This is a genomic window from Candidatus Bathyarchaeota archaeon (assembly GCA_018396705.1).
Classification (GTDB): domain Archaea; phylum Thermoproteota; class Bathyarchaeia; order Bathyarchaeales; family Bathycorpusculaceae; genus DRVP01.
In genome coordinates this window covers 1-57,671 of record JAGTQZ010000003.1, presented here as the reverse complement: position 1 = coordinate 57,671, position 57,671 = coordinate 1, and the positions used below count along the sequence as shown (strand labels likewise).

The 57,671-nt window shown below is 43.9% G+C and carries 54 protein-coding genes, 3 tRNA genes and 1 pseudogene (1 of these 58 running past the window's edge); 29 read left to right on the top strand and 29 right to left on the bottom strand.

Annotation, left to right across the window (positions count from 1 at the left end):
* On the bottom strand, positions 1–27 hold the start of the coding sequence (locus KEJ24_02830) for a hypothetical protein (protein MBS7646757.1). 465 nt of this gene lie to the left of the window's left edge; the window shows 27 of its 492 coding nt (coding positions 1–27); its start codon is at positions 25–27; its stop codon lies beyond the left edge, outside the window.
* 110 nt (positions 28–137) lie between these two features.
* Between KEJ24_02830 and KEJ24_02825 the strand changes: the two genes are divergently transcribed.
* Positions 138–785 carry a hypothetical protein gene (locus KEJ24_02825; GenBank protein ID MBS7646756.1) on the top strand — a complete coding sequence of 216 codons (648 nt, stop codon included), beginning with the start codon at positions 138–140 and terminating at the stop codon, positions 783–785.
* A gap of 10 nt (positions 786–795) precedes the next feature.
* On the opposite strand, the gene gatE is transcribed toward KEJ24_02825, so the two are convergent.
* The 4 genes from gatE to KEJ24_02805 form a co-directional block, all read right to left on the bottom strand.
* Entirely contained in the window at positions 796–2,697 is a 1,902-nt protein-coding gene (gene gatE / locus KEJ24_02820) for a Glu-tRNA(Gln) amidotransferase subunit GatE (protein ID MBS7646755.1), read from the bottom strand.
* Positions 2,694–4,037 carry a Glu-tRNA(Gln) amidotransferase subunit GatD gene (gatD, locus tag KEJ24_02815; GenBank protein MBS7646754.1) on the bottom strand — a complete coding sequence of 448 codons (1,344 nt, stop codon included), beginning with the start codon at positions 4,035–4,037 and terminating at the stop codon, positions 2,694–2,696. The genes gatE and gatD overlap by 4 nt, the downstream gene beginning before the upstream one ends.
* Positions 4,038–4,174: 137 nt before the next feature.
* On the bottom strand, positions 4,175–5,764 hold the full coding sequence (locus tag KEJ24_02810) for a tRNA uridine(34) 5-carboxymethylaminomethyl modification radical SAM/GNAT enzyme Elp3 (GenBank protein MBS7646753.1): 1,590 nt from the start codon (positions 5,762–5,764) through the stop codon (positions 4,175–4,177).
* A gap of 102 nt (positions 5,765–5,866) precedes the next feature.
* Positions 5,867–6,028 (bottom strand): 30S ribosomal protein S30e, encoded by a 162-nt coding sequence (locus KEJ24_02805; GenBank protein ID MBS7646752.1) that lies wholly within the window; start codon positions 6,026–6,028, stop codon positions 5,867–5,869.
* A gap of 77 nt (positions 6,029–6,105) precedes the next feature.
* Here KEJ24_02805 and KEJ24_02800 point away from each other — a divergent pair.
* The 6 genes from KEJ24_02800 to KEJ24_02775 all read left to right on the top strand — a co-directional run bounded on the left by KEJ24_02800 (position 6,106) and on the right by KEJ24_02775 (position 13,410).
* Positions 6,106–6,190, top strand: a tRNA-Leu gene (locus KEJ24_02800).
* Positions 6,191–6,326: 136 nt separating this feature from the next.
* Positions 6,327–8,924: a hypothetical protein gene (locus tag KEJ24_02795; GenBank protein ID MBS7646751.1), complete on the top strand. Its 2,598-nt coding sequence runs from the start codon at positions 6,327–6,329 to the stop codon at positions 8,922–8,924.
* A gap of 87 nt (positions 8,925–9,011) precedes the next feature.
* Complete coding sequence (locus KEJ24_02790; protein MBS7646750.1) at positions 9,012–10,061, top strand: ABC transporter permease; 1,050 nt, start codon at positions 9,012–9,014, stop codon at positions 10,059–10,061.
* Between the two features lie 110 nt (positions 10,062–10,171).
* Positions 10,172–11,488, top strand: a complete 1,317-nt coding sequence (locus KEJ24_02785; GenBank protein ID MBS7646749.1) for an ABC transporter permease — start codon at positions 10,172–10,174, stop codon at positions 11,486–11,488.
* Complete coding sequence (locus tag KEJ24_02780) at positions 11,488–12,438, top strand: ABC transporter ATP-binding protein (protein ID MBS7646748.1); 951 nt, start codon at positions 11,488–11,490, stop codon at positions 12,436–12,438. The genes KEJ24_02785 and KEJ24_02780 overlap by 1 nt, the downstream gene beginning before the upstream one ends.
* 6 nt (positions 12,439–12,444) lie before the next feature.
* Complete coding sequence (locus tag KEJ24_02775) at positions 12,445–13,410, top strand: ABC transporter ATP-binding protein (protein ID MBS7646747.1); 966 nt, start codon at positions 12,445–12,447, stop codon at positions 13,408–13,410.
* Positions 13,411–13,479: 69 nt separating this feature from the next.
* Here KEJ24_02775 and KEJ24_02770 read toward each other — a convergent pair.
* Positions 13,480–16,197 (bottom strand): annotated as a pseudogene (locus KEJ24_02770) (GNAT family N-acetyltransferase).
* 226 nt (positions 16,198–16,423) lie between these two features.
* Here KEJ24_02770 and acs point away from each other — a divergent pair.
* Positions 16,424–18,463 carry an acetate--CoA ligase gene (gene acs, locus KEJ24_02765; GenBank protein MBS7646746.1) on the top strand — a complete coding sequence of 680 codons (2,040 nt, stop codon included), beginning with the start codon at positions 16,424–16,426 and terminating at the stop codon, positions 18,461–18,463.
* Positions 18,464–18,527: 64 nt separating this feature from the next.
* Positions 18,528–19,835, top strand: a complete 1,308-nt coding sequence (locus KEJ24_02760; protein MBS7646745.1) for an OFA family MFS transporter — start codon at positions 18,528–18,530, stop codon at positions 19,833–19,835.
* A gap of 51 nt (positions 19,836–19,886) precedes the next feature.
* Here KEJ24_02760 and tsaA read toward each other — a convergent pair whose 3' ends face one another.
* Positions 19,887–20,309, bottom strand: coding sequence for a tRNA (N6-threonylcarbamoyladenosine(37)-N6)-methyltransferase TrmO (gene tsaA, locus KEJ24_02755; GenBank protein MBS7646744.1), 423 nt, complete (start codon positions 20,307–20,309; stop codon positions 19,887–19,889).
* 130 nt (positions 20,310–20,439) lie between these two features.
* Between tsaA and KEJ24_02750 the strand changes: the two genes are divergently transcribed.
* On the top strand, positions 20,440–20,658 hold the full coding sequence (locus KEJ24_02750) for a hypothetical protein (protein MBS7646743.1): 219 nt from the start codon (positions 20,440–20,442) through the stop codon (positions 20,656–20,658).
* Positions 20,659–20,730: 72 nt separating this feature from the next.
* Here the strand turns inward: KEJ24_02750 and KEJ24_02745 are convergent, their stop codons facing one another.
* Positions 20,731–21,219 carry an adenosine-specific kinase gene (locus tag KEJ24_02745; protein MBS7646742.1) on the bottom strand — a complete coding sequence of 163 codons (489 nt, stop codon included), beginning with the start codon at positions 21,217–21,219 and terminating at the stop codon, positions 20,731–20,733.
* A gap of 23 nt (positions 21,220–21,242) precedes the next feature.
* Entirely contained in the window at positions 21,243–21,656 is a 414-nt protein-coding gene (locus KEJ24_02740) for a hypothetical protein (GenBank protein MBS7646741.1), read from the bottom strand.
* Positions 21,657–21,769: 113 nt separating this feature from the next.
* On the opposite strand from KEJ24_02740, the gene KEJ24_02735 reads away from it, so the two are divergent.
* A tRNA-Ala gene (locus tag KEJ24_02735) sits at positions 21,770–21,843 on the top strand.
* A 74-nt stretch (positions 21,844–21,917) separates the two neighbouring features.
* Here the strand turns inward: KEJ24_02735 and KEJ24_02730 are convergent.
* Positions 21,918–24,005 carry a molybdopterin-dependent oxidoreductase gene (locus KEJ24_02730; GenBank protein MBS7646740.1) on the bottom strand — a complete coding sequence of 696 codons (2,088 nt, stop codon included), beginning with the start codon at positions 24,003–24,005 and terminating at the stop codon, positions 21,918–21,920.
* Between the two features lie 89 nt (positions 24,006–24,094).
* Between KEJ24_02730 and KEJ24_02725 the strand changes: the two genes are divergently transcribed.
* The 3 genes from KEJ24_02725 to KEJ24_02715 all read left to right on the top strand — a co-directional run bounded on the left by KEJ24_02725 (position 24,095) and on the right by KEJ24_02715 (position 26,814).
* The gene (locus tag KEJ24_02725) at positions 24,095–25,360 is read left to right on the top strand and encodes an MFS transporter (protein ID MBS7646739.1); all 1,266 of its coding nucleotides are present in this window, start codon (positions 24,095–24,097) and stop codon (positions 25,358–25,360) included.
* Between the two features lie 94 nt (positions 25,361–25,454).
* Complete coding sequence (locus KEJ24_02720) at positions 25,455–26,018, top strand: ECF transporter S component (protein ID MBS7646738.1); 564 nt, start codon at positions 25,455–25,457, stop codon at positions 26,016–26,018.
* On the top strand, positions 26,011–26,814 hold the full coding sequence (locus tag KEJ24_02715; GenBank protein ID MBS7646737.1) for a hypothetical protein: 804 nt from the start codon (positions 26,011–26,013) through the stop codon (positions 26,812–26,814). Before KEJ24_02720 ends, KEJ24_02715 begins: the two co-directional genes overlap by 8 nt.
* Before the next feature lie 37 nt (positions 26,815–26,851).
* Here the strand turns inward: KEJ24_02715 and prf1 are convergent, their stop codons facing one another.
* On the bottom strand, positions 26,852–28,117 hold the full coding sequence (prf1, locus tag KEJ24_02710) for a peptide chain release factor aRF-1 (GenBank protein MBS7646736.1): 1,266 nt from the start codon (positions 28,115–28,117) through the stop codon (positions 26,852–26,854).
* Positions 28,118–28,196: 79 nt separating this feature from the next.
* Complete coding sequence (gene fhcD, locus KEJ24_02705) at positions 28,197–29,180, bottom strand: formylmethanofuran--tetrahydromethanopterin N-formyltransferase (protein ID MBS7646735.1); 984 nt, start codon at positions 29,178–29,180, stop codon at positions 28,197–28,199.
* Between the two features lie 148 nt (positions 29,181–29,328).
* Here fhcD and KEJ24_02700 point away from each other — a divergent pair, with 148 nt between their 5' ends.
* Entirely contained in the window at positions 29,329–30,363 is a 1,035-nt protein-coding gene (locus KEJ24_02700) for a Coenzyme F420 hydrogenase/dehydrogenase, beta subunit C-terminal domain (GenBank protein MBS7646734.1), read from the top strand.
* Between the two features lie 96 nt (positions 30,364–30,459).
* On the opposite strand, the gene KEJ24_02695 is transcribed toward KEJ24_02700, so the two are convergent.
* Positions 30,460–31,386, bottom strand: coding sequence for a 2-phospho-L-lactate transferase (locus KEJ24_02695; protein MBS7646733.1), 927 nt, complete (start codon positions 31,384–31,386; stop codon positions 30,460–30,462).
* A gap of 58 nt (positions 31,387–31,444) precedes the next feature.
* Positions 31,445–31,945, bottom strand: coding sequence for a hypothetical protein (locus KEJ24_02690; GenBank protein ID MBS7646732.1), 501 nt, complete (start codon positions 31,943–31,945; stop codon positions 31,445–31,447).
* 108 nt (positions 31,946–32,053) lie between these two features.
* Here KEJ24_02690 and KEJ24_02685 point away from each other — a divergent pair, with 108 nt between their 5' ends.
* The 3 genes from KEJ24_02685 to KEJ24_02675 all read left to right on the top strand — a co-directional run bounded on the left by KEJ24_02685 (position 32,054) and on the right by KEJ24_02675 (position 35,521).
* The gene (locus tag KEJ24_02685; protein MBS7646731.1) at positions 32,054–32,677 is read left to right on the top strand and encodes a nitroreductase family protein; all 624 of its coding nucleotides are present in this window, start codon (positions 32,054–32,056) and stop codon (positions 32,675–32,677) included.
* Positions 32,678–32,866: 189 nt separating this feature from the next.
* Complete coding sequence (locus KEJ24_02680; protein ID MBS7646730.1) at positions 32,867–33,718, top strand: F420-dependent methylenetetrahydromethanopterin dehydrogenase; 852 nt, start codon at positions 32,867–32,869, stop codon at positions 33,716–33,718.
* 90 nt (positions 33,719–33,808) lie between these two features.
* Positions 33,809–35,521: a hypothetical protein gene (locus KEJ24_02675; GenBank protein MBS7646729.1), complete on the top strand. Its 1,713-nt coding sequence runs from the start codon at positions 33,809–33,811 to the stop codon at positions 35,519–35,521.
* A 10-nt stretch (positions 35,522–35,531) separates the two neighbouring features.
* Here KEJ24_02675 and KEJ24_02670 read toward each other — a convergent pair whose 3' ends face one another.
* Positions 35,532–36,548: a phosphate uptake regulator PhoU gene (locus KEJ24_02670; GenBank protein MBS7646728.1), complete on the bottom strand. Its 1,017-nt coding sequence runs from the start codon at positions 36,546–36,548 to the stop codon at positions 35,532–35,534.
* Between the two features lie 162 nt (positions 36,549–36,710).
* On the opposite strand from KEJ24_02670, the gene KEJ24_02665 reads away from it, so the two are divergent.
* A complete protein-coding gene (locus KEJ24_02665; GenBank protein ID MBS7646727.1) occupies positions 36,711–36,902 on the top strand; it encodes a hypothetical protein in 192 nt (63 codons plus the stop codon).
* A gap of 36 nt (positions 36,903–36,938) precedes the next feature.
* Here KEJ24_02665 and KEJ24_02660 read toward each other — a convergent pair whose 3' ends face one another.
* Together KEJ24_02660 and KEJ24_02655 are read right to left on the bottom strand one after the other, a co-directional pair.
* Positions 36,939–37,628 carry a hypothetical protein gene (locus tag KEJ24_02660; GenBank protein ID MBS7646726.1) on the bottom strand — a complete coding sequence of 230 codons (690 nt, stop codon included), beginning with the start codon at positions 37,626–37,628 and terminating at the stop codon, positions 36,939–36,941.
* 75 nt (positions 37,629–37,703) lie between these two features.
* Positions 37,704–38,306, bottom strand: coding sequence for a hypothetical protein (locus tag KEJ24_02655; GenBank protein ID MBS7646725.1), 603 nt, complete (start codon positions 38,304–38,306; stop codon positions 37,704–37,706).
* A gap of 122 nt (positions 38,307–38,428) precedes the next feature.
* Between KEJ24_02655 and KEJ24_02650 the strand changes: the two genes are divergently transcribed.
* Entirely contained in the window at positions 38,429–39,472 is a 1,044-nt protein-coding gene (locus KEJ24_02650) for a M42 family metallopeptidase (GenBank protein MBS7646724.1), read from the top strand.
* 172 nt (positions 39,473–39,644) lie between these two features.
* Positions 39,645–40,082 carry an archease gene (locus tag KEJ24_02645; GenBank protein ID MBS7646723.1) on the top strand — a complete coding sequence of 146 codons (438 nt, stop codon included), beginning with the start codon at positions 39,645–39,647 and terminating at the stop codon, positions 40,080–40,082.
* Here KEJ24_02645 and KEJ24_02640 read toward each other — a convergent pair.
* Together KEJ24_02640 and KEJ24_02635 are read right to left on the bottom strand one after the other, a co-directional pair.
* Entirely contained in the window at positions 40,079–40,735 is a 657-nt protein-coding gene (locus KEJ24_02640; GenBank protein MBS7646722.1) for a nucleoside monophosphate kinase, read from the bottom strand. The two genes, KEJ24_02645 and KEJ24_02640, sit on opposite strands and share 4 nt — an antisense overlap.
* Positions 40,736–40,958: 223 nt before the next feature.
* A complete protein-coding gene (locus tag KEJ24_02635; protein ID MBS7646721.1) occupies positions 40,959–41,360 on the bottom strand; it encodes a hypothetical protein in 402 nt (133 codons plus the stop codon).
* 184 nt (positions 41,361–41,544) lie between these two features.
* Here KEJ24_02635 and KEJ24_02630 point away from each other — a divergent pair, with 184 nt between their 5' ends.
* Together KEJ24_02630 and KEJ24_02625 are read left to right on the top strand one after the other, a co-directional pair.
* Positions 41,545–42,462, top strand: coding sequence for an MBL fold metallo-hydrolase (locus KEJ24_02630; GenBank protein ID MBS7646720.1), 918 nt, complete (start codon positions 41,545–41,547; stop codon positions 42,460–42,462).
* A gap of 65 nt (positions 42,463–42,527) precedes the next feature.
* Positions 42,528–44,009 carry an RtcB family protein gene (locus tag KEJ24_02625; protein MBS7646719.1) on the top strand — a complete coding sequence of 494 codons (1,482 nt, stop codon included), beginning with the start codon at positions 42,528–42,530 and terminating at the stop codon, positions 44,007–44,009.
* Between the two features lie 41 nt (positions 44,010–44,050).
* On the opposite strand, the gene KEJ24_02620 is transcribed toward KEJ24_02625, so the two are convergent.
* From KEJ24_02620 to KEJ24_02610, 3 genes are read right to left on the bottom strand one after another with little or no spacing between them, the layout of a single operon-like run.
* A complete protein-coding gene (locus KEJ24_02620; protein ID MBS7646718.1) occupies positions 44,051–44,287 on the bottom strand; it encodes a hypothetical protein in 237 nt (78 codons plus the stop codon).
* 16 nt (positions 44,288–44,303) lie between these two features.
* Positions 44,304–45,170 carry a hypothetical protein gene (locus KEJ24_02615; protein ID MBS7646717.1) on the bottom strand — a complete coding sequence of 289 codons (867 nt, stop codon included), beginning with the start codon at positions 45,168–45,170 and terminating at the stop codon, positions 44,304–44,306.
* Entirely contained in the window at positions 45,142–45,408 is a 267-nt protein-coding gene (locus KEJ24_02610) for a hypothetical protein (protein ID MBS7646716.1), read from the bottom strand. The genes KEJ24_02615 and KEJ24_02610 overlap by 29 nt, the downstream gene beginning before the upstream one ends.
* Positions 45,409–45,760: 352 nt before the next feature.
* On the opposite strand from KEJ24_02610, the gene KEJ24_02605 reads away from it, so the two are divergent.
* From KEJ24_02605 to KEJ24_02595, 3 genes are all read left to right on the top strand, one after another.
* On the top strand, positions 45,761–46,429 hold the full coding sequence (locus KEJ24_02605) for a hypothetical protein (GenBank protein ID MBS7646715.1): 669 nt from the start codon (positions 45,761–45,763) through the stop codon (positions 46,427–46,429).
* Between the two features lie 54 nt (positions 46,430–46,483).
* A tRNA-Gly gene (locus KEJ24_02600) sits at positions 46,484–46,581 on the top strand.
* A 26-nt stretch (positions 46,582–46,607) separates the two neighbouring features.
* Positions 46,608–47,840 carry a tyrosine-type recombinase/integrase gene (locus tag KEJ24_02595; protein MBS7646714.1) on the top strand — a complete coding sequence of 411 codons (1,233 nt, stop codon included), beginning with the start codon at positions 46,608–46,610 and terminating at the stop codon, positions 47,838–47,840.
* A gap of 183 nt (positions 47,841–48,023) precedes the next feature.
* On the opposite strand, the gene KEJ24_02590 is transcribed toward KEJ24_02595, so the two are convergent.
* Positions 48,024–48,737 carry a hypothetical protein gene (locus KEJ24_02590; protein MBS7646713.1) on the bottom strand — a complete coding sequence of 238 codons (714 nt, stop codon included), beginning with the start codon at positions 48,735–48,737 and terminating at the stop codon, positions 48,024–48,026.
* Between the two features lie 326 nt (positions 48,738–49,063).
* Here KEJ24_02590 and KEJ24_02585 point away from each other — a divergent pair, with 326 nt between their 5' ends.
* On the top strand, positions 49,064–50,290 hold the full coding sequence (locus tag KEJ24_02585) for a recombinase family protein (GenBank protein ID MBS7646712.1): 1,227 nt from the start codon (positions 49,064–49,066) through the stop codon (positions 50,288–50,290).
* A gap of 3 nt (positions 50,291–50,293) precedes the next feature.
* Here the strand turns inward: KEJ24_02585 and KEJ24_02580 are convergent, their stop codons facing one another.
* The 4 genes from KEJ24_02580 to KEJ24_02565 all read right to left on the bottom strand — a co-directional run bounded on the left by KEJ24_02580 (position 50,294) and on the right by KEJ24_02565 (position 53,498).
* The gene (locus KEJ24_02580) at positions 50,294–51,121 is read right to left on the bottom strand and encodes a transcription initiation factor IIB family protein (GenBank protein ID MBS7646711.1); all 828 of its coding nucleotides are present in this window, start codon (positions 51,119–51,121) and stop codon (positions 50,294–50,296) included.
* Positions 51,122–51,124: 3 nt separating this feature from the next.
* Positions 51,125–52,051 carry a recombinase family protein gene (locus KEJ24_02575; protein ID MBS7646710.1) on the bottom strand — a complete coding sequence of 309 codons (927 nt, stop codon included), beginning with the start codon at positions 52,049–52,051 and terminating at the stop codon, positions 51,125–51,127.
* Positions 52,052–52,139: 88 nt separating this feature from the next.
* Positions 52,140–52,931, bottom strand: coding sequence for a hypothetical protein (locus tag KEJ24_02570; protein ID MBS7646709.1), 792 nt, complete (start codon positions 52,929–52,931; stop codon positions 52,140–52,142).
* A gap of 12 nt (positions 52,932–52,943) precedes the next feature.
* Entirely contained in the window at positions 52,944–53,498 is a 555-nt protein-coding gene (locus tag KEJ24_02565) for a hypothetical protein (GenBank protein ID MBS7646708.1), read from the bottom strand.
* A gap of 124 nt (positions 53,499–53,622) precedes the next feature.
* On the opposite strand from KEJ24_02565, the gene KEJ24_02560 reads away from it, so the two are divergent.
* Positions 53,623–53,793, top strand: coding sequence for a hypothetical protein (locus KEJ24_02560; GenBank protein ID MBS7646707.1), 171 nt, complete (start codon positions 53,623–53,625; stop codon positions 53,791–53,793).
* Between the two features lie 281 nt (positions 53,794–54,074).
* Positions 54,075–55,430: an NTP transferase domain-containing protein gene (locus tag KEJ24_02555; GenBank protein ID MBS7646706.1), complete on the top strand. Its 1,356-nt coding sequence runs from the start codon at positions 54,075–54,077 to the stop codon at positions 55,428–55,430.
* 189 nt (positions 55,431–55,619) lie between these two features.
* On the opposite strand, the gene KEJ24_02550 is transcribed toward KEJ24_02555, so the two are convergent.
* Together KEJ24_02550 and KEJ24_02545 are read right to left on the bottom strand one after the other, a co-directional pair.
* A complete protein-coding gene (locus KEJ24_02550; GenBank protein MBS7646705.1) occupies positions 55,620–56,306 on the bottom strand; it encodes a hypothetical protein in 687 nt (228 codons plus the stop codon).
* Positions 56,307–56,366: 60 nt separating this feature from the next.
* Positions 56,367–57,671 (bottom strand): hypothetical protein (locus tag KEJ24_02545; protein ID MBS7646704.1); only part of this gene is annotated, 1,305 nt, incomplete at its 5' end.

Below are 57,671 nucleotides of genomic sequence, written 5' to 3'. Positions count from 1 at the left end.
AAACTCTTCGCTTGGCTGCTTCGCCACCTTCTCACCCTAACGGACTACACTATATGAGTGGTGGTTCTCCTTTTAGAATTTACGCGTGTTGACATATTGTGGCCCTGGGAATATCGTATTAAATATTACGATGCAATATGAACGCTGGGAGAAAACTTGACCAAAAAGGTTTCGGCGTATGGCTCTTCAGCATCATAACAGCAATAGCAGTCGCCCACTTAGCCGACGCAGCCAACACCATAATATTCAACAAACCGCCAACCCTTCTAAGTCTATACCCAGTTGACGAGGCAAAAATTCAAGCAATAACACCTAACGTGTACCTTCTCGTCACCGCCCTCTCCACCATAATCTTTTGGGGAATAACATGCGCCATAGCCTTTGAAAACCCTGTAGAAGCCTTCCTAAACAAAATTCTATCCGACGCCAAAAAACAAAGCGCCGTGGAAACCCAACTGCTAGAAGAGAAAAGCGAAATCCTAGACGTCATGAACGAAACCGTCGAAATGAACAACGAAATACTTTCAGAAGTCAAAGACCTAATCTACAACATAAGAGCTGAGATAAAAGAAATACAGCCCCTCAAAGAGGGCGTAGAAAAAATAAAAGCCGAACTCACCCATTTGAAAAAAGAGCTAAAAAGCTTTGAAGAGAAGCTGAGACACCCAAAAATCTGTGTAACATGCGGGAAACCTGTGCTTCCCGAGTTTAACGTTTGCCCCTACTGTGGAGAAATTCTGAAGCCAATAAATGAGCAGATAGCTTCTTTAGAGAAGTACTATTAGCTTTAAGCCTTTACAATTTTGCTAATTTCTGTTTAATTATCTCGCTGACAACCTCAGCATTCGCTTTTCCTCTAACTTCCTTCATAACCATGCCCATTATGAGACTGAAGGCTTTTGCACCACTTTTCTCGACCAAGCTCTGGTTTTGGCTTATTATTTTATCTATAAGCTTTTCCAATTCCTCTTTTGACATGACTTTAAGGCCTAGGTTTTCAAGGGCTTCCTTCACGGTTTTGTTTTCGTTTCTCGCCAGCCAAGCAGCAATCTCTGGAAGGGCCTCCTTGGTTATTTCTCCGTTTCCAAGCGCCTTAAAAACTTCTTTTATACGCTCCTCTGAGAGCTTATCTACTGGTGTACCCTCCCGTTTTAGCGCTTTCAGCGTTTCTGTGAGGAAGGCGGCAATGGTCGTTGGTGAGACTTTATCTTCCTTTGCTATTTCTTCGAAGACTTCCACATATTCTGAATCCATCAACTGCTGGGCTAGCTTCTGATTGAGGCTGTATTCCCGCATAAGCCTCTGAAGTCTTTGTTCCGGAAGCTCTGGCAAGCGTTGGCGAATCTTGTTTAAATATTCTTCTGTCACCTGCACGGGCGGTATGTCCGTTTCTGGGTACATGCGGGCTGCTCCGGGTCTGGGTCTCATGTAGCGGGTTGTGCCGTCGGGGTTTGCTGCTCGAGTTTCCTCTGGAACACCTTTTAAGGCTTCGCTGGCTCTTTCAAGCACAGCCTTTAGGGCGTCTGCAGCGTTTTCCGGCGTGTCTGCAACGAAGACCACCGCGTCTGTGGGTTGGGCATTCACCGCCCTCTTCAAGGCTTCAATTTCTTCGGGAGTTATACCGTATGCTGGAAGCTCGTCTGTATGGAATATTCCGCCAACCCGTCCCCAGAAGCGGGCGCGGTCAGCCATTTCTGTTCCAAGGCGAACGCCGGGCATGAGTTCACGTTTTAGGAAACCTGCGAACCCGGGGAGTTTCACAGCTAGGACTCGCTGACCTTTTTCTATGGCTTTCCGGATTACCTTGCAGTTTGTTTTTTGGAAAACTTCTGTTATATCGAAGAATTCCATCTTGAGGTTTTCTGGGCGGACTCCGGCTTCGGCCAGTTCTTGGCTTATTTTTATTAGGTTGAGTTGCCTCTGCACCTCGTATTCGACGACGAGCGGTATGAGTTCCAGTTCCTGGACGCCTTTTATCTCTGTTAGGGCTCCGCTCTTTATGGAGATGTTTAAGTCCTGGCGTATTGTGCCCAGTCCCCGCTTGACTTTTCCAGTGGCACGTAGGATTTTGCCTATGGCTAGGGCTACTTCGCCAGCTTCTTTTGGCGTGTTTATAACAGGGGCTGTTGCCACTTCAATTAGGGGTATGCCCAGCCTGTCTATGCGGTAACGTATTGTTGTACCCTCCTCGTCTGTTTTGCGGGCAGCGTCCTCCTCTAGGCTTACGTGTTGGATTGGCACTGTTTTCTCGCCCACTTTTATTGTGCCGTTTAGGGCTATGACGCATGTGCGCTGAAAACCCGTCGTGTTGGAGCCGTCTATGACTGTCTTGCGCATGACGTGAATTTCGTCCACTGGTGTGGCGTTCATCATTAAAGCTGCTGTTATGGCTATTTCAACGGCTTCCATGCTTAGTGGGTGTGGGGGCTCCTCATCCATCTCTACTAGACATGAGGTTCGGCTGTTCGCCTCGTACAGAATTTTTACGCCTTTTTGGAATTCGAAGTAGGCGGCTGGGTCTATTTGACCGAGCTCGCTTTGGGTTGGCCTCAAACGCCTTAGGAAGGTGATTTCAGGCTCTTCTTTGAAGAGTTCTGGTTTGCAGCTGCAGAAAAGCTTAGTGGAGGTGTCTAGCTGCTGGTGCACCTCCAAGCCCACCTTCAGGCCCAGCTGGGCGTAGTTCAATTTTTCGCTCATGGCTTGCTTTCCTCCATCTTATAGAAGGTGCGGGTGGAAAATTCTCCGGCAATGTTTGTTTTCAAAAGCTGTTTGGCTTCGTTGGGGTTATCTGTTTGCCCGTAGATCCACATGAGTTTAACAGTGGCGGTTTCCGCTGGCATATCCTCAAGCGGTATGACGCCCAACGCCAGCAAGTCCCGTCCAGTATCATAAACATTCATGTTTACTCGTCCCCAGATGCACTGGGAAGTCATGGCCACTAAAACGTTCTTGTCCACAGCCCTTTTAATTGGCTGGAAGAGGCTTTTAGCCACATGTCCCAATCCAGTACCCTCAAGCACAATCGCCTTGTAGCCATTATCCACATACCAATCTATTATGGCTGGATCCATGCCTGGATAAAACTTGACGAGTGCGACTTTGTTGCTGAAGTTTGGCTTAACCACAAGCCGCCGTGAGGGATCCCGCCTTTGATAGTCCTCAGTCAGCATCGTTATGCGGTTTTCCTCTATTCTTGCTAGGGGCTGAGCGTTTACGGATTTGAAGGCGTCTCGGCGGCTTGTGTGGCACTTGCGGACGCGGGTGCCCCGATGAAGCACTATGCTTGTGTCAGATACTGTTTCATGCATGGCTACTGCAACCTCGGCGAAAGACGCCCGAGCGGCGGCCAAAACAGCACCGGCCAAGTTTGTGGCGGCATCCGAGCTTGGGCGGTCGGCTGAACGCTGGGAACCAACAAAAACAACTGGGACTGGCAAGTTTTGGAGGGCGAAGCTTAGGGCTGCAGCCGAATAACCCATAGTGTCAGTACCGTGAGCAATTACTACGCCATCCACGCTTTCAGCAATTTTTTCCGCCACTGTTTTTGCCATCTCCGTCCAGTGGACTGGCGTAATGTTCTCGCTGTAAAGACTGAACAAAATTTGGGCGTCAATACGGGCGATATCGGCTAATTCTGGCACGACGCTGTACAAGTCACTGGCAGATAAAGCTGGGCGAACAGCGCCAGTCCGATAATCAACACGACTTGCAATAGTGCCACCAGTACTAATAATGGCGACATTTGGCAGGGCTGGATTCTGCTCAGGCAAGGGCGGAGCAACAAAAGCCGGCTTCTCACCTCGCCCAACCTTCTCAACCTTGGCGTTCGGAGTTAGGCGAACACCAATATTGTAGCCGCTCCTCAACTTAATCACAATATGCCGGTCATCGCCATACTCAGAGCGTGGAATAAGAATGCCCTCATACACTTGACCAGCCTTAGTGATACGGATTAAATCGCCAACCTCTGCTCCAATGCTTTGGAGAATTTCAAGAGCTAACCCCTTATATCCCGAAAGCTCTTCTCCTCCGCTCATTTCAAATTCTCCGCGTTTAAACTGGTAAAAGGCGTTTATTGTCTTTAACTTTATTGCAAGAAATCCGCAAAGCGTGGGCCAGCACACTTGATGGTTCCCAAAACCATCTAACCATGGACTCGTTGTAAACGTTTATTTCAGTCTAGCATTTTTGACATGTACGGTCCATCGTATGTATATCCGAATCGTTTGTAGTATTGTTTTGTGCCTAGGGCGCTTATGACGAGGATTTTTTTGAAGCCGTATTCTTGGCGGGTTATGCGTTCCGCCTCAGCCAGTAATATGCTTCCATAGCCTTTGTGTTGCCATGCTTTGGCTAGGCGTTTGCCCACCGGCACTAGTGGTCCATAGACGTGGAGTTCTCGGATTATGCTGCATGGCTCCGCCCTTATTTCTGGTCTGTGCGCCTTTTCGGATGGTATCCTCAAACGCAAGTAGCCTATTAGAACGTCGTTTTCAGCATCTTCAGCGGAAATGAAGATTTCCTCGCCTTTAGAAGCCTCATAACGCGTCGTCAGAATCTCCACCTTCTCCGAATTTGGTTTTACGCCGTTCGCCAATAGCCGGTGCCCAACTTCGCGGCATCTAATGCACTGGCACTGCAGCCCCTGCTCCTTCAGCTTATGCTGGACTAACTGGCGGAGATTGCTCATTTTGACGCCTGCCACTATGAGCGGTGCCGGTATGTCCCGTTGAACCCGCATAATGCGAATCCAATGCGGAACCATCTTTTTGACTTCAACAATAAGCCTCGCCACCTCCTCGGTTGTGTAGGGCTGGTACTCGTCTCTCACATACCATTCGTAGGCTTTAGTGCCCTTCAAAACAAGGCACGGGTAAATCTTAATCATGTCAGGCTTATAGACGGGATTGGTGAAAATCTCGCGGAAAACTGCCAAATCCTTCTCCATGCTTGAGCCAGGCAAACCAGGCATCAAATGATAGACAATTTTAAGCCCGGCATCCTTCAATATGCGGGTAGCTTCAATTACATCTTGAACTGTGTGTTTTCTCCCAACCAGCCGGTAGATCGCGTCATCCGGATTTTGAACGCCTAACTCGACGCGTGTAACCCCCATATCCAACATTTTGTCCACATGTTTCTCCTTAGCCCAGTCTGGACGTGTCTCCACGGTTATGCCAACATTGCGGATGGGGCTTGCCTCTGCCAGCTGCTTGGCTTCTTGGAGGCTCTGCGAATCTACACTATTTAGGGCGTCTAAACAGCGCTTCACAAACCATGTTTGATAGTCGTCTGGCATTGCTGGAAAAGTTCCACCCATAATTATAAGCTCAACCTTGTCCACCCTGTGACCTATAGCCGTAAGCTGCTCAATTCGGCTTTTCACCTGCAAGTAGGGGTCGAAGGCGTTCTGCAAACCCCTCATAGCAGCGGGCTCAAAACCAGTATAGCTTTGAGGCACCCCATACGGTGGGCCGCCCGGACAATAGGCGCATGGCTCAGGCTGGGGGCACGGATGAGGCTTTGTCATAATCGCCACCACCGTAACGCCCGAAATGGTTCTTGTTGCTTTCCTCCGCAAAACATCCAAAAGCTTAGCCTTCTCTTCAAGCGTCCTTAAAGCCGCAATAATCTCAGAGTTTGATGGAATACTCTCAAGCCTGTGTTTGGCGGCAACCTGCATCTTAACACGGCTGACATCGCTTGGGCTGGGTGAAGGAATAAGCATCAAAGTCTCTATGATTTCCCTAAGAGCTTCCTCCAACATTGGGCGATTTCAACCAAAATACTTCTGGAAAGGCTTATAGATAAACATAAAACCAAAACACAGAAACATCAAGACAAGCTAAACAGCCAAAATAGAAGATTAAACCCAGTTCTGCCCCGGCTTCCTCTGCAACAAAACCCGCTTCTCATAATTACGCCTGGTCCTAAATCGAGGCGTTGGGCTTTTTTTGGGCAAGGGTTGAATTTTTGGCGTCTGAGACCGGACCTTCCCAGCCTTCGAAAGCGAACCATGCGTAGGCAAACACCATACACCTCAAAAAGCATAAGTTTACAGAGCAACTCTTAAACCTTTCCAAACAAAATACAAATTCGACAACTGCAGGGGTAGCCAAGCCTGGCTAAAGGCGCAGGCTTCAGGAGCCTGTCCCGTAGGGGTTCGTGGGTTCAAATCCCACCCCCTGCACTTTGTCAGAACCTACTTGTAGAGTTGGGTTTGTAATGCTTAAGAAAACGCTGTAAAGCGGAATTGGTGATCCTATGGATTCAGAAAGCATTATAAGTGTTGAAATGCAACATTAGGGGTGACGTGGTGGTAGATAATGGGAGAAAAGAGTAAGGCAATAGCGGTGCTTATTCTGTTGTTTGCGGCTGTTGCATTTTCAGCTTCAACGGCTCCTGTATACGCGACTGGACCTGCAACTGACACTTTAATATTCAAAAGTGTGCCCGTAGATTTGGCTGGTGAAGCATTAAAAGCTGGTGACATTGATTACTATATTTTTGGGTTGAGGCCTGCACAAGCCGAAGCATTAAAAGGTCTGCCAGAAATATCCCTCTACTATGCTCCAGCCGGACTTGTGGACGTTATATTAAATCCGGCTCCTGCGCCTTCTGGTGAGCTTAATCCTTTCTCAATTAGGGAAGTGCGGTTTGCTTTAAACTATCTTATGGATAGAGACTATATAGTGAACCAGATATACAAGGGGTTTGCTTCTCCAATGGTCACATTTCTGTCAACATACGATCCTGACTTTGCAACTATTTATGATATTGTGGCGAAATATGACTTTAAATATGACCCTACAACTGCTGCCGCCATAATAAATTCTGCATTAACAAGGGCTGGAGCCACTAAACAGGAAGGAAAGTGGTATTATGGAGGCAAGCCCATAACTCTAAACTTTGTTATCCGTATTGAAGATGAGAGAAGAGATATAGGTGATACCCTCGCATCAGCCTTAGAAAGCATGGGCTTCACTGTGAATAGACAATACATGCCTTTTGGACAAGCAATACGACTAATCTATGGCACAGACCCAAAAGACCTAAAATGGCACTTATACACTGAAGGATGGGGTAAATCAGCTTTGGACAAATATGACTCGGCAACTATAAACCAGTTTGGATGCCCGTGGTACACATGGATGCCAGGCTGGCGAGAAAGTGGCTATTGGCAGTATGAAAACAGCACGCTGGATGATTTAGGAAAGCGAATACTCATGGGGAACTTCACCAGCAAGGCTGAAAGGGACTCTTTGTACAGACGGGCAACAGAAATGATCATTCAGGAATCTGTGCGTATATGGGCTGCTACCAGACTGGAAATCCATCCGGCAAGGACGGAAGTTAAAGGAATCACCAATGACCTAGGTACGGGTTTGAGGTCCCCGATGACTGTAAGAGAAGTATATATACCAGGGAAGACGGAGGTCAAAGTTGGCCACCGATGGATTTGGACAGAGGCAAGCGTCTGGAACCCCATTGCAGGCCACGATGACGTGTACAGCAGCGATATGTGGGCTGCGGTTCACGACCCATTCGTCTGGCGTCACCCATTCAGCGGTGAGCCTATTCCCTTCAGATGGGACTACACGGTTACAACGGCTGGACCTAACGGAAAATTGGATGTTCCGTCTGACGCATTTCTATGGAACGCCACAAAAGACGAATGGGTGGCTGTTGGTTCAGGTGTCAAAGCAACCAGTAAAGTTATGTTTGACTTATCAAAGTATATAGGCACTAAATGGCACCACAACCAAGCCATAACATGGGCTGACATCCTCTTTAGTATTTATCAACACTATGAATTAGCATTTGACCCTGAAAAGTCTGAACTAGAATCTTCAACTTCCGCTTTGCTAGCAGAGACGCTGCCATTAATCAAGGGTCTTAGAATAGTTGATAACACACTGGAGGTGTACTTGGATTACTGGCACTTTGACGTGAACTATATCGCAGACTACGCAGATCTAATCGGTGGCACTCCACCCATGGGTAATTATCCATGGGAAGTTCTTGCAGGAATGGACCAGGTTGTGTTTGTAGAAGGAACCGCCGCATATTCGGAAAGCGCGGCAGAGGCACGAGGTGTTCCATGGCTTTCAGTAGCTTTGAACAGTCATGCACAAATGGTTAAAGATGCTATCGCGAATTTTGCCTCTACAAACTTCTTTCCTGCAAACGTGTTTAACGTTACGGGAACCATGTATGCCACAGCCGACGACGCACAGGTTAGATATGCTGCTGCCATACAGTGGTTCACTCAAAAGGGACACTTGGTTATTAGTGACGGCCCATTCTACTTAGAAAGCTTTGATCCAGCAGGTCAATCCGCTGTTTTAAAGGCTTTCCGTGATCCTACTTATCCATTCTCTAAGGGCGATTGGTACTATGGCCTACCAACACCGCCAGAAATCATTAGAACAGGTGTTCCAACGGTTGTAACCGGCAGTCCAGCATCATTTGTAGTGGATCTAAGCGGTATCCCACCTCTTTACGTCAAATATTTAATAAAAGATCCAATAACCGGCGAAATTCTGGCAGTAGGCAACGCCGAAAGTGTAACAGCAACAAGATTTGTCATAGAATTATCTGAAGATTTCACTTCTAAATTGCAACCTGGACTCTACGAGTTAACTATAGCGGCATACAGCGAGGAAGTTGCCTTCGTAACCACTACAAAAGTATTCTTTGACGTGCTTTCATTCCCAGAAATACCTGAAGTAAACCTGCAACCGGTTTTAGACGCAATAAACCAGCTTTCAGGACAGTTGACTAGTTCAATAACCAGCCTAAACAACGCTGTATCCAGCTTAACCGCAACGGTGAATACTCTAACAATTGTGGTAGCTATCCTAGCAGTGCTTACAGTGATCACAATGATTCTCGCTTTATGGTTAATTGTAAAGAAAAAATAGCTCCCCGCCATTTTTCTCTTTTTTGGGCAAAACTATTTATTTCAGGTATTCCCTCTAGGAAGGAACAAGTATATATTGGCGGTTAAGTTGGGACTTGCAAGAACTTTAGCTGTAAAAGGCGTCACTTTACTGGTAGTTCTTTTCTGTGTTCTAATCCTAACAGTTGTAACAGTGGGTGCCACGGGTCTCTCCGATAAAATACTAAGCGCCATGATGGACGAAGAGTTGAGGGCAACCCGTCAAAAGCTATCCACTCAGATAAAAGATCCGGAACAACTTGAACAAGCTATGGAAAAAATTAAGGAAACCCTTATAGTTGCATATGGCCTTGACAAACCATGGTACGTGCGAATGCCTAATATGCTTTTGAGAATAATCACTTTAGACCTCGGTAACGCAAAAACTCAGCAAACATTCACCGGCAGCATAAAAGTTGCAGACATAATAATGGAGAGACTTCCCAACACAATCCTCTTAATGATAACCGTTTTGGTGATAAACTTTATTTTAGGCCTAGTCATAGGTGTCAAAGTGGCGACGAAACCAGGCTCCATACTCGACAGAACAGTATCTCTTTACTCGTCAATATCCTACGCCCTGCCTACATGGTGGCTTGGAATGCTTTTAATCCTCATTTTCTCCTTCTACCTCAGACTGTTCCCATCCCAAGGCATGTATAGCACACCACCTCCAGCGGATCCAGTTGGCCGTTTTCTCGACCTTCTCTGGCATGCAGGACTACCAATCATAACTTTGGTTATCGCCTTATCCGGCTCATGGATTTACATAACAAGAAGCATTGTTATCACCACGGCTCAAGAGGATTTCGTTACAGCTGCTAGGGCAAAAGGATTTTCCGAAAGACTTGTCCTCTGGAGGTATATAATACGGGTTGCGGCTCCTCCCATTTTAACAAACCTAATCCTCGCGTTGCCAGCATACCTTGGAGGAGCCATACTTACAGAGACCGTTTTCGGCTGGCCGGGCATGGGGCTACTCTATTATAACTCAATAATGGCAGTGGACGAGGCTTTAATCCTAGCTTTGACTTACATGTATACGCTCATCTACATCGCTGCTAGGTTTGTACTTGAAGTTCTTTACGTTGTTTTGGATCCAAGGGTGAGATACAAGTGAGTAGCTATCTTAAAGAATCGCTGAGCGAGTTTTGGGCAAGCAATATTTCAAAACTTGGCGTTATTTTCTTATTAATCGTGGTTGCAGTTTCCATTTTCACCATAGCAACTATGCCTCTCGATTACGGAATCAGGTATTGGAGTAACCCCCGATACTGGATTGAAAACCCAAAACTTGCAAAACCTGTTTGGGTAAACTATATTTCCCAAGAAAAACTACTTGAACACTCAGTTATTTCCTCTGAAACGCCAACACTTCAGATTTCAAGCCCATACTACTTAAAAAATTATGTCATGAGCTACGAACTTAAACTCAGTCAATTTCCGACATTTATTATTCTGAGACTTGAAAACTTAACCTACTATACAAGCCCTCCAGCAGTGAGACTGTTCATAGAAAGACCTGATAATAAAATGATACCACTGTATACGCTAAGCATTGAAAAACCTCTTCCAGAAGAAGAATCTCCATATGTGAGATACTTAAGTGAACCTAAAAGAATCCTTTTAAGCGGCGAAACGGCTATAGCATATTCCCTATCCTCGTTTCTTTTAACAGAATACAACTTCTCGGCAACTCCAAATGAAGTGATGGATATAGGTTATGAAAAAATAATTTTTGGAAAACCAGTCAACGGATCGTTCCAGCCTTTAAATGGCTTGTACAATGTAAAAGTCGTGTTATACTCTGTGGATGCAAGGGACAACATAGGCAAGGTTGCTTTTGTTATTGGCGGGAGGGTTTACGGCCTAATGGGAACCGACACTCTTGGAAGAGATCTCTTTCAGGGACTGCTCTTCGGTTTTCCCGTCGCTCTACTTATAGGATTTGTAACTTCTGTAATTACAACGGTTGTCGGCGCAGTTCTAGGAATAGTAAGCGGTTATGTTGGAGGCCGTGTGGACGATTCTATTCAAAGAGTAGCCGACATCGTAAACAATTTTCCACAGCTTCCTTTATTGATTCTCCTCACCTTCATATTCGGCGGGAAAATCTGGATCATCGTGCTAGTGCTGGTGGCCTTCGGCTGGCCATCTTTAACAATAATCCTCCGCTCCATGGTTCTATCCATTAAAAACGCTCCTTTCGTTGAGGCTGCAGTGTCCATTGGAGCGTCAAGGCTGAGGATCATGATGCGCCATATATTTCCACAAGTAGCCCCCTACATACTTTCCCAGATGATATTTTACACTCCATCTGCAATACTTGCCGAAGCGGGATTAAGCTTCTTAGGACTAGGTGATCCAAGCATGCCAACATGGGGGCAGATTCTTGAATACGGCTTCAAAAACGGGGCGGTTTATCTTGGCTATTGGTGGTGGATTCTTCCTCCAGGGATTCTTATAGTTTTTTCAGCGGTAACCTTCGTGCTCTTAGCTCTTGGACTTGAACCTGTTGTAAACCCGAAGCTAAGGAGATGGCGATAATGGCTGTCCTAAACGTGAACAATCTTAAACTTTACTATGGAACGCTTAGGGGATCAGTCAAAGCCGTAGACGATGTTGCATTCGATCTGGAAAAAGGCGAAGCATTGGGGCTGGTAGGCGAATCGGGATGCGGCAAATCCAGCACAGCTATCGCCCTGATAAGGCTTCTGCCAAGTAACGTTGTAAAGTTTGAGGGAGACATTATATTTAACGGTAAAAATTTGGTAACTCTAAGTGAGGAAGAGATTAGAAGAGAAATTAGATGGAAAAAAATATCACTGGTTTTTCAGGGAGCTATGAACTCCCTTAACCCTGTACTTAAGGTTGGTTTTCAAGTAGCCGAACCTTTAATAGTGCATAGAAACGTTGACAAGAAGGAGGCTTTGGAAAAGGCAAAGGAGTTATTCAAATTAGTCGGCCTACCAGCCGAATATACTGAGAGGTATCCCCATGAGCTCAGTGGAGGTATGAGACAGAGAGTTGCCATTGCAACAGCGTTAGCTCTCAACCCGGAAATTGTGATTTTGGACGAGCCTACATCGGCTCTTGATGTGAGCATACAAGCTCAGATAATGAATCTGCTGAAGAAGTTGAAAAAACAATTACATCTATCCATGATTTATATAACCCATGATATAGCATTAGCCAGCGACTTATGCGATAAGATTGGAGTCATGTACGTCGGCGAAATAGTGGAGCTCGGCTCCATTGAAAAGGTGCTGCTTAACCCAAAACATCCATATACGCAAAAACTTATTTCATGTGTGCCACTTTTAAGGGGTGATAGAACACCGGAATTTATTCCCGGCGCCCCTCCAGATCTCATTAATCCACCTTCCGGATGTAGATTTAACCCAAGATGCCAATATGTAATGGAAAAGTGTAAGGTGAATCACCCTCCAGCATTTAACGTTGATGGAAGACTTGTTAAATGTTGGCTCTATGAGTGATCTGCCTTGAGCGCAATTATTGAACTTGTAAACATTAAAACATACTTCCATGTCGCTAAGGGTTTCTTTAAAACGTTGACGGTTAAGGCCGTTGACGGGGTTTCCCTAACTATACATAAAGGCGAGACGGTTGCTTTGGTTGGCGAGTCTGGAAGCGGAAAAACCACCTTGGGAAGAACAGCCCTTAAACTTGTTGAACCCGCGTCTGGCAAAATAATTTTTGAGGGTAGAGATATCACACATGCCAAAGATCTTAAAGAGTTTAGGAGGAAGGCGCAGATGGTATTTCAAGACCCATTTATGTCGTTGAACCCTTACATGACAATAAAACAGATAATTGAAGAACCAATGATTATTCACGGTTATCCCGCTGATGAAAGGGAGAAACGCCTTCAGAAGGCTTTAAGCGATGTACGTTTGACGCCCACGGAGGAATTTTTACCTAAATATCCCCATATGCTTTCTGGAGGACAACGGCAGAGAGTTGGAATCGCAAGGGCTATTGTGCTTGAACCAGTATTTTTGGTGGCGGATGAACCTGTTTCCATGATTGATGCTTCCAGCAGAGCTGAAATTCTCTACCTTCTTAGAGATCTGCAGAAAAAGTACGAAATGGGCATAATGTATATAACTCACGATATTGCTACGGCGAATTATTTCTCCGATAACATTGGCGTCATGTACCTCGGTAAAATAGTTGAATACGGCCCGACAAAAGAAGTGATAAAAAATCCTCTACACCCATACACAAAGGCGCTAATGGAGGCTGTTCCAGACCCTGATCCTGAAAACAGGTTTAAAGAAAGGAACGTAATTCCTGGAGAACCTCCTAGCCCAATAAACCCGCCGACTGGATGCCGTTTTAACACTAGATGTCCGTTTGTGTTTGAAAAATGCAAGGAAGAACCCGAGTTAATTAATGTTGGAAACAAACATTTGGTTGCATGCCACCTATATTCTTCTTTGAAATAAAGTGAACTTAGATTCTATATTTCCTGCTTCTGTTACACTTACAAGTCTTTTTCTCAGAAATAATATTTTTTAACTTGTAGCCTGCAAAGAAGCGTACCGTAGGTTAGGCTCTTTCTCTTGGAGGTTGAGGATTGCTTTTAAGTTGCCGTCTTCTTGAACTTTTATTGTGAAGCCCATGTTTTTGAGTAGATTTACAGCTTTAACGTTGTCTGGAAGCATTATTGCGTATATTGTTTCTACGCCCATTTCCTTTGCAATTTCTATTGCATAGTCCACCATTTTTGTTCCTAAACCTAATCCTTGCCATGGATCTGCAATTATGAACGCTATTTCGCCTTTTTTACGGTCAGGCTCAAGGCTTATTCTTACTACTCCGAGAATTCTTCTGCGGCCTCCATCGTTTAGTTCAGCTACTATTGCGATTTCTCTTTCATAGTCTATGTTACAATATCTCACTCTAACCTCGTGAGGTGTGTCCTTTATTATTTGGAAAAACCTGAAACGGATTGATTCTTCGGAAAAGTTCTGGAACATTTCAAGCCATAAGGGTTCATCTTCAGGCTTTATCGGTCTAAGCAACACTGTTTTTCCATCCCGCATCCTCCAGAGAGTTTCATACTTTTTGGGATAAGGGCTTATTACTAAATGCTGATGGGGTTCGACATTTTTAAAAATCAAGTCTTTATCTATGACGATGCGTGCGTCTAGGACGTAAGCTTCTTTATCGCTTATCCACAGTGGGTTAATATCTATCTCCTTTATTTGTGGAAAATCCACGAGTAGCTGGGAGAATTGCATCAATATTTCCTCTAGAAGTTTCATGTTGGCTGGCGGCAACCCTCTATATCCGTTAAGTAGATGGTGAACTTTCGTCTCTTCAATTAACCGTTTGATCAAGGTTTGGTTTAGCGGAGGCAAGCCAATGGCATAGTCCTTGTACAGCTCAGCAGCCGTGCCACCAACTCCAAAGAGGACAACGGGGCCGAAGATTTTGTCTTTTTTGGCACCGATCATCACTTCGTAGCCGCGGCCTTTAACCATCTTCTGGACTGTTACGCCTTGAATTTCCGCAGTTGGATTGTACTCTTTAGCAGCTTTAATCACCCGCTCAAATGCGGTTCTAACCTCATTTTCACTATTTAAGTCGAGAGCGACTCCTCCGGCCTCTGTTTTATGGGTTATGTGATGTGAAAGAACTTTTATGGCTACGGGATAGCCTATTTGTGACGCTGACTGTACGGCTTCATCGGCTGTTTTGGCAACGTATGTTTTTACCACTGGTATTCCATAGAATTCGAGAACCTTTTTTGCTTCAGCCTCGGTTAAGACTTCACGGCCTTCCATCGCTGCATTTCTCATAGCCACAACTATTGGACGCTTCGGTGGTGAGAAATCCACCGATAGCTCTTCTGGAGTTTCGTATAGAAGCTCCAGGTTTCGCTTGTATTGGTACATGTAGAGGTATGTTTTAATTGCTTGCTCCGGAGTGAGGTGAGTTGGGATACCATTCTCATTTAGTATACGGTTTGCTTCTTCAATTGCACCGTAACCCATAAACGAGGTCAAAATTGTCTTGTTATGGTATTTACAGCCTTTATACACTTCAACAATGACCTTTGCCACTTCAACAGGATCCGACATGGCTTGCGTTGTGTAAATTACAAGGATACCATCTACGTTTTCGTCTCTGAGACACGCCTCTAATGCAGCTTTGTAACGGTCAGCTTTAGCTTCCTCTAGAAGGTCAATAGGGTTCGTGATGCTGCAATATTTCGGAAGTGTTCTGCTTAGCATGTCAAGTGTTCTTGGGCTTAAAGCGGCAAGTTTACCTCCCCTAGCTATCAGGGTGTCTGTTGCAATAACGGCGGGGCCTCCAGCATTTGTTATTATGGCAAGGTTTGGGCCCTTGGGCAGCGGTTGAAGTCCGAGCGCTTCTGCACAGTTGAATAAGTCGGATATTTCATCAACTCTAACTATTCCTGCACGTTTAAAGGCTGCGTCGTAAATTTGATCCTCCCCAGTTAGAGAGCCTGTATGAGAAGCAGCAGCTTTCGCACTTTCGCTAAATCTTCCGGCCTTAACAACTATTATAGGTTTTGTTCTTGCAAAGTGTCTTGCGGCACTCATAAATTTGCGGGCATCCGTTATCCCTTCAACATACATTAATATACTCCTTGTTTCTGGATCTGTTCCGAAATAATCTATTAAGTCGCCGAAGTCCACGTCAATCATAGAGCCAACAGAGACGAAGTAGCTGAACCCTATGTTTTCATGGATTGCCCAGTCGAGTGTTGCAGCACCCAAGGCTGCACTTTGAGTTATAAAAGCTATGTTGCCTGACTTTGGCATCCTATTTAGAAGTGTAGCGTTAAGTCTGATTTTCGGCTGCATTACCCCCAACGAATTTGGTCCAATTATCCGCAAGTCGTACTTTCGCTTGGCCTCTAGTATTTTATCCTCAAGTTCCTTGCCTTCTGGTCCAACTTCTCTAAACCCAGCGGAGATTATCACTATGCCCTTAATTCCCGCTCTGCCACATTGTTCCACAATTTCCGGAATCGACCTTGCTGGAGTTGCAATGACGGCAAGATCCACCGTTTCAGGTATTTCTTCTACACTTTGATAGGCTCTGAAACCTAAAACTTCTTTCTTTCGTATATTAACTGGATAAATGTTCCCTTCAAAACCTGATTCAATAAGATTTGTCATTAAAGTGCGCCCTACTGACCCCTCCCTGTCGGTGGCGCCTACGAGAGCAACACTTTTGGGATTAAAGATTTTTTCAAGATAAATAGTAACCAGGGTGAACCCCCATGTTGGATTATGAGCGACTGAAATTAAAAACGTTGTGCATGATCAATCGACAAATTAAATTGGGATTCTTTCCGCTATCAAACCCTGACTGAACAATATTCAATCAAAAACCCATGTTTCTTGTTAAACGTAACGTAATATCAACGTAAACTATTTATTTTACGGTTTTTCCTCAGAAACCCTTCCGAGGTAGATAACTGTGGCTCAAAGTGTAGAGGTGTATAAAGAGTTCTTTGAAGGGGACATAATCCCACCAAGCTGGAAAGACAGAGTTTGGAGTAAAGACGATTTCAAAAAGTTCCACGAAAGCACCACAGCAAGCAAGGAAGCCATCGAGAGATGGTGGGAGAAATGGGCAAATGAAATATTCTGGTTCAAAAAGTGGAGCAAAGTTCTAGATGATAGCAAGCCACCATTCTACAGGTGGTTTGTTGGCGGAGAGACTAACTTGGCTTATTTGGCTACTGACTGGCAGATCCAGAAGGGACGCAAGAACAAGCTGGCGATTATATGGGAAGGGGAGCCTTGGGACAGTGAACTCCAACAACCAAAGGAGGTCAAAAAGTTCACTTATTACGACCTATTCAGGATATCCAACATGATAAGCTATGCATTGAAAGAAAAGTTAGGCGTAAAGAAGGGGGAAATTATAACTTTCTATTTACCAATGATTCCGGAACTTCCATTCTACATGCTTGCTGTTCAACGGTTGGGCGCTGAACACAGTGTTGTTTTCAGCGGTTTCAGTGCTGAAGCACTGGCAAGTCGTGTTGTAGACAGCGGTTCAAGAATAATAGTGACTGCTGACGGCTTCTATAGAAGGGGCAAAGTTATAAACCTAAAATCAATAGTTGACGAAGCCATAAAGATATGCGAGAAAGAAGGCCTCAAAATAGAGAAGGTCATAGTTGTCAAGAGGGCTGGAAACGAGATAACGTTCAACCGGGAAAGGGATGTTTGGCATCACGAGTTGATAGCCGACGTGCCGAAAACAGCCTACGTGCCAGTTGAAAGCCAAAAAGAATCGGACAGCGCCTTCATCTTGTATACATCCGGGACAACGGGCACTCCTAAGGCTGTTCAGCACTCAGTAGGCGGCTACGCAGTTGGATTATATGCCACAATGAAAATGCTGTTCGACGTCAAGGAAGATGACATCTATTGGTGCACCGCTGACGTGGGATGGATCACAGGCCATTCATACGTCGTTTATGGGCCACTCATTTCAGGGCTAACAACCATACTCTACGAGGGCAGTCCGGACTATCCTGAACCGGACAGGTGGTGGAGCATCATCGAGAGACATGGTGTGACAATCTTTTATACCGCACCCACCGCCATTAGAATGTTAATGAAGTATCCTGAAGACTACGTTAAAAAACATGACTTGTCAACGTTAAGGATAATTCACACGGTAGGCGAGCCGATAAATCCTGAAGCCTTCCTATGGTACTTCAAAAACCTAGGTCGAAGCGATGTGGTAGCAACCAGCTCATGGTGGATGACTGAAACCGGACACATTATAACCGGGCATTTCCCCGGTCTCGGAAAAATCTTCCCAATGAAGCCTGGAACCAACGGGTACCCGATACCCGGTGTACGTGTAGAAGTTGTTGATGACGATGGTAACCCATGTCCGCCTGGTGTTAGAGGATACTTTACAATAATCTCTCCATGGCCCGGAATGCTTGAAACCTTATACAAGAATCCTCAAAGATACATCGACGCATACTGGTCAAGATTTAAGGGTAAGCTATACTTTTACACAGGAGACTTCGCAGTTAAAGACAAGGATGGATACATTTGGGTGCTTGGAAGAGCCGACGATGTTATCAAGGTTGCAGGTCACAGAATAGGCACTGCGGAAGTTGAGGCAACTCTTGCAAGGCATCCGGCAGTAGCTGAAGCCGCCTGTGTGGGCAGAAGCGACCCGGTTAAGGGGCAGGTGCCCGTGATCTTCACAGTGCTTAAGAAAGGTTTCTCGCCGAGTCCAGAGCTCGAAAAGGAGTTGAAGAATTACCTCAGAGTTTCTATAGGGCCTATAGTGGCTTCAGATGCCGTTATAGCCTTCGTAGAGGTTCTGCCGAAAACAAGAAGCGGCAAAATAATGAGAAGGTTGCTTAGAGCTGTAGTTGAAAACGCAACTTTAGGCGACGTAACGACATTGGAAGACGGCGTTGCCGTTGAAGAAGCGAAAAAAGCCTATGAAATCATAAAGTCCGCTCTTGAACCTAAATAACCCCTATATTTTTTATTTACATCTTTCTCAAACATGATGCTATCCTTAAGAGTGGTGAAACGTTATGTCAAGCGAACCCCTCAAAGTTTTTGGTTTAAAGGCGGAAGTTGGCAGATGGATCGTCGTCATTGCAGGCCTCATCATAATGTTCTGCCTAGGAGCAATATACGCTTACAGTGTAATCTCTGTTCCTTTGAAAAAGATTTTTGAAGCTACGCCCCCACAAGGTTACGGTCTAAAAGTTTCATCCACCGAAATGCAAATTCCATTCATTGTGTTTTTGCTTCTCTTCGCTCTTACCATGCCCCTCGCGGGAAGGTACATCGAGAAATATGGACCAAGAAAAATAACGCTCATCGGGGCTGTACTTGTAGGCCTAGGATGGTGCCTGGCTTCCTTCGCCAACTCTCCATTGACACTTACCTTTCTTTATGGTGTGGCGGGCGGCCTCGGCGTTGGCTTAGCCTACAACTGTCCAATAGTAACATCTACGAAATGGTTCCCTGATCGAAGAGGTTTAGCTGTTGGTTTAACAGTTCTCGGCTTCGGCTTCTCAGCAGCTATTGTAGGGCCACTAGCAGACTTCCTAGCATCAAAGTTTGGAGTGCAAGCCATGTTTCAAATCTTGGGAGGCACATTTTTTGCTTTAACAGCGGCTTCCGCTTTATTCCTCAAACTTCCACCTGAAAATTGGATGCCAAGCGGCTGGAAACCTGCATGGAAACTGGAAACCTTGCAAGTCAATTTGAAAAGAGGAGAAATGATTCGGACGAAAACGTTCTATGTATTATGGCTATGCTACACTATTGGAACATTGGCTGGGTTAATGGCCATCGGCGTTTCAAAACCCGTCGGTTTAGAAGTAGCCTCCAACATTGGAATAAGCGAGCAAGAAATTTCAGCTCTACTTACAGCCCTAATAGCGCCATTCGCCCTCTGTAACGGTGTGGGACGCCCCATATTCGGCTGGTTAACAGACAGGCTGGACCCCAGAAAGACAGCGGCAATATCCTTCACAATGATTATTGTAGCCTCACTAGCAATGTCTGCACTGCCAAACTTGCTATCAGCCTATATATTTGCCTTCGCAGTTTTATGGCTTAACCTAGGCGGGTGGCTTGCAATAGCTCCAGCAGCTACCGCACAATTCTTCGGGACAAAAGATTACGCACGCAATTACGGTCTTGTCTTTACAGCATATGGTGCAGGAGCCCTTATCGGCAACATAATTGCCGGGCAAGCTAAAGATATCCTCGGAGCATACATAAGGATCTTCCCATACGTTGCGGCTTTGTCGGCCTTAGGCCTAATTATAGCCTTAACGCTGAAAAAACCGAGCCAAAAAGTTAAGAGTGCCGGCAATGAAAACTGATTTCAAAACACCATTTCTAATCATTAACACTGTTCCGTCATTTTCTTTTTGTTAAGCTTGATGACTCCACTCTGGGACACGTGCGTCTGGAATAGAGTCCGTTTTTGGGATGTAGGGTTTAACGTCAATTATTGGCGAGTCTTCCATGGCATCAAGCCCCTTAACAACTAACGTACAATCTTCCTTCCCTACAAGTTCAACAACACAAAGCCCTATTGGATTTGGACGAGAAGGGCTTCTGCAGGCAAAAACACCGGTCAATACATTCACCGCGCGTCTTTTCGGAAAAACAAGCAGCACTCGTCTGTCTTCCTCGGTGTCGCGCAAATGCAGCCAATACAACACTATTAAATGGGAGTACTCCTCCACACCCTTCAGTCCATTGCAAAATTCTGGGAAAATTTTTATCCTAGCCACGTCCGTTCCAGCTTTTTCAACGAAACCGATAAAATAGATGACGCTTTGCCTCTTCAATTTTACATCCAAACCTATGCATTTGTTCAACTGTTTAATGTTTGTGATAATATGGATTCGTAATATAGTTTTTGAATTCATAAGTATTTTAATGTTTTAAAGAATATGTATCTCATGCAAGGTGGAGTCCTTGAACAGTCAGATCCTACAAGCGTGTAAGGAATTGATTGACGACGCGAAAATGAGCTGTGCCGACATTGTTTTTAAGGAAATTTGCCTAGAAATTTTGTCTAGAGCACGGCACGTCCTTACCGAGAAACAGTTTAGGCATCTCGTAGATTACGCTGCTGAAAAAATGAAAGAAAAATCTCCCTTTGAAATGAGACAGACGTTAGTAGCCTCCACGTAAACTCATTAAGCATATAGCCCCTACTAGGCTTCTATTCGCCATTGCGGCTCCACCTTGCCACCGCTATTTTTCTCAACCAAGTTTGTAGCCTATTTTTCGCAAAAACTCTTTTCTAGCCTTGATATCTTCTTCCTTCTCTATACCTTTGCTCCTAGAACCGTCTATTACGCCGACTATTCCCCTGCCCTGTTCCGTTTCTGCTATGACAACTTGCAGCGGGTTTGCCGTGGCAGCGTATATTGTGCATACTTCTGGCACCTTTTTAATTTTGTCTAAAACATTTATTGGATAAGCATTTTTAATAAAGATGACAAAGCTGTGGCCACATGCAAGTTCAAAAGCTTTTTCAGCTGCAAGTCGCCGCAGTTCATCATCGTTTCCCTCGTGTCTGACCAAACATGGGCCGGAACTCTCACAGAAGCCTATGCCGAACCTTATGGTTGGAACAGAGTTAACCAAGGCTTCATACAAGTCTTCGACGGTTTTTATGAAATGGGCCATGCCTAAGATTACATTGCAGTCTTTAGGCACCTCAATACTTACAACTTCAAACTTAACCATGCCTTTGTCCCTCTTCAAATAGTTTAGAAATTTAGCTTATGGCTTTTCCTTTTGATTAGAAGCCAATTTTTCTCTCCTCTAAACTTTATAAGGACATATTCTCCCCGCATTTTTTCACCCTTCAAAGTAAACTCTAGCTTGTTATTACTTTTATGTTTCAACTGGTACACCCCCTTATCCCAAATTTCCACGGTTCCGGCGCCGTACATACCCTCCGGTATTACACCCTGAAAGTCCACGTATTCCAAGGGATGATCTTCAACCTCAACAGCTAACCGTCTAACACCAGACTCCAACGGAGGCCCCTTCGGAACAGCCCAACTCTTAAGAACCCCGTCCATCTCAAGCCTAAAATCGTAATGTAGACGCTTGGCGTGATGCCGCTGAACAACGAATCTTCCAGAAAACTGTTCAGCCAAACCTTCCACCAACACTATTTAACTTAACTAATTCATTTAAAATGTAAACATTTTTAGGAAAGGAATAGTGAAAACAGCCAACCGAAATATCTAAATCCGATTTCACCAGTTCTCCATAGAGAGGTCTAAGTGGGCCGGTAGTTCAGGTGGTATGAACGCCCGACTTGCACTCGGGAGGTCGCGGGTTCAAATCCCGCCCGGTCCATCACCTATTTAAGAAGATTCAGGGAACCGTCAATTTCAGTATGTGGAAATCGTTTTGCGTTCTCCATAAATATGCTAGTTTAGTTTTTTCACTTCGCATATGCATTCTTTAAATGGTGGGAAGCCTGAAATTGGGTCGAATTCTCTTGGAACTAACTCGTTCACGTTTGCCTCACACCATCCATGTAAAACGTCGATAACCCCTTTAGGCATAATTGTGGTTAGGTGGGCTTTAACTTTTATTTTCCCCCATGGGGAGAAAACGAGCACGTCATCACCTTCGCATATGTTCCGTTGAGCTGCATCCTCGGGGTTCATGTTTACAACAGGATTGGGCATAAGTTTCCTTATGCTCTGGATTTCCCTTCCACGACTGTGGGTATAAAAGGGGACTCTGGAACCAGTTATGAGTATTAATGGATATTCCTCTGTGGGCTCCATGGGTTCCTTGAAAACTGGAAGAGGATCATAGCCATATTCCTCTAAAATTGTAGAGTAAATCTCCACTTTCCCTGTTGGTGTCGGAAAGCCGAGTTCACCGCCAGTCCTAAGAAGCCCAGCTTCATATCTCCTAAAGGCTTCAATTTCCGGAGTATGTATTTCAATGCCTTTTTCAATGTTTCTTTCAAGTTCTTCAACGGTTATTCCAAACCTTTTAAGGATGCTGTTAAGGGCTTCTGAGACGCTTCCGTTCCAGAATTCTTCTGCGTAGCCAAGTTTTACGCCTATTTCAAGCGCTATCTGCCAGTCTTCCTTGCATTCTCCAGCGGGTTTAAGAACTTTCCGGCCGTAGATTCTTTTTCCAAAGAATGCGAATGGTGCTTGTCTTTCTAAACACATGGCTGCCGGCAACACTATGTCTACATAGTCATGGGTCCATGGCCTGTAAAAGTGGTCTATGGCAACCGCGAATTCCAAGTTTTTAACAGCCTCCTGGTATTCATGGGTTTGAGGCCACATCATAAGGTTTGCACCCCACATAAGCATGGCCTTGACTTTTCCGGTTTTGACATACTCAGGCAGAAGATTAATTTGGACCTCAAACATGTATCTCGCCCACACTGGAAACATCTGGCGGTCCAACCTCTTAGCTTCAAGCATAGGAAACAAATCGTTTCTTCTACAAAATTCTGGGTCTCCATGGCTCCAGTCGCTGATAAGTTCACGCGTCTGCAGTCTCACTCCACCGGGCACGTCTAGGCAACCAGTCAACGCTATTAGAGAAAGTATGGCCCGGTGGTTTTGAACAGCATTTTTATTATGGGTTGTTGACTGTGCACTTAAAAGGAATGTGACGGGTTTGTTGTCGCCTATCATTTGAGCTGCTTCGGTAATTTTGTCGGCTGGAACCCACGTTAATTTTTCAGCCTTTTCGGGTGTAAAGTTACTTGCATAGTTTTTCAACTCTTCAAAGCCGTAAACCCACTTTTCAACGAACTCTTTATCGTAGATGCCCCTTTCTATCATGGTGTTTATTATTGCGAGGGCGAGGGCTCCGTCGGATGCTGGTCTTACTTGTAAATGCAAGTCTGCAAGTTTCTCTACAGTTGGTGTTCTTCTAGGATCGACAATTATGAATTTCACTCCCAGTTTTTTTGCCTCCAATAAGTGGAGCATAACGTACTGTCGAGACCATGCCGGGTTGCTTCCCCAAATCACGCATAACCTTGTTTGAGGCGATGGGAGACTGACACTCAGTGGAACGCCGAAAGTTAAAAGCTCAGCAAGCTCTGCCGCCCTTTTACATATAGAGCTTTCCGTTGCATAATTGGGCGAACCAAACGTATAGCAGAGCCTCTGAACGGCTGCACGAGGCTCCTTAGGATCGCCAACATAGAAGACCACGGCCTCAGGGCCATACTTATCCCTGATCTCTTTAAGCTTAGCGATTACTGTGGTGTAAGCCTCATCCCATGAAATCCTAATCCAGCCGGGGTCACTGGAACCTTTTTGGTTTGTCCGCTTCATAGGATAAAGCAGTCTCAGAGGATGATGCCTCACTTGGGGCAGAGTATAAGCCTTTACACATAGGGAAGAGCGTGGATGGTTAGGCCAAGGCCCAATTTCCGTAACAATGTTGTCTTCAACATGAAAACGCACACCACACATAGGTACTTGATTGCAGCCATCACAGAAAGTGTAATAAGCGTCTTTCTGAGACAACCTTTCGCCTCTTCTGGCAATATTTAGGAGTTTCCTGAATTTAACTGTGATGCAAAAATTATGAAACAATAAAGTCTATAGATGATTCTTTGAACGAGGAGAGAACCAAAAGTTTTAAGCGTCAAATCATAAATTTGATTATCATGTCGTTAGAAAAACCTACAAATGCGATTGTTGGCAAAAGTATCGCCATCTTGCTTGTGGGCTTCCTTATAATACTAGTCCATTATTCTGTTAGATATGGTTATGGAATTTTGCTTCCTGAAATGATGCCTTCGCTAGGTATCTCCAAGCTTGAGGCGGGAATCATTTACACATCCTATTTCGTTGGCTACACTGTTTTCTCTCTTTTTCTGGGTATAATGGTGGATAACATTGATGCTAGAAAAATAGTTACGCTGTTTTTGTTGGCGCTTGGTGCCGGCACATTTTATATGAGTTTGTCTAACACGCTGATGGAGGCAAGTTTATCATTCATGTTGGCAGGTATCGGCTGCGCGGCGTGCTGGGTTCCAGTTGTCGTAGTTGTTCAGAGATGGTTTAAGAAAAGGGCATTTGCGGTTGCAATAGTCAACGTGGGTGCACCAATAGGATTCGCAGCAACTGGCATATTTTTGCCTATTTTAGTAAAAATTGGAAGTTGGACGCTTGGATGGCGCATGTTCAGTGTAGCCAGCTTTGTGCTTGCTCCTTTAGCGTGGCTTTTTTTTAAAGCTTATCCAGAAGGCTATGTTAGAAGTCAAAGTAAAAATGTCGGCAAAAACTTCTGGAGAGAAAGTGTTATAATACTTAAAAATATAAAATTGTGGCTTGTAGGCTTTTCGTATATGCTTGTCGGTTTCTACATAATGATTCCTTTCACATTCCTCAGCACTTATGGCTCTCAGGAAATAGGTCTACGTTACGAGCATGCCTCCCTTCTCGTTAGTATGATTGCTGTCGGAGCAATACCGGGAACCCTTGTTCTGGCATCATTTTCCGAATTTATTGGTAGGCTAAAAACAATGTTTCTCTGTGGAGGCATTTCAATCTTAGGCCTTTTAGGCGTGGTTCTGGCTCAAAACTTTCCAGACTTGAAATTCGCCGTATTGGCTGTTTCAGCCGCAGTTTATGGCGCTGGTTACGGTGCAGTGTGGCCCCTTTACACAGTCTTAACATCAGATCTGTTCTCAATGGAACATGCAGGAACAGCCTTAGGCTTAATGACTATCTTTTTGGGATTGGGATGTATGCTTTCGCCTCCATTGGCGGGATGGATGGCTGACACAACCGGGAGTCTCAAGTCTTCTTTCCTTCTTGCAGTTTCTACAACAGCCTTGTCTTTACTTTTTCTGCTACCTCTGAGGAAACGTTAAATTATGAAGTCTTCGCGATTGTGGTTTCTTTCCACGTTTTTGATGTTTTGTTGAGCGGAAAATTTATATTTTTTGGATGGATAATCCATCCAACGTGGAAGGACAGAATAAAAACAAAACATTAACAATAGCGTTCATATGTGTCTTATGTGTCCTATGTCTAGTCATCCAGTTGTCGCCAAGACCTCCAAATGTAGAATTCACTTCGCTCTTCACGTTTTTCACAGGTTTCATTTTTGGACCTATCGTTGGTGGAATATTTGGAGGTTTTGTAATGTTTGTTAACGGTTTCCTTTCACCGTGGGGGTTTGCTGGTTTTAATATGCCTTTTCAAATGGCTAGCATGGCCTTAATTGGTTTAGTTGGGGGTCTTTACAGAAAATTTTCTCGCGGAATACATTCCGTAGAATTTTGTGCAGAACTGGCTGTTCTCGGAGCCTTTTTAGCGGTGCTTTATGATTTTATAACAAACCTTGGATATGCGGTTTTCCAGGCTATAATGGGGGTACCCTTTAACCTAGCCATATTAATTGCGATGGCTTATGGAGCACCTTTCTCAATAATCCATGTTTTATCCAATGTGTTTGTATTTGGTATAGCATTTCTTCCCATGGCTAAGGTTGCAAATAAAATATTGGTGGTGAACAAAATTGGTTGAAAAAAGAACCTTAACCATATTAATATTGGCAACGCTTGTTTGGGCGTTGATTGCATCTGGTCTCTCAGCCTACTACTATTTGGAAATGAATAGATTCCAGAGGGAGTCAGACGAGAAACAGCAATCCCTTTTGGAGATTGCCGAAGGATATAGAGATGCATTAGAAAGGCAGGATAGCCTATTGAGGGATTATAACGCCCTACTAGGGGAATACTATATGCAGATGGAGGAAGATTGCTCCTCACTTGTTGAAAAATATGTTAAACTGCTCTCCAGTCTCAGCGGTAACTACACAGCAACAATTAATGGTTTTCCAGAATTGAAGGAAGCCTATGAAAGTTTGATGAATTCAGCTCAGAACCTTAAGGGTCAAGGAAATGTAACAAAAGGAGAATTTGAACCATTACTCATGGAATTTAACGAACTTTTAAGAGTTGTCACGGCGAGGACCCTTGAAGGCCTAATAGGTAGAGAAATCGAAATTAGGGTGAACCTTTGCATCGATTACGGAAATGACACTGTAACATGGTACAACGTTACCATAAAACCCGGGGCATCACTTTTTGACTTAACTCAACAAGTGGCCAAGATAGAATATAATTATTATCCAACGATGAAGCCTGGTCACGTTTTAATAAAAACTATTAATGGAGTTACTGAGTCATTTTCTGAATGGAAATACTGGTTCTGGTATTACTGGGATGAAACCGCTAACCAGTGGGTGCTAGGACAAGTTGGATGTGACGCATGGACGTTGCGAGATAACGGAACATATAAGTGGGCGTACAAGGTTTAGGGAGACCCGTAAGCTAGACAACTTTTCTATGCTAAGATTATTCATGTAGTTTGAAGCGTAGGATTGCTGCTATTCCGCCGAAGGAGTTCTTGAGCATTTGGCCCTCTTCGGTTTCATCAGATATTATTTCGACTTCTGTATTTGTGTATTCGGCTAGTTGAGCAAAGTTTTCTATAAGCTCTTGCTTGTCGGTGATGCTTAGCGATGGAGCCTTACATTTTGGGCATGGTTTCCCAACAAGGCTTTGTTCAAAACTTGTGAGCATAGGACCTCTAATCGTTTGCTGTTCCTCATAGCCGCATGCGCTGCATTTCACTGTTACACGTGCAATATCCAAGCCTTCCGATAGTAACAACGTTTTCACTGCGCCAGTTTCCAGAGCTTTTCTTACAGCTTCCTCGCCGTATGTGGCCAAACCAGTGTCATGTCCTATTTCGTAGAGGAACTGCTGCATGATTTGTCGTTCTTCTATGTAGCGGATTTTCCGCATGATTTCAGGAGCCTTGTCTACAACTTCTTTCACACCCTGCTCGTCTACATAGGCGGTGTCAACCGTGTCAATAATCTTTTCCTTCAATTGATAGTTGAGGTAATCGCCTTTCTCAAAATCGTATTTAGTTGGACCAGGCCCGCCGATAATTATGCCTTTAAGGTTTTCTATTGGTAGAAAAACTTCGTTTGCATGCTCGCCCACCCGCCTAAAATATTCTTGGAGACGCATTTCCCTAAGCCTTTCAAACCTTCTGGCAGATTGTCCTCCGGCTCTGGTTTTGCCTGGAACACCGGAGGTAACCTCCCTTACTATTTCGAGTCTTCTGCCCTGCAAAATCGCAAGGGTTGCGGCTGTAGCATCTATTAAAAGTATTCCATAAGCCTCTTTCTCACGAAGCATTTCTTGCAAGTGTTCAGTGTGGAAGCGGGAGTCACATCGATAAAGGTATATGTTTATGGGCTCCGGCGGCACAATTACGTAGGTTTCAATTTTCTCGCTTCCCGCACCGTTTTGCGGAACAGCCCCACAGAATATTACAAGCCCAGTTTCTGGGGTTTCCTTAAACAGCTTCAAGCGTTGCTGAACTTTGACAATGGCGTCTTGAACGTTTTTACGGGTTGTTGTAGATTTTATGTTGGAAGCTGTGCCATACTCTTCCCTAAGCATGTTCATGACTTCGCTTATCTGTTTTCCAGGCGGGATGTAAAGCGAAATAAGTTCTGTGCCTCGCCCCTCCTTATTCGCCAGCGTACTCAGTACCTTTTTTAACCTGAAAAGTTCGAGGGATGTTCTCTTTTTAGGAGCGCTCAAATTTCTTTCACTTGATTCAGTTTGACAACTATAAAGCTAAAGGTGCAAGAGCCAAAAATAAAACGGTGCCTAATAAGGGTTAGGATATTCCTAAAACTTCTTTTAGGAAAGCTTTGTATGGGCCGAGTTTCCCGCCATAGTTACCCGCTGAAATTCTTAAAACTCCTGGAACTTTCAAAGCGGCTTTTATGCCCTCGCCCATTGCCTTTTTAACGGCCTCAACGGTTAAGCCATTAATAACTATCTCGTAAACGGAGTTAACGTCTTCTGGAAGACGAGAGTCAGAAATAACCTTCTTCAATGTTGGACAGTAGGGGTGGTTGGTTGAAGCCTTAAGTTTGTATTTTAAGGAGCCCGCTTTTGAGCCAGATCGGCAAACTCCGCCTGGGAAAGGCATTATAACTTCGATTGCGCTGTTTTTTATGGCTTTTATCGCCTCTTCCGCTGCCTGCAGCCCAGCGCTTTTATCCTTCGCAAATATTAAGAAGTTTCCTCCGGCGATTGCTTCAACGGCACCGAAAGAATCTTCAACAATGAATTCGCCCTCCATAACCGGGATTCGCCAAACTTTTCTGCCACCGATTACACTTTTCTTTTGAAAGCCGTCTCCGAAATAGCGGAGACTTCTTCCAACCTTTAACCTTCTCTTTGCATTTGGAAGGGCGTCGAAAGCCGCTGTTGTGGGGCAAGTCATTATACACTGGCCTATGCGGAGCATCATCTGTGTTTTCAGGTCGAATCGGCTGCGGTTGTAAATTTGGATTATGGCGCCCACACGTCCGTCCGGAGTTTTATCTTTCGGAACAAGGCTTTCTACACCGGCTTCTGCAGGGGCCATGATGACGCTTGTGGCGAAGCCTGTGGCTACTTCTGCGGCTGTTAATGCCCATTTTTCGTTGTCGGCTGTTATAAGCACTCTTCCAGCCCATAGGGGAAACATTTCAGCGAAAGTGTCTGCAACTCTCACGGTATGTCCCGCTGAGGATTTAACAATGAAGCATGGCCCAAACTTGTCCCTCTCGTCGTAGCCTGCTACTTCAAGTTTGGTTTCCGTCTGCAACATGTTCAAACCTAGCGTTGATATTTGTGCTGTCTCTTTTAAGAGTTTTCGCTATTGGAGGCTAAAAATCCATGTATAATCTTAAGCTTGAAAGTCAGTAGCCATGCGAAGCCTAAAAATATTTATTCTTTTGGTTCTAAAAAGTGCTCTCATGAAGCCAGTTAAAGTTAGCTTTGAGGAATCCATAGCCAAGGCGGTTGTTGAAGCTGGTAGATGTGTTGGCTGTGGCACGTGTGTTCTTGTATGCCCCTTTAACTGCCTAGAATATGCTAACGAGAAACCTAATTTGGTGAAGGAATGTAAAATCTGTGGAATATGCGCGCAAGCATGTCCGCAATACGAGTTTTCATCGCAAAATGTTGAAAATTTAACGTTTGGGAGAACGCGAAAAACAGATGAAGTCTTTGGAATCTACAAGAGACTGGTGTTGGCGCGGGCGACGGACAACCAAATATTAAAGGTTTGTCAAGACGGTGGGGCGGTGACAGCTCTATTGCTGTTCGCTTTGAAAAACAATTTGATAGAAGGTGCAGTGGTTTCAAAAAGCAGCAAAGAGAAGCCGTTTTTCCCATATCCAACATTTGCAACAACAGCCGAAGAAATATTGCAATCAGCTGGAACGAAATATTTCTATTCGCCAAACATCCTTGCACTGGCAAAGGCGGTTGAACAGAAGAAAAACAACATAGCGCTAGTAGGAACACCTTGCCAGATCCGTGCGGTTCGAAAGATGCAACTAGCTGGACTTAAAAAATATGTCGCACCGTTAAAACTTCTAGTTGGATTAGTGTGCTCTGAATGTTTCATCTACAATGACCTAATGGAAAATCACATACACGGGAAGCTGGGCATAAACCCGACCCACATCAAAAAAATTAACATAAAAGGTAAGATGCTTGTTACGTTGGACACTGAAACGGTGGCTATACCCCTTGCAGAAGCAAAACAATACGCAAGAAAAAGCTGCCACTTCTGCGAAGACTTCAGCTCAGAATTCGCAGATATCTCCGCAGGCGGGCTGGGACTGGAAGGCTGGACCTTCATGATTATACGCACAGAAAAAGGCGAAGAATTACTTTCAGCCACAGAAAAAGCCGGAGTCATAACAACGCGAGACGTCAACTCAGAGCAAAATGCCTTGAACCTTTTAATCAAACTTTCAAAGAAAAAACACGCTGTTAAATGAAAATTCATGCACATACTCAGCCCATTTCCAACTCAGCCAATTACGGAAGCTTCAATGTATGAGGAATTTATTAAGAACAATATCCGAATGAATGTGTTACTTTGTCTCCATAGCAACTTTGGCAAGGCTGATAGCGTCTTCAATGCTTTTCATTACTGTGTTAGTTGTGGTGACTTTTATTCCAAGGTTTTCTATACGTTTTTTGTGTGCAATGTCAATTTCATCAATTATAAAGTGCTTTAAGATTTTTCCATAGAACTTGGCTACACCATATGCTGAGGCTTCAAAACCCATACTTGCCATAACCCTATCCGCTGGTCCCTTAAGCGCTTTTCCGCCGACTATGGGGCTTATGCCTACAATGAGCGCCTTTGAAGCTTCCAAGGCCTTTTTTATGGCCGAAATTGAAAGGATTGGCGCTATGCTTAAGATTGGGTTGCTGGGACAGATAATTATGCGTTCAGCTTCCATTATGGCTTCAATTACGCCTGGCGCAGGTTTAGCTTTTTTAGCTCCTTCAAAAAACACGTTTGTTACATTGTCCATGGTTCCTCTTTTAACAAAGTACTCCTGAAAGTCGAGAAGTAAATCACCCGCTTGAACTTTTGTGCGGACCGGGTCGTCACTCATAGGTATTAGTTTTGCTTTAACTCCAAGCATTTTACAAAGCTGGGCTGTAGCTTGAGATAGGGGGTAGCCTTCTTTCAACATTTTTGTCCTTATAATGTGTATGGCCAAGTCCTTATCGCCAAGTTTGAACCACGTTTCAAACCCCAACCTTCCGAGCATTTCAAGACAGTGGAAGGTGTCACCTGCGATGCCCCATCCCTTTGATTCATCAACAATTCCGGCTAACGTATACATTATTATGTCTAGATCCGGGCTTATATGCAGGCCGTAGAGTTCGACATCATCTCCCACATTGCCGACTACTACAACGTTTTGAGGGGGAATAATTTTTACAAGCCCTCGTAAGAACTTTGCAGCTCCAACACCACCAGCTAAGGCCACAACATTTCCCAAAACAACTCCCCCTCTTAAAGCTACCTTATGATTTGCGTCTTTCTCTCATGTTTTCTTCTCATTTAAATTTGAGCGATTCAAGAAAACTTTTGATTTCGTGTCTACGTAATATTAGCTCGATGATCGTCCCTGAAATCAAAACTTCTATGAAGGCCTTAGTAATTATAAAAGCTATAACTGCTTGCGGAACATTGTAGACCATGCATGCTAGCCATATGTAAGGCGTGTAGGGGATCATAGCTAAAGCCCCGCTTACTGGAGGCGAAAACTTGAGTCTTTGTGCAAAGAGTCCGGCTATACCGGCAAGCAACGCGTTTCCAAAGGGTATAAATATGTTTCCTATACGCACCGTAGCCATTATTAGACTTAGTAAACCGGTTATCGCTCCAGAAACGGATCCAACTGAAACTGCAAGAAGCAAAGAAGGCAGAACTGACAAATGAAACTCGACAGTCGTGCCGGGTGCAGAGGGTAATTTTATCGAGAAGTAACCTAAAATGTTTCCTAAAGCGCTTAGAACCACTATCACCGCAATTAGCCTAGTTGAGAACTTTTCCAATTACTTACGTCTCCTTTTCTAAGGCTTTTATAAACATTCTAATAATTGCCGCATATAAAACTAACTTCGATGAAGTCGTCCCAGACATCAGGTGGTGGGGCCAGCACATTGAATGTAATTGAAACTGTAAAAACCCGAAGGAGTATTAGAAAATTTAAGAATGATAAAATTTCACGCGACATGATTAACCTAATTCTTGACATAGCTAGGTGGGCACCTTCGGCACATAATGCTCAGCCCTGGCGTTGTATTATAATTGATGATGAAAAAGTTAAGTTAAAACTTGCCAACGAAATGGGGAAAGCTTGGCTCTTGGACTTACTGGGAGATGGTGTTCCAGAAGATAAAGCTAAAGAAATGGTTAGGATTGAAAGTTTTGAAAGGATCACAAAAAGCCCCGTTGTCATCATTGCATGCTTAACGATGGAGGACATGCACAAATACCCGGACAAAAGAAGACAAAGGGCAGAATATATGATGGCTGTGCAAAGTGTTGCAGCATATGTCCAAACCCTATTACTTCTTGCTCATCATTTTGGACTTGGAGCATGCTGGATTTGCGCTCCACTATTCTGTCAAAAAGCTATAAGAAAGGCTCTTGGTTTACCTCGCAAAATCGAGCCTCAAGCAATGATTATCATGGGATATCCAGACGAGAAACCTAAACCTCCACAACGAAAAGATTTAGACGAAATATGCAGTTATAATTTTTGGCACAAAGCAAAATTTTGAGATAAATCTGAGATTTTTATCTGTGCTGTCAACCTTACATATTAAAACAATCAATCTATTATGCTTATTATTGTTGGGGCCTCCATTAATAAAAGCAGAATGGCGGAGTAAGCTTCTGAAACGCTTATAAACAGTGTTTTCTAAATATGGTTTTTCTGGTACCGGCTTTAATCCTTAGGGTGCATTCCTTTGAAGAAGGTTAAAGTTGGCGTCTTTAAATGCGGCAACATTGGAACGGCTCCCTTGTTTGAACTCCTTTTGGACGAGTTGGCGGACAGAGAGGACATAAGCGTTCGAACTGTAACGACTGGAGCGAAAATGCTGGCGGAAGAGGTAGAAGAAGCTTTGCCAAAAATGTTCGATTTCAACCCTGATTTCCTGATATTTATTTCACCGAACCCGGCGGTTCAGGGGCCTAAAAAGGCTAGAGAAATGCTTTTGGAAAGGAAAATTCCAAGCATATTCGTTTCCGATGCTCCTGGAAAACGCCTAAAAGAGGAGTTTGAAACACAAGGTTTCGGCTACATAATTGTTATGGGCGACCCGTTAATAGGTGCGAGAAAAGAATTCCTAGATCCGACTGAAATGGCGATTTTTAACTCGAATATAATAAAAGTGTTGGCGGTTACCGGTGTCTACAAAATAATTCAGCAGGAAATTGATCGAGTTATTCAATGTTGCAAGGAAGGCTTAACCTTTGAACTTCCAAGATTGATTATTGACACGGATGCTATTAGGGATAACTCTGATTTTAGGAATCCATACGCCCTTGCAAAAGCTATGGCAGCCTATGAATTGACAAAGAAAGTTGCAGAAATAAACACTAGGGCTTGTTTCATGGAGAAGGAAAAGGAAAAATACATTCTACTGGTTGCATGCGCCCATGAAATCGCGGAGGTAGCCTCCAATCTTGCCGAGCAAGCCAGAGAAATAGAAAAGTATGCGGATTCCCTTGTTAGGAGGCCCCATTCAAAGGAGGGCAAACTGAAAATCAAAGAACGCTTAATGGATTCCCCAATTTTCGAAGAAGTTTTCCGCTAACTCTTCTAGTATATACGCTATTAATATGTATATATGGTATTTCGAATAAGTATATATCATCGACATCCCCATTTAATACTAGGTGAAACAATGAAAACACTTGAAATAACACCACTTGAAGGAAAGAAATTAAAGGTCATATTAATCGAAAAAGAGTACAGCGAGCCCTTCTGGATAGTGGAACCACAAAACAATGCGCCAAAAAACATCCTATCATCGAGGTTTAAGCCTTCAATTGCTTTCTGCCAATTTTTTGAAAAACTAATAGACGAAGTTAAGCCAGACTTTGTAACTGAGGAGTTGGGAAACCGCTCAGTCAAAGAGTTCACAGAGAACAATGTACTTGCACAGATAAGCCTCAAATATAACGTCCCATTCTTCGCCGTGGACATGGACGAAAACGCCCGTGGATATGTAGCTTCACTTCTGGACGAGAAGAGACAACTCAGAGACCGCATATTGAAAGCTATCGAGGAACTGCCGGAAAACAGTGCTGAAAGAGAGTACCTAATAGCTTACGGACAGTGTCTGCAACAGGAAATCGAAGAGGCAGAAAAAGAGGCAAAGTTTTCGGTTAGAGAAAGCTGGATTGCCATGGGAATTCTTGAAAATGCTAGAAAAATAGATAAGGCAGAAATCGTATGCCTACACGTATCAAGCCCAGAACATGTTAATGGCGTCAAAAAACTATTAGAATCGGTGGATGTGGACGTGGAAACCATACAACCTACTAAAAAATTGGCCTTCACAAAGGAGAAAGCGTCGATGGCGGAAATTGAGGATCTGCTTAAGTCCATGCAGATTCAAGTTAAACCCGTTATTAAAACGTCCCCTGAAGAGGCGCCTTACATTCTCTTCTTCTTGGACACGGATAAAAGAGCCAGCCCCTTCGACATTTGCATGGCTTATGATGCAGGATTCAATGTGGTTGTGCCCTACGAGAACGTAACTCCAGAAGAAGCCAAAAGAATCGTGCAGGACGCCATTTTCTCCAGAGATCCGAAAGGAGTTAAGCGTACATGTTTCCTCATCGGCGGTAAAGACATGGAAAAAGCTGAAGAAGTTTTAAAGGTTGTACGCGAAACTATGTTTCCACCATTTCAAGCCAACACCATAATCGATCCAGCTGGCGCGTATACAACAGCCACAGCAATGGTGGCTAAAGTTGAAGATGCAATAACAAAGGCCAAACTTGGAAACCTAAAAGACAAGCGGGTTGCAGTTTTCGGCACGGGTGCTGTCGGTAGGGTTGCCGCGATTTTGTTGGCTAAGCTTGGCTGCCAAGTCACCATCGTGAGTCCAAACCCTGATAGAAAAGATGGAGACGAATATGTTGCAAAACTGTCTAGTTTGCTTCGCGAGAAATATGGAGTAGAAGTTAAAGGCATCTTTGCCCCGACACCAGAGAAGAAAGTTGAAATCATAAACAACTCCGACGTTATATTGTGCGCAGGAGTCGCAGGAGTTCGCTTGGTAACAAAGGATATGCTTAACCAAGTCAAATTCGTTAAGGTGATAGCGGACGTCAATGCAGTTCCCCCCTTGGGCGTAGAAGGAATGAAACTTGACGATGACATGAGAGAATTCGCTCCCGGCATTTTCGGCATAGGCCCACTAACCATTGGAAGGCTCAAATACAAGCTTGAACGCGAAATCCTAAAGGAAGCTAGAAGGAACGGTAAAGGGACAGTCTACAACTACAACTATGCAATGGAGCTGGCACGGAGAATACTGAGAGGCGAAATTTCAGCGTCAAAAATCGCCGTAACTGTAAGCTATCCATCAAAGGAAAAGAAAAGCTAGATAGGACTACCTAGTCAGGCGGCTTAAAAGACTGATGGATTGTAATCTCTGCTATGTCTGCGGAGTATTCAGCTATGCGCTGAATGCTGTCTCTGATCGAACAGCTAGCACAGATAACCTCTGTATCTTTCTCCTTTAAGAAGGCTAGAGACGCAATTTCTCTGTCTAATTTTTCTATAATAGCCTTATTTTCAATGACTTCGTTGGCGCTTTTAACATCTTTTGCGAAGAAAGTGTTTACTGCCTTATTGTAAAGAGCTAATGCATCACATCCAGCTGAAAACATTTTTTCAAGCAATGGTTCTGAGAAATTTTTTCCAGCTCCATTCAACATAACCACATGTTTGGCAACATTCGCAGCTTGATCTGAAATTTGTTCTATGCGATGGATTAAAGTCTGATAGTCTAAACATTCAATGGGCTCCACGCCAAGCTGGTTAGCTAACGTGGAGTCAATGATTGCCCTACGTATAAGCCTCAAGAGGAAATATGAGAAATGGTCTACTTCATCATCTATTATGTAAGTGGATTTTGCAAGGGCGGCATCTTGATTTTTTAGGGCGTTAAAGGCGTCTCGACACATAGAGCTTGATATTTTATACATTCTATTGATTCCAGTTTCAATTGAGGCTTTAGATTCGTCTATAAGAGTTGCAATCTGCACCTCTTTTGTGTCTGCTTCCATTATTCGCATGTAAAGCATTTGCGCTATCCGGCGAATGGCCTTCTGCTGTGGCACTGTGAAAAACTTGTCTGAAACCAGTTTGATTTGGGAGTAACCATTAAGATAACATGCAACGATGCTTCGAACAATGTAGGAGATATCCCTATCCGATTCGATGTGAAGCGTTATTTTGGCTGGCTCTCGCTCTTTGCGCGCACCCGGAAAAATGACTAGGGAACGGTCCCTGTTCATTGCTATGGAAACAACATCTCCTTGTTTTAACTCATTTAGCTCCGTCCAATATTTTGGAAGTGAAATAACCAGCGAAGAACGTCCGAGAGACATTATTTTGCGCTGTTCCAAACGCCTTCACCTTCCAAACATTCAGATGAATATATACTCCCATAGATTGTATATGTGTTTTAACTCAAATGGTTTAAATATTCCTTCCTGTTAAATCCAAATGATTGTCATCTGGGAGAGTGGAAAAAGTTGACAGAAGTTGTTGAGAAAGGCCTTAAAAAAATAGGCATAACTGTGTCAAAGCCGGTACTAGCTATCCTATGCATAATCTTCGGCATTCTTATTATAATCATACCAGCTCTTGTTGGAATTATACTTGGCATATTCCTCATAATCGAAGGTGTCTTACTACTGACGGAACATCTGGAACTTAAAAAGCAGCAATCACCACAACAACAATCTCAGCCGCAATAACCTCCGTTTTTATTTTTTACTCACTGCAGCAAAATTTTATGACAGTGGTTGTTTGAGGCTTAACATCTTCTTCAGACCTAGCAGCAATGGAGCACCAGCAATAAGTGTTGTGATGCTTACAAGACAATCTTCTATGTATGAACCTACCGCTCCTGGAATAAACCATTCGTAGGCTAAGACATCATACGTGAGGCCTAAAACCTCATAGTACCTGCATGGAACGAGTAAGAAAACTCTTGTCATAGAGTCTGCAACAGTGCTTACAAAAGCAATTATTAATAAAGCAACCGTAAACTTTTTGGTTTGCTCCTTCCAAACCCACTTACCCATTTTTGAGGCTGGATAAACAATTACGAAAGCCGCTAAAAGATCCAAAACTGTCCATAAGGGAAGCATTCTTCCGTAAGGATGAAGGAAGTAAGCACCCAACATTACGCCATAAACAAGTTGCACTTCTTTCCACCTTCCTTTTGCTAAAAAGCCGGCGGCTGCAACCCCTATTGGTTCAGCAATCAGACCAAACATCCACCAGATGCTTGGTTTAATTAACCTTGCAATTCCGCTTCCAATCAAGGCTGAAACAAACCCAATTGAAGGCCCCAGCACAATGCCCTCGATGGGCATTAGATATATAACAAAGCTTCGCCAAGGGCCTTCTGGCAGATATAAAACGGCATGTAAGGCTGCAAAGATAGCGGTTAAAGCAATTCTCTGTGTTGTACGCATCTCCAATTAACCTTCCGTTTTAATAGGCTTCAATATTCTGCGGCTTTAAATAACCTTTACTATACATTGATTTTATTAAGCCATTAACAGTTGGGTTACGAGTATTATCACCGCTGTTAAAGCGCCTACAGCAAGCATTGCTACACCGTAAAGCAAACCGTTTTCTTTTGCTATTCTGCCCAAGTATATGCCTAGAAGAAACAGTGTGGTCATGGAAAGCATCAAAGAGAACACATAAGCATTAAAAATTGTTATAAGCTTCGTGGATGCAAGGATGAAGGGTGAAAGCGGGATTGCCGCTGTGATGGCTGGTGATAAACCCTCTATTAAGGCTACATAAATTACAACGAAGCGGGCGGCCTTGTAATGTAGGGGGTCTACACGATTTTTTGTGACTTCTTCCATCTCTTTTAGGTGACGTTCTCTCTCAGCTTTTTCAGCCATTAATGCGCCGAAGAACCCTGAAACTCCCATAGCGAGACATGCGCCGAAACCCGCCAAAAGGATGAGTTCCGGTTTTGAAACTCTTGCTATCCATGAGCCTAAAACTATGCCGAAAACGGTCATGGCTCCGTCGAAACCGTTCATGATAAAGTATCTTCTGGCTATTCCGCTGGCCTTTGTAACATGGAGGTAAATCCTAATTTTCTTGGAGACCCTTTTAAGGAAACTTTCCAATTGTTGATTTTTCACCCTTAAAGGCAAGCAGTTAAACCTATAATTCAGTGCAGTTTTATTAATACCAAAGATGTTAATATAAAGTTTTAGAATGTCCTTTCCATATTTAGGGGGAGAAACGTGTGGCTGTTGTTGAAACTCTGGAAAAACTTTCAAACGCTTGCGGAGTGGCTGGAAGGGAAGACGAAGTTAGAAAAATAATGAGGGATTTGCTGAAGCCATATGTGGATGAGATTTCGGAAGACAAGCTTGGAAATGTAATAGGCATAAAAAAGGGCGAGAAGAACGCGCCGAAAGTCATGCTGGCCGCCCACATGGATGAAATTGGGCTTTTCGTGAAAACAATCTCCAAAGACGGCTTTTTACAATTCACGAAGATAGGCGGGATAGACGACCGCATTTTGCTGGCGCAAAAAGTGATAGTTCATACAGAGAAAGGCCCGTTACGTGGGGTTGTTGGCTCTAAACCACCACACATACAGAAGGAGGAGGAACGCAAAAAAGTGTTAACTTACGATGAGCTTTTCATAGACATCGGTGCAGAAAATCAGGAAGAAGCCAAAAAGATGGGCGTAAAAATAGGCGACCCCGTGAGCTTTGAAGTAACATTTGCTAAATTGGGGAGCGACGTTGTTATGGGGAAGGCTTTCGACGACCGTGTGGGCTGTGCGGTTATGGTTGAAACTATGAAAATGTTGAAGGAAACAGAATGCACCATCTACGCCGTTGGAACAGTGCAGGAAGAAGTTGGTCTGAGAGGAGCCACAGTGGCTGCCTTCGGCATATACCCAGATGTTGGAATAGCTATCGACGTGACAGTGGCCGGCGACGTCCCGGGCGTAAAAGAGGTGGAAGCCCCAATAAAGTTGCGTAAAGGTCCAGCAATAGAAATTTCAGATATGGGGTTGATTACGCATCCAAAAGTTCTGCGGCTTTTAGTAGAGGCCGCTGAAAAAAATGATATCCCCTATCAGCTTGAGACGGGGTTGCCTGGTTCAACCGACGCTGCCCGCATAGCACTAACAAGAGAGGGGGTTCCAAGCGGAGTTATATCGGTACCCACACGTTACATTCATAGCCCAACATCCATTGCAAGCATAAAAGATTTAGAAAACACCATAAGACTAACAGTGGCCGCTGTAGAGAAAATTCCAAAGTATTTCTAAGCAAGCCGCGTTCCTTCCGATTTTTATTTCAATTAACATTTTGCTTTTGCAGAGAGGAACTACTGTTGCCAGCGACGAATAATAATTGGTGAACTGATCTCCTATGCTTTTTACTGGAAGGTTTCGGACAAACAGGTTTAAATGGTTTAATTTTATAATCTTAGAGAGAGCTATGAAGGATGGAAAAGGCTACACTTTCTTGGAACATATGGCGGACGCATATATAGCAGCCTACGGACAGGACTTGACTGAGGCTTTTGAAAATGCTGCTGTTGCCATGTTTGACGTTATGACTGATGTGGAAAAAGTGAAACCGCAAATTGAAGATTACATTGAGGTTTCAGCCGGTGATGAATACGCCCTACTCTATAATTGGCTTGAGTCGCTTCTCGTCAAGGCGGAAGTCGACGGCATGCTTTACTCAAGGTTTAAAATCTTAGAATTAAGCAGGAGCGACGGCATTTTCAGAATTAAAGCCAAGATTTTGGGTGAAAAATTTAACCCTGAAAAACACGTGCAGAAGGTTGGTGTTAAAGCCGTTACTTATCATCAAATGGAAATCATAAAAGGGAAGGATAAAGTTACTGTAAAATTTATTCTTGACATTTAAGCAAGGTTCAGCCTCTTCAAACCCTTCAATATTTCTTCAACGACAGCTTCTGGTGGAGTTTCAAGCTTTTCGCATTTAGCTTCCACAAACGGCACGCCTCTACCTTTATAATAATCTAGGAGCGGCTGTGTTTGTTTCTCGTAGACTTCTATGCGTTTTTTAATAACTTCCGGAGTGTCGTCTGAACGTTGATATAAAGGGCCACCGCACTTGTCGCATATCATGTCCTTTTTCGGTTTTAGGAATAAGAGGTTGTATATCGCACCGCAGTTTTGGCATATGCGCCTCGAAGATAAGCGCTCAACAATTATCCATTCTGGCACGATAAGATGTATTATCGCGTCTATCTTGGCGATTTTGTCTAGAGCTTCGGCCTGCCAGACTGTTCTGGGGTAACCGTCAAGGATGAAACCCTTGTCCTTGGGGATTTTGGATAGGTTTTGTTTTAAAACCTCTAGGGTTATGTCATCTGGAACGAGCAAACCTTTTTCCACATACTCTCTGACTTTTCTACCAATAGGCGTGTTTGCTTTTATCATGTCTCTAAAAAGGTCTCCTGTAGCAATAACTTCAACTTTAAGCCTCTCTCTAAGCCTTGAAGCATATGTCCCCTTCCCAGATCCCGGCGCACCAAAGATTATGAGGTTAACCATACCTTTTCCGCCCTTTAGAGAACTCTATCTGTAAAGGCGTCCTTATTTTTTAAACATTACTGTAACCATTCCTCTGCTTGAAGAGAATGGTGGACATTTTCAATTTCGACTTAACTTTTAGTTAAATCGTTTATGAATTCAACATTAAAACAGCACGTCCAATGCAGAAGCGATTTGCTCCGTCTAAAAGGTGAAAGAGAGAAAAATTGGGAGGAGATTTCGGCTAGGTTGGTTGTGGTTGCTGGGGTTGCTGGGGTTTCTCCGGAGGTTTCCATGTTAGACCTAATATACTTCCAACAAGGCCTAGAATGAAGCCTATGAAGAAACCTCCGCCGCTTACAAGTAGACTTAGGATTGAGAAAATGAGCACGATGATTGAGCCTGTTTTTACTCTTTCTCGTTCTCCGCTGTTTATCATGACGGCGCCAATTATCACGATTATTCCAAATATGAATCCAAGAATTCCCATGATCATTATTAAGCCTCCAAGCCATCCAAAGCCCGGAACCATTCCGACTATTGCTCCGCCGATTATGGCAACTATTGCACTAAATATTCCGCTTAACAGTATTAGGATGCCTGCAACCAGTGAAAGAGCAAAAGCAGCTGTCGGCTTTTCACCCATACTCCTCACCATGCCAATTCTTGGCGGATTAAATCTTTCTAGGATTGTATAGATAAAACTTGCCATCAAATCACTCAACGAACGCCAACATCGACAACTCATTGACTTGTGAAACTTGCCAAAAATGTTTAAAGCTAGTGTCTGCCATCTAAAACTTCACTTAGGACGAAAAGGAGCTTAGAAAATGACCGTGGTAAAGGTTGATAAGCATATCTGTATGGTTGATGTTGAAGTTGCTGGTGTGCGGAATTTTGTTGCCAGCTACATTTTGAGAGGTGAAAAGACGGCAATTGTTGAGACCGGCCCAATATCCTCAGTTCATAACCTCCTTCACTCTTTGGAGGAGTTAAACATCAAGGCCGATGAAGTATCATATGTTGCTGTCTCCCACATACATATAGATCACGCTGGAGGAGTTGGACCTGTGCTTAGACGTTTTCCAAAAGCAAAACTGGTGGTGCACGAACGCGGGGTACCTCACCTTATAAATCCTGAAAAGCTTTGGCAACAAACACGATTTGTTCTTGGACTTGTAGCTGAAGCTTATGGTAAACCCGAACCAGTTCCCCCCGACAGAATAATGGAGGCGCAAGATGGCATGGTGCTAGACGTTGGAGGCGGTGTCGCCCTTAAAGTTCTGGAAACTGTTGGGCATGCCCCGCACCATTTAAGCTATTATGAGCCTTTAAGCAACAGTATTTTCACCGGCGACGCTGCCGGAATGTATCTAAACGATATTGACATCGTTGTTCCAACAACCCCAGCGCCTTTCCGTTTGGACATGGCGCTGGCTTCTCTGGAGAAAATGGCGGACTTGAATCCCTCAACCCTGTATTACACGCACTTTGGCAAAGCAGGAAACGCCTTGGAAAAACTTCAAGCTTATGCTAAACAGCTTAGGCTTTGGGCTAGTATTGCAAAAGAAGCTTTGGAAAGAGGTCAGAGCCTAGACATGATACGCCAAAAAATTATTGAACGTGATGAAACTGTCAAAAAAGCCCTTGAATATGCGAAAGTACATAGGGTTTTTAGTGAAACCGCTTTTGCTGTAAGTGTGTCTGGAATTTTTGAGTACGTTAAAAACTTTGGAATATCCCTATAATTTGTTGGTATGCGCAGATATTCCTTATATTTGGCTTTCTCTCTTAATCGGTTAGGGTGAAACTAATGGGTGAAGAAGGAGAAGGTCGACCACCGTCTGAAAAAGTTCCTCTCGAAAAAATTGACGACTACACTTGGCGCATTCCAAAATATAAGCCTGGAATGAAAGTCCCGGGGATTATTTTTGCTAACAAGGAATTATTAGAGAAAATGCAGACAGATAGAACCCTTGAACAGTGCGCTAATGTCGCCCATTTACCCGGAATATACAAGTACTCCATAACGTTGCCCGACGGTCATGAGGGGTACGGTTTTCCAATTGGCGGCGTAGCTGCGACAGACTATGAGGAAGGCGTCATAAGTCCGGGTGGTGTAGGCTACGACATTAACTGTGGTGTCCGTCTCTTGATAACAAACCTTTCAGAACAGGACATCAGGCCAAAGCTTGCTCAGTTGGCAAACGCCATTTTCGAAAATGTTCCATGTGGTTTAGGAAGCCGACGTAAAGACTTCAAAGTGACAATCCATGATTTGGACAGGCTTGCTATGGAAGGTGTTCAATGGGCCATAGACCAAGGACTCGGATGGGACGAGGATGCTGAACACTGTGAAGAGAGGGGGTGCATGAAGAATGCTAATCCAGACAAGGTTTCAACAAACGCTAAAAACCGTGGACTGCCACAAATAGGCACTTTGGGCTCTGGAAATCATTTCCTTGAAATCCAAAAAGTTGACAAAATCTACGACCCAAGAACCGCCAAAGCCTTTGGAATAGAACATGAAGGCCAAGTGACTGTAATGATTCACTGTGGTTCAAGGGGTTTCGGCCACCAAATCTGCTCGGATTATTTGAGGGTTATGGAACGCGCCGTCCACAAATACAAAATTGTCCTTCCCGACCGGGAGTTGGCATGCGCCCCTGGAACCAGCAATGAGGCTGAAGACTATTATGAGGCCATGGCTTGCGCCGTAAACTACGCCTTTGTGAACCGTCAAGCCATAATGCACTGGGTTAGGCAAAGTTTTCAGCAAGTTTTCAAAGAAGATCCGGAAAAGTTTGGCTTAAAACTGTTGTATGACGTTGCTCACAATATTGCCAAAATCGAAATTCACAAGGTTAACGGTGAACAAAAGAAGGTTTGGGTTCACCGGAAAGGTGCCACAAGAGCTTTTCCACCTGGGCATCCAGAAATTCCAGCGGACTATAGAAGCGTGGGTCAGCCCGTAATAATCCCGGGAAGTATGGGAACAAGCTCGTGGCTTTTAGTGGGTACCCCAAAGGCTATGGAGATAAGCTTTGGCTCTACAGCTCATGGCGCTGGAAGAATGTTGAGTCGCGCTGCAGCTAAACGAAGGTTCTTCGGTGGAGACGTTAAACGAAGCCTAGAACAGAGGGGTATAGCCGTTCGGGCGGCAAGCGCCGTGGTATTAGCGGAAGAAGCGGATCCAGCATACAAAAACGTGGACATCGTTGCGGACGTAAGCCATAAAGTTGGAATAGCCACAAAAGTTGCCAGACTCGTTCCGCTGGCGGTGGTTAAGGGCTAACACTCACTCTAAAAGTTAGATTTACCTTTTTTCCCGCACATTTAGATTATTGGTGTGAGTTTGGGCATGGTATAACTTTTTGACGTGTCCACTTCGAGGGCATAAAGGTTTGTTCTTGGTTTTATACCGTAGACAAGCACTGTCCCATATTTACGTGTAATTTTTAGATGTACATCTGCGAGTGCGCTGAGAATTTTAGCTACTTGAGGGTAACCTGGCTTGAGAAGAATTATGGCTAAGCCTCCATATTCTCTTATCCATGTGACATCCATTTTCAAGGTAGAAATCGCCGCCTTAACGCCGTAAGTATCTATAAGCGGGTCTATCCCCTATAATGCTTAGCAGTGGCTGCCCTGTTCTCTCCATCAATTCTTGCTTAATCTCCATGTATCTCTTGTAGTCCTCTAAAACATTCTCTCCCTTAAAAGTCAACACGTTTGGTTCTGGCTTAATTCCAGGATGGTCTCTAATACATATTCTCATGAGACTATTTATCTCGTCAACTTTTAAACCATCTTCTTCAGACTTCTTTCTGATAAGGTTGCAGTCTACTCCTCCTGAGGGAATGATGATTACGCCTTTCCCTTGAGCGATAAAGTTTGAAATTGTCGGAGACGCTATGAGCTGGTATTGGAGCCTTGAGACTTGCTTATCAATTTCAATAAGAACTGATGAGCCTCTTGGGTAGCCTCCTCCAAGCATTTCATCGAGGCTAGGCGAGCCTGTGGAATAGAAACAGGCGGTGTCCGGTTGTGGTTGGAACCTTTGCGGATTATTGATCAGCTTGAATTTGAAGGGTGTAAATGCTTTGAAGCCACCTTTAAGCGTGAAAATTAAATTTGTTTCTTGGATTGGTGTTCCCCTCATCTTGAAAAATTCAAGTTCCCTTAGTAATCTTCGTTCCAGAAAGCTTCTTTTGAGAATGATTATGCCATCGGCGACAAATCCTTCGATGCCAAGAACCATGTTATTGCATTCATAGGGGTTCTCTATAACCACTATAGTTGTGCATTCTTGAATTCTACAAATCTTTCCTAGAATGGTGTGTAAAAACACTCTTACTTCATGGGGGTCTTTGAATGCTTGAGCCATAGCGGAAAATGAATCTATAACAAGGCGTTTCGCTCCTAACTCAGATACTTCTTTTAAAAATTTGCTCAATAACCGCTGAGATGCCCTCCTCCTTAACGGTTAAAAGATCTAAAAATTGAAACTTCCCATTTTCCTCAAGCTTTTTAAAATCATAACCGAAACTTTCCATGTTCTCATAAAAGGCTTCTCTGCTTTCAGCAAAACTTACGTAAACACCTTTATCGGCATGATCTACACACCCGTGATAAAGAAATATGGCTGAAAAGACGGTTTTGCCAGCCCAGGGACAACCAGCCAACACAATCAAACTACCCTTTGGAAAGCCCCCCGAGAACAGCGTCGATCCCTTCAATACCAGTAGGGATGAGACGTTTTCTTAAACTGTTTTCGTTAAATGTGTTTTCAATTCTGGGTAGCATTCTAAACCCTATTTTAAGGGATAATTTGCGGTATAATTATAGCATATAGAACGATATAAGATTTTTTACTTAATGCTCTATAACAACAGTAAAAACCACTGCTTGTAAGGCATAAGTTCTTTAGTTCTGTCATAAATATAATATTAAGTTTAAGAACATTGCCTCACCTTGGACAACCGCTAGGCTAAAATGAGGCGTAATCTAAACTCTTACATACACCTTACAAAAGAGTGGTTCAAATTGCCTCTTAAAGATGAATGCAAGCTTTGCGGGCGAGTGCTTCCCATAAGCTATCTTAAGCGTTGTCAACGCTGCGGCAAAACTTTCTGCCTCGACTGTATGGTTCCAGACGTTGCCACAAGCGACGCTGGAAGGCCGTTATGCCTGCACTGTGCAAGGAAAACAGTTTCTCCAAGAACCAAAAACAAGTACGAGGCTCTAACACGTTACCTTCGTTTTAGGGCAACCTTCACCGACACAGTTAGGCTTTCATTCGCCCAAATAGACGGCATAATCGGAGATAATCTGCCCTTGGGGGCTTATCGTTCAACAGAATGGTGGAAGAACACGCCCGACACGGCCCACGCAAAGGCCTGGCTTGATGCTGGATGGAAAGTTGTGGAGGTAAACTTAAAAGAGGCTTACGTGGTCTTCCAGAGAATAAGAACCCGGCAAGTAGCCAAACCTGAAAGAGAGAAGAAAAAAGCTGACCAACAACAGCGGAACCCATTCACACCGCCGCCAGCGCGGGTTTTCACGAAACGAAAACCTTCTAAGACAAAAATAGCAAAACTCTATGCAAGACTAAAAAACATTGAAAAGGCCAGGGCAGCCCAACCCAAACTTCGTGGAAGCTTTAAGCCGAAACCAGCCCATGAAAAACGACTGTTGAAACCGAAAAGCGAATAAGATAAAAATTTACCTAACCACTATAGCGTATCAGAGAGTAGCTAATAAAAAGGCGCGGCCGTCGTCTAGTCTGGTTAGGACACAGTCGCCGAAACAGCGGTGGAAGCCTTCCAAGCCTGCGATCCCGGGTTCAAATCCCGGCGGCCGCACCAGTACCTCTAGTTCTGGTGCGCTTTCCATGCCCCCGATTTTAAAGTCTACAAGCTCCTTTGTAGTTGAGATGTACGATATACATGATTACCATAAGAGGGTTGAGAGTGCTAAGCGAAGGCTGAGGAGCCTGCCATATTCGGAGCTGTTGTTGGACTTCATCGATCACTTGCAAGCCTTAGGTCTATCTAAAGGTAGGATTGCGAAGTATGCCAATCACCTGTGCACCCTATTTAAGGCATGCCCATTTGATCCTCGCCACGCCTCGAGGAAGAGCGTTGAACGGGTTATTGCGTGGATAGAGAGTCAGCCGTATAAAACTTCGACTAAGGATGACTTGAGGCTTGTTGTGAGGAAGGTTGTTCAATATGCTAAATGTGGGAGTTGTGCTAAGAAAACGCCTGTACCTCCTGAAGTAGCGTGGTTCAGCGTTAGAAGCAGAGACGATAAGGATTCAAGGGTTAGGCCTGAATCGCTGCTAACGATTGATGAGGTGAAGGCGATGATGGCTGCTGCTGAGAACGAACGCGACAGAGCCATGATATCGATCCTTTTCGAGGCAGCCCTCAGGCCTAGTGAACTGTTGTCCATGAAGGTTGGAAGCGTATCCTTCAACAGCCAATACTGCCTCATAACAGCTGTTGGCAAAACAGGGTTAAAGCGCATACCGCTTGTCGCAAGCTTCAAACCCTTGCTGGAATGGCTGCAGAAGCACCCGCTGAAAGGCGACGTCAACGCCCCATTGTGGGTTGCGCTTGGAAACAACTCGAAGAATGGTAAGGTAAGCTATTATTACCTGAGGAAGCTCATTAAAAAATTGGCGGAAAAGGCTGGTGTGAAAAAAGATGTTTGGCCGTACCTTTTCCGCCACACAACACTCACAAACCTCGCTAAGGTATTTACGGAATCGAGGCTTGAGCACTTCGCCGGATGGGTTCAGGGATCCCGCATGGCAAGGCGGTACGTCCACTTCTCAGCAAGAGACATTGAGGATGCCGTGCTGGAACTGCATGGAATAAGGAAGAAGGACGAGACGGACGGTGTATTAAGGGCTGTGGAATGTCCACGATGTAGAGAAAGAAATTCGCCCGACAGCGTCCGATGCAGCTTCTGCGGCTACATTCTAGACGCAAGGCTAGCATTTGAAACGGAAGAAAAAAGGGTGGAAAGGTTGGAGGATATCCTCAAGCGCTTGGAGAGGCTTGAGCAGATGGTTTATTCTTTTCTAGGCGGGAAAGGCGAACCTCTTCAGCAACAATAGCTTTGATCCCCTGAATTTCCATGAGCATCCTTTCAAGGTCTGTTCTTTTTACTAGAACGTACTCGTCGCTTGCCACATTGACACCAAGAGCTTAGACCGTCTAAACTTAAAAAATGTGGGTATGAAAGCATAACGAAGTTACAGCGACGGATGGTCATAAATGTAGTAGGTTACTGAAGAGTATTAGATTTTGCCTTCCTTATGTAAGCCTTCGTAGACCAACGCCCAGAATAATATTTGGCCCTTTACTTGTGCAGGTTCGTTAATTTTGCTTAAATCTAAACTGAGGATGAAGGTCAATTTATCGGTTTGAGCAACTCTTTCTCTAAATTCTTTATCCTTAAATAGGCGTTCTAAAAGTTCCAGAGCCGCTTTTCCAACGGCTTCTTCTTCTGTAGCTGATTGTGGCTTTGGGTAAATAGCGATGTCCATTCCCTCGACAAGGGATTCGGCATAGCCTTCTATTTTCTGCAAAATTTCTTTGGACATGGGGATGATGAAGCCCAATGTTGCAGAGGCCGCCAAATATTGAGCGTAAGCCTTAGCGAAAGATTCTTCCAATAATGGAGCCATGTATTTAAGCGTTTTACAACGTTCCCTAAGCAACGTTCTGAATACATCTAGTCCAGCGGATCCGGTTTGCCCTGCAGACGCAACCCTTCTAAGTTCTTCATAAACTTTTAATCCCTCTTCGGAAAGCCTTAGCATACGAGTCCTTGGAAAACCTCCCCTTCTTTGTAAAATTAATTTGAGCCCAATAAGCTTCTCCAAATGTGTGTAAGCAGACTGCCGGGACAAACCAGCCTTTTTAATCATCTCTGAAACACTAACTTCTCCATCACCTATCGCTAAAATGATCTTTCGATCCACATCATCAAGACTTATAACGTCGAACACCTTTCACATCACCTATTGTACAGATATTAGACAACAGTAACACTTATATCTTTTCTTCAGTTATACTGATATTAGACAACAGTAAATCTGGGATGAGCAGAACAATGTCGGCTTTAATAAATTTTCGAAGGATTTTTAAGTTTCGTATGATACGGACTGCCTTGGCTGTTCATATCATACGTTCCTTAAAAAGCTGTCGCAATTTAATTATGGCAGTCGCACTAACATCATACTTGCTTCTTTTTGTCACTCTAACATCATACTTTCATGAGATTACCACTTGTTGTATCGCACCGACATCATACCTACTGTTCCTAGCCTTTCAGTTGACGATCGATAAGTTTTATCAGGCAAATCCATTTGGTAAGGAGTTTTGGGTTGAGGAGTTTGGCGGCAATGGGCCTCGTGTAGCCGCGTACCTGAGAGTTAGCACGAGTAAACAGGCTAAAGAGGGGTTAAGTCTCGAGGTTCAAAAAGAGAGGCTTGAAGCTATTAAGGAGAAGCATAAGCCATCCAAAATCTACTGGTTTATTGATCCCGGTGTGAGCGGAGAGGACTTTGACAACAGGAAAATTAAGGAAATAATGGAACTGCGGGAGAAGAAGGAAATTGATGAGCTCTGGGTTACACATGTAGACAGAATAGGAAGAGAGTGCGAAGATTCGCTATTCTTCTTCCTTAGATTCTGCAAGGATGGTGGCTTGATCCGCACGCCGGACAGAACCTATGGCACCAAGGATCTAGCCGACATAATGCTTTTCGTCATGGAAAGCTATGTGGCAGAGAGTGAAAACAAACGCAGGGCTGAGCGTGCTAATGCTAGCAAGATCCAGAATTTCAAAAAAAAGAAATGGAATAAACCCATTCCGCTAGGCTATCGCAGAAGTGGCGATGGCTGGATAGAGAAAATTCCAGGATATGGCCCAATAATTCAAGACATTTTTGATCTCTTCATTAAGTATAAGTCGTATAGCAGGGTAGCAAAGGAAATCACCAATAAATATAATGCGGTGCTAAATAGGCCCCTAAGTAGGGATGTGATTAAGCGAGTGCTCTCTGATCCAGTATACGTCGGTCACCCCTCATTTTTAGGTGAAACTGTAATTGACGGGTCCTTACGCTATATTGATGATGCAACATTTGAAAAATGTAGGTCTTTTATGCACGATAACAGTAGCAATATAAATGGCTCGGTACAGCAGAAAAGCAGTACATTAGCACAACTAACACAAGTATATGATGTCTCGCTTTTAGATTTCATAGATGAAGTTGCAGAGCTTCATCATAGGAGATGCGGTGGCATTCTGACTAGAAATGGTTCTAGATTTGAGAATTCAACCCTGCAGCAAGTCTATAAATGTAATAAGTGCAATGCTCAATTTAGGATACCGACAAAACGAATGCTGGAAAAACTCAGCGAGCAAAACAGGATCCAGTCAACAAATCTTATTCCACAAACCCAGCAATCATCAAAGCAACGGACGGAACAACAACCCAAAAGAAGCGTTCAAACCTCTCTATTTGATTATAGTGCCTCCCCCACCTGGGGGTAATTTCTATATCATTAAGACAACCTGCAGTTTTTTGATAATATCCTTATATGTGGATCTAACGGTTGCATCCGTTATTCCTGCAACGTTTGCTATTTCCCTTTGGGTTATCCTATTACCGATTATTGTCGAAGATATGTAAATAGACGCTGCAGCTAAGCTTGAGGGAGCAGCTTTCACTTGCACACAATCTTTTGCGGTCACAGCTATCTTCTTTGCTATATCTGTTACGCTTGCATTTAGTGCTAACCTATCGCAGATGCGTGCAACATACCCCTCGATTGACGGGTACTTTGCATTATATCCAAGTTTATCTAGGATGAACCTGTAGCACTTGAAGATCCTATTTGATTTAATCCTAGTGGTTCTGGCTATTTCGCGTAATCCGCACGCCTTTCCAGTCCTCTTACTGGCCGCATACACTATCGCCGCACTCAGAACCTTAATGTTCTTACCCTTAAACGTACACTTCTTAGCAACGTCCTCATAGATATCTATGGCAGTCTCTACAACATCATCGCCTAAGTCCAGCTTTCCCGCCACATTAATTATTGACGCTATAGTCCGTGCCATGTTTTCTTCCACAGAATCCGAAAACCCGAGAAAATCGATGAAGGCCTTTATGTCCATGCAGTCTGGCAGAATGTGCTGCTCGCCCCTCTTCCTCATCCTGCCTCTTCTAGGCTGATCATTTTCTACCTGGCCTGCTTGGTCTATTACGAGACCGCAATCAGCGCAAACGGGGTGCTTCTCAATAAACTGTATGGCGCTGGCCCCACAGTACGGGCACTTATACTTGTCTACCTGCTCTTTCACCACGACTTGCGTCTGCATTCTCTAATCACCTCCAAGACCTAGAACTCCAACTTTTCTAAGAGTCTCACGAACCTTCTGGATGAACCTCTCGACCTTCGCAGCCTTTCTATCCGGGGGCATGGGAGGCCTCTTCCCCTCTCCTCTTCTAAACCTTAGCCTAACATGTTGTGCTCTATCAAACAGGTCCTTATCGATTATAGCGTATTCAGCAACATGCTGGTTTATGCCGGCAACTCTATAATTCCCCACGTATAGCCCGTTTGTTAATATGTCTCTCACAGTCCTCGCAGTCCACTCGCCACCCCTCTTAGTTTTAACACCTTCCGCGTTCAATCGGTAGGCAACCTGCGCCATGGATTCTTCCTCAAGATACATCTTGAATATCCTTCGCACAAGCTCGGCCTCTTCAGCGTTTACCACTAGCCTACCATCCTCCGCTTTATCGTAGCCTAGAGGTGGATGCGGGTTAGGCCACTTTAGCTCCCGCGCTAGGGCGTGTAGGCCGAGCCTCGCTCGCTCGCCAATAAGCTCCCTCTCCAGCTCGGCAACAGACGCTATATTCCTAAAATTGAACCTTCCAACAGGCGTTGTTGTGTCGATGAACTCTGTGACGCTACATAATCCAACACCCCAGCTTCTCAGCATACGTTCAATGTTAACTAAGTCCACCAATGACCTGCAGAATCGATCGAGCTTCCAGAAGACTATGACGTCTATTTCGCCTTTCTCTGCCTTCTCAAGCATAAGCTGGAACTTCGGCCTCTCAACGGTTCCACCACTCTGGCACTCATCAATGAAAACATAGCGAACAATCCAGTTCCTCCGACGGCAGTAATCCCAGCACTGGGCAACCTGTCCCTCAATGCTATAGTTGCACTTCTGATTCGCGGATGATGTCCTCGCATATATTGCTGCAAACAGAGGTCTTCTTGCATCCTCTTTGTTCATATTACTCCTCCATGAGTCCATTCGTGCAAAAATGTGGCAACATCCTCAGGTGCTGGTCTCAATCTCTCGCCTCTCGTCGCACAGGATTCTATCTAACTGGTTTTGCATGTAAATGATGCTGCACTATTTGTCGGACTGTTCTCACGATTTTCGGGAGGGATTTTTGCATGGAATCAAAGTAAGAGTCCAAAACATTCTGCGCGTCAACGATACAGGTTCCCATGCTTCGTGTGGGGTTATGTCTACATTCCTCATTTTTGCTGTTGAGGATATCTATGCCACGCCTTATCGCCGCGATTAAACAAAGCTCAAGTATGGAGTGATGCTTGTTTGGATCTATCACTAAAACCTGGTTTGGTATTACCCGCCAAATGACGCAAATGGAGTTTGGCCTTTCCAGCCAGTATCTAATGAGCTGGCTGTACGAGAACCCTCTGCCAGTTTTCACCTCAATAATGATTTCGAGATCTTCTATCTCAACTAAAACGCCTGTCATTGTAGGTTTAACAGTTACGTCAGGCCTGCCGAAAACGCCGTCCACCTCTTGCTCAATCTCGAGGTTTAAGCATCCTGCCTCAAACGTTTGCCGCAGAGCTTCAACTAGTAGCCCTACAGCTAACAAATGGTTCTGAACGTAAAGCGCGTCCGCCCTGTCGTCAGCCTCTGGATGTTGTAAAGCTTTCCTGATGCAGCCTCGACAAGAATATTTTAGCAGCGTGTCCAGCACGAAGGCTTTTCTAGGCTTTCCAGAAGGCGTTAGAAGTCCATACTTTATGGCTACGTTGTTGCAAATATTATCCAGCCAAATTCTTAATTGTTCGAAGGATAGCTTTTGATCCTGCAAGGCTAAGAGTTTGGGAGTTTCGTCCAGTCGACTCAATGTTTCGTCCTCCTAAGTGACGTAGCCTAAGCCTTCCCATCCACAACTTTGTTGTATGTCATCCTTGTCGTCGGACGCGCTGTCTTGGCGCTGGCTTAACATTATACGCTTAATCATTTCTGTGTAGGCGTTATCGCGCAGATGCGTCCAAACCCTCAGCTCTCCGTCGACAAGAAACATTCTACGGGTAATGCCAAAGATTCCCCCAGCCTTGTCAAGCAGGCTTATGGGTATTGCTATAGCAACATCACCGTCCTCTCCCAAAGCCCTCTGAACAGCTTCAACAGCATCTGACAATCCAACCGGATCAAGTCCGCCAACCTTATTAACACATATAACCGCCAAACATTCCCCAAGCTCATCCTCAGCAAACACATGAACCCTCACTTTCCTCCCAAAGGCTTCAAACACTTTATCAAGAAATACCTTGTTAAATCCCTCCGACCTAAGCTCCAAAGCAATAGACAATTTAAGCTGGTTCATGTTTAGCGAGGAAATTACATTGTAATCTTGCGTGCCATGGAGCTTTGCGACAGTAGTTTTAAATTTGTTCTCTGTTTCTCTCAACACATCTCACGTCCATGTAATCCATGTTATCCATAGATTACATAAGAACATATAAACTTTTCTATGGAAAACATTAAATATATGCATTCCATAATAGCATCAAAAATTAAGAGGCTGTGTAACATTGCCTGGAAAAAGAACATCAATACAGATTTATGAAAGCACCAGAGAGGAACTTGTAAAAATTAGAGGAGCCCTTGAATCAGAAAATGGAAAGCCCAGGAGCTTGGAAGACGTTATACTCGAACTCATAGAGTATTGGAAAAAAGGACACAAAATGCGCCGTTCAATTTGACTTAGCAGTGGGACTTTAATTAGCTTATCAGGCCGGGTCTTGACGTAGAGCTTAAGAACTGATACGCCAAAAACCCTAAGTTCTAATAAAAGTTGGTCTATAAAAAGACAAGGAATGCCTTTAGACGTTACTAACAGAAATTCTATAGATTTCTTTAAAAAGTTGAAGGCATTTATAGTATTGTTCAAACATCTTTATTGTCTGAATCTATGAAAATGGCAAGAGTTTTAAAGTGAATTTGCGCATAATTTAATGCCTCGCTATCATTGGAGGATTTATTATTGGGAGAAGGGGAGCGACTTTCAGTTTCAGCTTTGGTCTTAGCTGCGGGAGAGGGAAGTAGGCTTAGAGATTGCGCAGAGTCGAAGCCCCTTCTTCAAGTTGCAGGGGTACCTTTGATTGGTAGGGTTCTTCGAGGCCTTAAGGAAGCTGGAGTACAGAAAGTATGGATAGCTATTGGTTATAAAGGAGATCTGGTTCGTCAGAAAATCGGCGACAATTATGCAGGACTTGAAATTTATTATATAGTAGTTGAAAACTGGAAAAAGGGCAACCTTTACTCCTTACTGGCCGCAGAAGAAGTTTTTAAACATAATTTCTTGCTCTGCATGAGCGATCATGTTTTCGATCCAGAAATTCCTAAAAAACTTGTTAGAAGCAAAATTGACAGTGCTGTTGTTTTGGCTGTTGAGAAAGTGCCAGAGGACCACACAAAAGTTCTTGAAAAAGATGGCTTAATCTTCGACATAGGTAAAAAATTTAACCAATCAAACGTTGCAATCGATACTGGGCTTTTCCTCTGTTCCCCAAAAATTTTTGAATATGCAAGACAGGCTGCCAGCAAAGGGATGTCAGAGCTTTCAGACTGCATTAGAATCGCCGCACAGAACGGAGACGCACAAGTTGTTGATGTAACCGGGCACTGGTGGGTGGATGTGGACACAAAAGATGATTTTCATCGCGCGAAAAGGTTAATCGTCGAGAACTCGCAGAAAAGGCGTGGAGCTTCGGATTTTGTGGCTCATTACTTTAACCGACCCATAGAAAACGCCATTCTCTATTACGTTTCGGAGTGGGGGTTCATAACCCCAAATAGACTAACCATACTCACAAACATTCTTGCATGGTTTGTTACATACCTATTTTTGTCTGGCCATTTGGGTTTAGGATCCCTCTTAACATTTGTAGTTGGTATTATCGACGGCTTAGATGGAAAGTTAGCGCGAATACGTGGATGCTCAACAAAACTTGGGCTTATGGAGCATCCATTTGACATGTTATACGAATTTTCATGGTTGATAGCCCTTGCATTGTTCTTAAGCCAAAGTGAGGGCCTGCTTCCCCTAATATATGCTTCCATATCCATCATGTTTATTGCATTCTACAGATTTTGCTATGACCAATTCAGCAGAGCAACCGGCATAAGCTTAGACGTTTATGGAAAGTTCGAACGCGCCTTCAGGAGAATCGCGGGCAGAAGGAACATCTACAACATCTACATCCTTTTAGGCGTCCTCTTAGGAGTGCCACTCCATTCGCTGTTAGCAATAATGGTGCACTCAGCCCTAACCGCTGTAGTATACGCTTATAGGGCTTCTGTGCATTTACATGCTTTAGATAAGAGAACAACTTTATAGGTAAGAATTGAGAAAACTTTGGACTTCACCTATCGGGGGTTATCTCTAGCGTCGAAATTGTTGAATGGGATAAGGATTAAGGAAAAACTGAAAATTGAAAATCCCTACGCTTTTTGTATGGGCCTTGCTCTTTCTTCATTAGCAACAAGCATGTTATCAACGCCTTTACCCGCATTTTTCTCAAAAGATTTAGCTGTTCCATGGATCACTTTTCACGTCTTTTGGGACTTGAGTTTCCTCTGATGGTTTGGTAAAGCTTTCAATTTTAAAACTTTTGTCGAGGTATTCATGGAAGAAAAACCATATTGCGAAAACACCTATGGCTATTCCTACTCCTATGGATAACCCTAATGTTAACGCGTTTTTTACTTGGTCGCTCAGCGCTGTTATATCGATCAACATCGCGGTAATTAATATTAGGACTATGACCATTGCGTAGCTTCTCAGGCGGGTATCAACTTTAACTTTGCTGATGAGCATATTGAAAATCGCGAATATGATAATTGCAATAACGACTATGCTTACAACGCGGGCACCGTAATATATTCCGTTGCTTATTAACTGCAGATATTGCGGGCCTAGGAAAAGGTTAACTAGGCCATAAATGGTGATTAAGACTATGCCTAGGTCGGCTAGGAATATTATGAGGCCATCAAGCGAGAAAGGTAATGTGAAGCCGGTGAACTGTTTAAACATGGCGTCCAATTTTGCGAGTTTCAATAGTTTTCGAAAACCTATGTTCAAAACCTTAATTATCAAGAGGGTTATGACGATAACAATTAAGGCTATGAATATTTTAGGAAGAAGATGTATGGTTTCTGCAGCTACTTGCGCAAGTATTTCTTGCAGTATTTCAAAGAGGTTTTTGTCCGCCAAGGAAGGAGCCTCATTTTAGAGCGTTGTATTATAAATTTTGTTCGCTTATTAAATGTGTCTCTAACCTATTAATATCCATAGAACGCGATAAATTAAATAAAGCGCCACTATGACTAATGAAAGGGCCAATAGTCTTAACGTTGTCAGTATTGTTTCTTTTGAAATTTCAACGCTCATTCTATATCCGGTTAAGCTGGTGTTGTATAAAACTTGTGAATATGTCCTGGCAACGTCTTCGGGAACGACAGCCACTTCTGGAATGATGATTAAAGCTATGACTGTTGCGGCGGCTTTCACGGCTAAAGCCATAGAAAAGCCTACCATAAAGTTTTGTTTCGCAAACATTCCCATGGAGGCAGCAGTCAGTTGTGCCAAGCTTCCTAATACTGCCAATAAAACACTTGACTTTACAGCTCCAAACCACTTGTTATATCTCGCGAAAAGGAATGTTCCCAAAAAGTTTGCTCCAGTAAACGTGAAGGAGGTGTAAACGTTAATGGCTGGGTGTATATGGGGCCAGGGTGTTGCCAAAATGATGGCTGGTCCAAGAGTGTTTAATGCGAGGCTAATGCGAAGTGTTTTGAATGTTCTTTTTCTCCAATAGAGCGAAGCAGCAACACTTGAGATGGTTCCAGCAAGGTTCATTGATGCCGCCAAAAAATCAGGCCCACCAAGATAATTCATAACGTAAGGCGCCCATATTAACCCCATTAGGTTACTTGAAGCCATTAAAATTACAAAGAATGTGGAGGTTGAGAAAATTTTTTCGGGCTGTTCTGTCGCTTTTGGAAATTGTTTTCCTTCCAAGTGGGATAGGTCAAGAAACCCCAATAGCAACGTGGAGATAAGGCCCAAAAGTGCTCCAAACGGAAAAATGTAGCTGAACTTGGCTTCTGACGTTAGGAACGCCAATAGGAACACTCCCAGAGCAAAACCTAAAATGCTTGAAATGCCGTTTGCAGCAGATCTCTTGGCAGTGACATCTCTTATCATATCTTCGTCTAAAGAGCCGTAAATGGCAAAGGCCAGGAATATGCTTATGATCGATGAAGAGACAAGGCATGTTGCGTATAACAAAAAAATAAGCAAACCAGTTGCAGTTAAAGGCATTAAGAGCCAAATAACCCTCTCCAGAGCATGGAAGAAAACAAGCTTAAGTTTCACGTCCCTCGTGATGAATGATGGCTTTTTATAAATTAAGACGCCAACAACAAATGACGCCGTGGACGAGGCAAGCACCACAAAAGATATTTCTTCAACGCTCTGCCTCAGCGAAGCTAAATAAATGACAAATAAGCCCCTTGTCAATGAGACATAAACTCCGGCGAATAAAGCCTCAAAAATCAGAATCCACCTAAGCCTATG

Coding starts and splice junctions, on each gene's coding strand:
- KEJ24_02625 (MBS7646719.1), top strand. CDS start 42,528: ATGGGTGAAGAAGGAGAAGGTCGACCACCGTCTGAAAAAGTTCCTCTC.
- KEJ24_02700 (MBS7646734.1), top strand. CDS start 29,329: ATGAAGCCAGTTAAAGTTAGCTTTGAGGAATCCATAGCCAAGGCGGTT.
- gatE (MBS7646755.1), bottom strand. CDS start 2,697: ATGAGCGAAAAATTGAACTACGCCCAGCTGGGCCTGAAGGTGGGCTTG.
- KEJ24_02825 (MBS7646756.1), top strand. CDS start 138: ATGAACGCTGGGAGAAAACTTGACCAAAAAGGTTTCGGCGTATGGCTC.
- KEJ24_02675 (MBS7646729.1), top strand. CDS start 33,809: ATGAAAACACTTGAAATAACACCACTTGAAGGAAAGAAATTAAAGGTC.
- KEJ24_02630 (MBS7646720.1), top strand. CDS start 41,545: ATGACCGTGGTAAAGGTTGATAAGCATATCTGTATGGTTGATGTTGAA.
- gatD (MBS7646754.1), bottom strand. CDS start 4,037: ATGAGCGGAGGAGAAGAGCTTTCGGGATATAAGGGGTTAGCTCTTGAA.
- KEJ24_02780 (MBS7646748.1), top strand. CDS start 11,488: ATGGCTGTCCTAAACGTGAACAATCTTAAACTTTACTATGGAACGCTT.
- KEJ24_02745 (MBS7646742.1), bottom strand. CDS start 21,219: ATGGTTAAGTTTGAAGTTGTAAGTATTGAGGTGCCTAAAGACTGCAAT.
- KEJ24_02785 (MBS7646749.1), top strand. CDS start 10,172: ATGCCTCTCGATTACGGAATCAGGTATTGGAGTAACCCCCGATACTGG.
- KEJ24_02640 (MBS7646722.1), bottom strand. CDS start 40,735: ATGGTTAACCTCATAATCTTTGGTGCGCCGGGATCTGGGAAGGGGACA.
- KEJ24_02635 (MBS7646721.1), bottom strand. CDS start 41,360: ATGGGTGAAAAGCCGACAGCTGCTTTTGCTCTTTCACTGGTTGCAGGC.
- KEJ24_02645 (MBS7646723.1), top strand. CDS start 39,645: ATGAAGGATGGAAAAGGCTACACTTTCTTGGAACATATGGCGGACGCA.
- KEJ24_02795 (MBS7646751.1), top strand. CDS start 6,327: ATGGGAGAAAAGAGTAAGGCAATAGCGGTGCTTATTCTGTTGTTTGCG.
- KEJ24_02580 (MBS7646711.1), bottom strand. CDS start 51,121: ATGCAGACGCAAGTCGTGGTGAAAGAGCAGGTAGACAAGTATAAGTGC.
- fhcD (MBS7646735.1), bottom strand. CDS start 29,180: ATGTTGCAGACGGAAACCAAACTTGAAGTAGCAGGCTACGACGAGAGG.
- KEJ24_02595 (MBS7646714.1), top strand. CDS start 46,608: ATGCCCCCGATTTTAAAGTCTACAAGCTCCTTTGTAGTTGAGATGTAC.
- KEJ24_02660 (MBS7646726.1), bottom strand. CDS start 37,628: ATGCGTACAACACAGAGAATTGCTTTAACCGCTATCTTTGCAGCCTTA.
- KEJ24_02575 (MBS7646710.1), bottom strand. CDS start 52,051: ATGAACAAAGAGGATGCAAGAAGACCTCTGTTTGCAGCAATATATGCG.
- KEJ24_02760 (MBS7646745.1), top strand. CDS start 18,528: ATGTCAAGCGAACCCCTCAAAGTTTTTGGTTTAAAGGCGGAAGTTGGC.